Annotated in this window: 35 protein-coding genes and 5 pseudogenes; 19 read left to right on the top strand and 21 right to left on the bottom strand. The window is 62.6% G+C overall.

Going from position 1 to position 50,977, the window contains the following annotated elements:
- Positions 1-590: 590 nt before the first annotated feature.
- Together AO064_RS20905 and AO064_RS20900 are read right to left on the bottom strand one after the other, a co-directional pair.
- Positions 591-863, bottom strand: coding sequence for a hypothetical protein (locus AO064_RS20905; RefSeq protein WP_046036226.1), 273 nt, complete (start codon positions 861-863; stop codon positions 591-593).
- A gap of 16 nt (positions 864-879) precedes the next feature.
- The gene (locus AO064_RS20900) at positions 880-1,122 is read right to left on the bottom strand and encodes a DUF6555 family protein (RefSeq protein ID WP_064054525.1); all 243 of its coding nucleotides are present in this window, start codon (positions 1,120-1,122) and stop codon (positions 880-882) included.
- Positions 1,123-1,239: 117 nt separating this feature from the next.
- Here AO064_RS20900 and AO064_RS20895 point away from each other — a divergent pair, with 117 nt between their 5' ends.
- The 3 genes from AO064_RS20895 to AO064_RS20890 all read left to right on the top strand — a co-directional run bounded on the left by AO064_RS20895 (position 1,240) and on the right by AO064_RS20890 (position 3,258).
- Positions 1,240-2,004 carry an AraC family transcriptional regulator gene (locus tag AO064_RS20895; RefSeq protein ID WP_046036228.1) on the top strand — a complete coding sequence of 255 codons (765 nt, stop codon included), beginning with the start codon at positions 1,240-1,242 and terminating at the stop codon, positions 2,002-2,004.
- A gap of 90 nt (positions 2,005-2,094) precedes the next feature.
- Positions 2,095-2,268, top strand: a complete 174-nt coding sequence (locus AO064_RS30420; RefSeq protein ID WP_012723684.1) for a DUF1427 family protein — start codon at positions 2,095-2,097, stop codon at positions 2,266-2,268.
- 30 nt (positions 2,269-2,298) lie between these two features.
- Positions 2,299-3,258, top strand: a complete 960-nt coding sequence (locus AO064_RS20890) for a quinone oxidoreductase family protein (RefSeq protein WP_064054524.1) — start codon at positions 2,299-2,301, stop codon at positions 3,256-3,258.
- Between the two features lie 49 nt (positions 3,259-3,307).
- Here AO064_RS20890 and AO064_RS20885 read toward each other — a convergent pair whose 3' ends face one another.
- The 3 genes from AO064_RS20885 to AO064_RS20875 form a co-directional block, all read right to left on the bottom strand.
- The gene (locus tag AO064_RS20885) at positions 3,308-4,351 is read right to left on the bottom strand and encodes a purine-nucleoside phosphorylase (protein WP_064054523.1); all 1,044 of its coding nucleotides are present in this window, start codon (positions 4,349-4,351) and stop codon (positions 3,308-3,310) included.
- A gap of 14 nt (positions 4,352-4,365) precedes the next feature.
- The gene (locus AO064_RS20880; protein WP_046036232.1) at positions 4,366-5,313 is read right to left on the bottom strand and encodes a nucleoside-specific channel-forming protein Tsx; all 948 of its coding nucleotides are present in this window, start codon (positions 5,311-5,313) and stop codon (positions 4,366-4,368) included.
- A 155-nt stretch (positions 5,314-5,468) separates the two neighbouring features.
- Entirely contained in the window at positions 5,469-6,407 is a 939-nt protein-coding gene (locus AO064_RS20875) for an AraC family transcriptional regulator (RefSeq protein ID WP_012723688.1), read from the bottom strand.
- Between the two features lie 210 nt (positions 6,408-6,617).
- On the opposite strand from AO064_RS20875, the gene AO064_RS20870 reads away from it, so the two are divergent.
- Together AO064_RS20870 and AO064_RS20865 are read left to right on the top strand one after the other, a co-directional pair.
- Positions 6,618-7,928: an ABC transporter substrate-binding protein gene (locus AO064_RS20870; protein WP_064054522.1), complete on the top strand. Its 1,311-nt coding sequence runs from the start codon at positions 6,618-6,620 to the stop codon at positions 7,926-7,928.
- A gap of 19 nt (positions 7,929-7,947) precedes the next feature.
- On the top strand, positions 7,948-8,721 hold the full coding sequence (locus AO064_RS20865) for an L-iditol 2-dehydrogenase (protein WP_064054521.1): 774 nt from the start codon (positions 7,948-7,950) through the stop codon (positions 8,719-8,721).
- 6 nt (positions 8,722-8,727) lie between these two features.
- Here AO064_RS20865 and AO064_RS20860 read toward each other — a convergent pair whose 3' ends face one another.
- Positions 8,728-9,420, bottom strand: a complete 693-nt coding sequence (locus AO064_RS20860; RefSeq protein WP_012723691.1) for an NUDIX hydrolase — start codon at positions 9,418-9,420, stop codon at positions 8,728-8,730.
- 146 nt (positions 9,421-9,566) lie between these two features.
- On the opposite strand from AO064_RS20860, the gene AO064_RS20855 reads away from it, so the two are divergent.
- Genes AO064_RS20855 through nadE form a run of 3 tightly spaced genes read left to right on the top strand, consistent with a single transcriptional unit; the run spans position 9,567 to position 12,254 of the window.
- Complete coding sequence (locus AO064_RS20855) at positions 9,567-10,214, top strand: nicotinamidase (protein WP_046036236.1); 648 nt, start codon at positions 9,567-9,569, stop codon at positions 10,212-10,214.
- 11 nt (positions 10,215-10,225) lie between these two features.
- Positions 10,226-11,443 (top strand): nicotinate phosphoribosyltransferase, encoded by a 1,218-nt coding sequence (gene pncB, locus AO064_RS20850; protein WP_064054520.1) that lies wholly within the window; start codon positions 10,226-10,228, stop codon positions 11,441-11,443.
- 1 nt (position 11,444) lies between these two features.
- The gene (gene nadE / locus AO064_RS20845; RefSeq protein ID WP_064054519.1) at positions 11,445-12,254 is read left to right on the top strand and encodes an ammonia-dependent NAD(+) synthetase; all 810 of its coding nucleotides are present in this window, start codon (positions 11,445-11,447) and stop codon (positions 12,252-12,254) included.
- Between the two features lie 100 nt (positions 12,255-12,354).
- On the opposite strand, the gene AO064_RS20840 is transcribed toward nadE, so the two are convergent.
- On the bottom strand, positions 12,355-12,843 hold the full coding sequence (locus tag AO064_RS20840; RefSeq protein WP_064054518.1) for an Hcp family type VI secretion system effector: 489 nt from the start codon (positions 12,841-12,843) through the stop codon (positions 12,355-12,357).
- A 184-nt stretch (positions 12,844-13,027) separates the two neighbouring features.
- On the opposite strand from AO064_RS20840, the gene AO064_RS20835 reads away from it, so the two are divergent.
- Both AO064_RS20835 and AO064_RS20830 read left to right on the top strand, forming a co-directional pair.
- Positions 13,028-13,942, top strand: coding sequence for an Ssp4 family T6SS effector (locus tag AO064_RS20835; protein ID WP_064054517.1), 915 nt, complete (start codon positions 13,028-13,030; stop codon positions 13,940-13,942).
- Entirely contained in the window at positions 13,939-14,427 is a 489-nt protein-coding gene (locus tag AO064_RS20830) for a hypothetical protein (RefSeq protein ID WP_064054516.1), read from the top strand. The genes AO064_RS20835 and AO064_RS20830 overlap by 4 nt, the downstream gene beginning before the upstream one ends.
- Before the next feature lie 4 nt (positions 14,428-14,431).
- On the opposite strand, the gene AO064_RS20825 is transcribed toward AO064_RS20830, so the two are convergent.
- From AO064_RS20825 to AO064_RS20795, 7 genes are read right to left on the bottom strand one after another with little or no spacing between them, the layout of a single operon-like run.
- Complete coding sequence (locus tag AO064_RS20825) at positions 14,432-15,463, bottom strand: ABC transporter substrate-binding protein (RefSeq protein WP_064054515.1); 1,032 nt, start codon at positions 15,461-15,463, stop codon at positions 14,432-14,434.
- A 14-nt stretch (positions 15,464-15,477) separates the two neighbouring features.
- A complete protein-coding gene (locus AO064_RS20820; RefSeq protein WP_064054514.1) occupies positions 15,478-16,575 on the bottom strand; it encodes an NAD(P)/FAD-dependent oxidoreductase in 1,098 nt (365 codons plus the stop codon).
- On the bottom strand, positions 16,572-17,915 hold the full coding sequence (locus tag AO064_RS20815) for an FAD/NAD(P)-dependent oxidoreductase (RefSeq protein WP_064054513.1): 1,344 nt from the start codon (positions 17,913-17,915) through the stop codon (positions 16,572-16,574). Before AO064_RS20815 ends, AO064_RS20820 begins: the two co-directional genes overlap by 4 nt.
- Positions 17,912-18,202, bottom strand: coding sequence for a (2Fe-2S)-binding protein (locus AO064_RS20810; protein ID WP_043205219.1), 291 nt, complete (start codon positions 18,200-18,202; stop codon positions 17,912-17,914). Before AO064_RS20810 ends, AO064_RS20815 begins: the two co-directional genes overlap by 4 nt.
- Positions 18,202-18,996 carry an ABC transporter permease gene (locus tag AO064_RS20805; protein WP_064054512.1) on the bottom strand — a complete coding sequence of 265 codons (795 nt, stop codon included), beginning with the start codon at positions 18,994-18,996 and terminating at the stop codon, positions 18,202-18,204. The genes AO064_RS20810 and AO064_RS20805 overlap by 1 nt, the downstream gene beginning before the upstream one ends.
- A 4-nt stretch (positions 18,997-19,000) precedes the next feature.
- Positions 19,001-19,846 carry an ABC transporter permease gene (locus AO064_RS20800; RefSeq protein ID WP_064054511.1) on the bottom strand — a complete coding sequence of 282 codons (846 nt, stop codon included), beginning with the start codon at positions 19,844-19,846 and terminating at the stop codon, positions 19,001-19,003.
- On the bottom strand, positions 19,843-20,871 hold the full coding sequence (locus AO064_RS20795) for an ABC transporter ATP-binding protein (protein ID WP_064054510.1): 1,029 nt from the start codon (positions 20,869-20,871) through the stop codon (positions 19,843-19,845). Before AO064_RS20795 ends, AO064_RS20800 begins: the two co-directional genes overlap by 4 nt.
- A gap of 243 nt (positions 20,872-21,114) precedes the next feature.
- Between AO064_RS20795 and AO064_RS20790 the strand changes: the two genes are divergently transcribed.
- The gene (locus tag AO064_RS20790) at positions 21,115-21,945 is read left to right on the top strand and encodes an IclR family transcriptional regulator (protein ID WP_012723735.1); all 831 of its coding nucleotides are present in this window, start codon (positions 21,115-21,117) and stop codon (positions 21,943-21,945) included.
- A gap of 184 nt (positions 21,946-22,129) precedes the next feature.
- On the top strand, positions 22,130-23,707 hold the full coding sequence (locus AO064_RS20785; protein WP_064054509.1) for a hypothetical protein: 1,578 nt from the start codon (positions 22,130-22,132) through the stop codon (positions 23,705-23,707).
- Positions 23,708-23,712: 5 nt separating this feature from the next.
- On the opposite strand, the pseudogene AO064_RS20780 reads toward AO064_RS20785, so the two are convergent.
- Together AO064_RS20780 and AO064_RS20775 are read right to left on the bottom strand one after the other, a co-directional pair.
- Positions 23,713-24,075 (bottom strand): annotated as a pseudogene (locus tag AO064_RS20780) (cation:dicarboxylate symporter family transporter); the annotation flags it as partial.
- Positions 24,076-24,193: 118 nt separating this feature from the next.
- Positions 24,194-24,988, bottom strand: a pseudogene (locus tag AO064_RS20775) (lyase family protein); the annotation flags it as partial.
- Between AO064_RS20775 and AO064_RS20770 the strand changes: the two are divergent.
- Positions 24,975-25,397, top strand: a pseudogene (locus tag AO064_RS20770) (UTRA domain-containing protein); the annotation flags it as partial. The pseudogenes AO064_RS20775 and AO064_RS20770 sit on opposite strands and share 14 nt — an antisense overlap.
- Here the strand turns inward: AO064_RS20770 and AO064_RS31870 are convergent.
- Positions 25,394-26,101: a methyl-accepting chemotaxis protein gene (locus AO064_RS31870; protein WP_375232522.1), complete on the bottom strand. Its 708-nt coding sequence runs from the start codon at positions 26,099-26,101 to the stop codon at positions 25,394-25,396. The pseudogene AO064_RS20770 and the gene AO064_RS31870 overlap by 4 nt on opposite strands.
- 420 nt (positions 26,102-26,521) lie before the next feature.
- Positions 26,522-27,010 (bottom strand): annotated as a pseudogene (locus AO064_RS31865) (MCP four helix bundle domain-containing protein); the annotation flags it as partial.
- Between the two features lie 261 nt (positions 27,011-27,271).
- Here AO064_RS31865 and amiE point away from each other — a divergent pair.
- Both amiE and AO064_RS20760 read left to right on the top strand, forming a co-directional pair.
- A pseudogene (gene amiE / locus AO064_RS30415) lies at positions 27,272-27,547 on the top strand (aliphatic amidase); the annotation flags it as partial.
- Positions 27,548-27,721: 174 nt separating this feature from the next.
- A complete protein-coding gene (locus AO064_RS20760) occupies positions 27,722-29,077 on the top strand; it encodes an MATE family efflux transporter (protein ID WP_012723742.1) in 1,356 nt (451 codons plus the stop codon).
- On the opposite strand, the gene AO064_RS20755 is transcribed toward AO064_RS20760, so the two are convergent.
- Positions 29,061-29,648: a TetR/AcrR family transcriptional regulator gene (locus AO064_RS20755; protein ID WP_012723743.1), complete on the bottom strand. Its 588-nt coding sequence runs from the start codon at positions 29,646-29,648 to the stop codon at positions 29,061-29,063. The two genes, AO064_RS20760 and AO064_RS20755, sit on opposite strands and share 17 nt — an antisense overlap.
- 140 nt (positions 29,649-29,788) lie before the next feature.
- Here AO064_RS20755 and AO064_RS20750 point away from each other — a divergent pair, with 140 nt between their 5' ends.
- Positions 29,789-30,961, top strand: coding sequence for an MFS transporter (locus tag AO064_RS20750; RefSeq protein ID WP_064054506.1), 1,173 nt, complete (start codon positions 29,789-29,791; stop codon positions 30,959-30,961).
- Here the strand turns inward: AO064_RS20750 and AO064_RS20745 are convergent, their stop codons facing one another.
- Both AO064_RS20745 and AO064_RS20740 read right to left on the bottom strand, forming a co-directional pair.
- Positions 30,962-31,327 (bottom strand): type II toxin-antitoxin system HicB family antitoxin, encoded by a 366-nt coding sequence (locus AO064_RS20745; RefSeq protein ID WP_012723745.1) that lies wholly within the window; start codon positions 31,325-31,327, stop codon positions 30,962-30,964. It lies immediately after the preceding gene.
- The gene (locus AO064_RS20740; protein WP_064054505.1) at positions 31,324-31,575 is read right to left on the bottom strand and encodes a type II toxin-antitoxin system HicA family toxin; all 252 of its coding nucleotides are present in this window, start codon (positions 31,573-31,575) and stop codon (positions 31,324-31,326) included. The genes AO064_RS20745 and AO064_RS20740 overlap by 4 nt, the downstream gene beginning before the upstream one ends.
- Positions 31,576-31,784: 209 nt before the next feature.
- On the opposite strand from AO064_RS20740, the gene AO064_RS31585 reads away from it, so the two are divergent.
- From AO064_RS31585 to AO064_RS31355, 3 genes are all read left to right on the top strand, one after another.
- A complete protein-coding gene (locus AO064_RS31585; RefSeq protein ID WP_425262147.1) occupies positions 31,785-44,618 on the top strand; it encodes a non-ribosomal peptide synthase/polyketide synthase in 12,834 nt (4,277 codons plus the stop codon).
- The gene (locus tag AO064_RS31860) at positions 44,504-45,826 is read left to right on the top strand and encodes an AMP-binding protein (protein WP_425262148.1); all 1,323 of its coding nucleotides are present in this window, start codon (positions 44,504-44,506) and stop codon (positions 45,824-45,826) included. The genes AO064_RS31585 and AO064_RS31860 overlap by 115 nt, the downstream gene beginning before the upstream one ends.
- A 3-nt stretch (positions 45,827-45,829) precedes the next feature.
- Positions 45,830-50,977: non-ribosomal peptide synthetase (locus AO064_RS31355; protein ID WP_244159541.1), on the top strand; the 5,148-nt coding region annotated here is incomplete at its 3' end.

Raw genomic sequence — 50,977 nt, 5'->3', positions numbered from 1 at the left:
TTACTTTTGGCGCTCTTCCAAAAGTGACCCGCTGTAAGAGCGGAACCATAAGCCGCCGTTACCTAAATAACGGATATGTACCCTGTCTGATCCAACATCGAGGCCAGCTGTCAGGCCGCCACGGGAGCAAGCTCCCTTGCCACAGGTCCAGCGCCATACCCAGAGTGGTGTAGATACAGATGCCCCGATGGGGCTGAATCAGTCATCTGATGAATTGACTGACACACCGCTATCGGGGGCAAGCCCCCTCCCACATTTGGATCGCGGTCTAACCGTTAGATGGCGGTGGGCTGTCAGGCAGCCGGCGGGAGCAAGCTCCCTCGCCACAGGTCCTGCGCCATAGCCAGAATTGTGTAGATATAGATGCCTCGACGATGGCGCTGAATCAGTCACCTGATGAATTGACTGACACACCGCTATCGGGAGCAAGCCCCCTCCCACATTTGGATCGTGGTCTAACCGTTAGATGGCGGTGGGCTGTCAGGCAGCCGGCGGGAGCAAGCTCCCTCGCCACAGGTCCAGCGCCATACCCAGAGCGGTGTAGATACCTATGGCCATGGAGCTCCCACAGGTAAGCTGCGGTTTATTGCCTATTGGGTTTCCAGTTCAAGCCGCAAGCTATGGTCAGACAGGTGCTGGCTATCCTTCACCACTGCACGAGTACGCCGCCCCTCCAGCGCAAACACCACGGTCTGCGCCGCGTGCAGATCGTCCGGCAAAGGCTGGAACACCTTCAGCACAGTCCCGCCAGCTCGCCGTTGCACGCTCACTTGGCACTCGACATGCTTGGCCATGGGCCCAAAAAGCGTTTCCTGGGTGTAATCAATGCGCGCCTTGCCATTGACCGGTATGGATAAATTCATGTTTGTCACTCCCTGATCAAGCCTGGGCGCGCGCGTCCGAGCGGCGCCATTGTACGTGGGTAATACCGAACTTTTCGGCTTGCTGCTGGCTGGTCTTCTTGACTTGTTCGCGGGCGAACCGACCGATACGGCCCACCCCTGCGTCACAGCTTGCCCAGTGCCAGGCTTCTGCTGCATCGAGCTTTTCCAGGCGAATGATGAAGGACTTGGGTTCACCGTGCAGGCAGTAGTCGATCACAAATAGTTTTGCGTTATTCATTGGTCCATTAACCCTCCATGTATAAACAAGTGATCGTCCCGTGCCGCAAAAATTCACTCGGATTCTCCAGCGGTGGTCATTACCATGGCGACTCTCCCTTGATTGATGTGCATCCCCATGGCCCTGGCCGCGCCCCCCGACCTCAGTGATCACGCCGTTCCCGTACAGCCCTTGGCGCGTACCTACCCGCGTGGGCTGTACGTGGAGCCGCATAGCCACGAATGGGGCCAGTTGCTCTATGCCATGAGCGGCGTGATGTGGGTCGAGACGCCCCGTGAAGCCCTGGTGGTGCCGCCTCAGCGTGCGGTGTGGCTGCCGCCGGGGGTGGAACATGGGATCCGCGTGGTGTCGGATTTGCAGATGCGCAATATCTACTTGCGACCAGCATTGGCAGCGACGCTGGACAGCCAGGTGCAGGTGATTGAGGTGGGAGGGCTGCTCCGCGAGTTGATCGTCACGCTGGTGGACGAGGGCGACAACGGTGAGGCGGCGTACTACGACGCGGTGGTCAGCCTGGCCTTGCTGGAGCTGCAACGGGCGCGCCGCTCGCCGATCCGCATCGCCATGCCGGTTGAGGCTGACCGCCGACTGATCAATGTCTGCCAAGCGGTCATGGCCGCGCCCTCCCTGGAGATACCTTTTGAGCAACATGCCGAAACCGCTGGTGCCAGCGTGCGCACCCTGGCGCGGTTGTTCCAGCACAACCTGGGCATGGGCTTCGCCGAGTGGCGTCGCCAGGTGCAACTGGCCACGGCGGTGGCGGAATTGATCCAGGGCCAGTCGGTCAGCGGGATTGCCCGCTCGCTCGGCTATTCACCCAGCAGCTTCAGCGACATGTTCCGCCGCGAACTCGGCGTGGCGCCCTCGCACTACGCCGGTTGAACGGATGGCCGAAATCCTGAAGCACTTGGCCGATGCTTCAGGAATCGCCTCTCTACACTGAGCGCCTCTCACCACACGGCGCTGCTCACCATGAACTATCTGATTTCCCTCGCCATCGGCCTGTTTGTTGGCGTGATCTATGGTGCCCTGGATTTCCGCTCGCCCGCGCCCCCGGCCATCGCCTTGATAGGCCTGATGGGCATGCTGCTGGGCGAAAAGCTCTGGCCCATGGGCCGGCAGCTGGTGGGCACCTGGTTGTCTTGACCTCCTTTTTTTCTTCGATGGATATTGGCCATGAAAGCACTGCAATTTACTGCCACCGGCGATCTCGCCGCCCTCGGCTTTGTCGACGTCGCCACCCCGGTGCCGGCCGCGGGTGAAGTGCTGGTACAGATCAAGGCCGCGGGCCTCAACCCCAGCGACGTCAAGAACGTGCTCGGCCGCTTCCCCTACACCACCTTGCCACGCATTCCCGGCCGCGACTTTGCCGGTGTCGTCGTGGAGGGGCCACAGGAACTGGTGGGTCAGGAAGTCTGGGGCACCGGCCGCGACCTGGGGTTCTTTGCCGACGGTTCCCACGCCCAGTACCTCACCGTGTCGGCCAAGGGTGTGGCGCATAAACCCACCCACCTGAGTTTTGCCCAGGCCGCGAGCCTCGGCGTACCGTACACCACCGCCTGGGACGCGCTTGAGCGTAGCGGGGTGACCCAGGGCACGCGCTTGTTGGTGATTGGCGCCAATGGCGCGGTGGGCAGCGCGACCCTGGCCTTGGCGAAAATCCGCGGCGCCCAAGTGCTGGCCGCCGTGCGTCGACCGGAGCAGGTTGAAGTCTTGCAAGCGCAGGGCTTCGAGGCGATTGCCCTGGGCACGTCGGAAGAACTGGGTGCGCAGGTGAATGCCGTGTTCAAGGGCGGCGCCGATGTGATCTTCGACACCACCGGTTTCTGGCTGCCGGCGGCCGTGGCGGGCCTGGCGCCGTTCGGTCGTATCGCGATTATCGCGGCACCGGTGGACGGTCATGTGCAACTGCCGGCCCTGGCCCTGTATCGCAAGGGCGGCTCGGTGGTGGGGATCAATTCGCTGCTCTACAACGGCGAGCAATGCGCGGTGATGCTGGAACAGTTCGGGCGCTTCTTTGATGAAGGCTTGCTGCCGTTGCCGACGGGCTTGCGTGAAGTCGCGTTGGCAAATGGCGTGGAGTGTTACGAAGAAGTGAACCAGGGCAGCCCCGACAAAATCATCTTCCTGCCCTGACACGGTGAAATGTGGGAGGGGGCTTGCTCCTCCCACCTGTCGATCTCCATCAAGCTTCGGGAACACCTTTCTCCCAGGCCGACCAGTTCTTCAGGATCGCCTGTATCAACGGGTTGCCCGTGCGGTACAGGTTCTCCAGCGCTGGCACGAAGCCGCCTTGATCGGCGTATTTCAGCAGGTTGTCCACTTCGCTGTAGCCAGGGTAAGGGCGGTCGAAGTCCGAGCCGGCACGTACCACCGCCAGGCGCTGGATATCCACCAAGCCTTCGCGGCTGGCGCGCAGCAACGCTTCATAGGTGGAGTTGTCTTCCTGTTGGGTGGTGCAGTATTCACCTTTGTTGTCGGTCAGCAGCTTGGTCCAGACTTCGGCACGTTCGCTGAGGCGTGTGCCGGAGAACCAGGTATTGCCGGCCAGGGTGTCGCAGCGGGTCACCTGCGGCGGTTGGTTGGCAGGGGCGGCGGGGTAGTGCTTGCGCCAGGCGCTGGATTCCTTGCTTTCCGTCAGCTCGACGTTGTGCGACAAGGCGAAGGCCTTGGCCTGCAATTTTGGATTCAGCTCAAACACTTCGGTCTTGTAGTCCAACGGTGGTTTTTCGTTGGGGCCCTTGGTGTTGATGCCGATATAGCCGGTCGGCCAATCCTTGGGCGCGTCCCGTGAGTCCAGCTCCCACTGGGTGCCGAACTCCACCAGGTAATGCGCCCAGGCGGCCGTGCCGATAGTGCCATGCTTGGGGTTGATCCCGGCGATCCCGGCGATCAGGAAGTAGCTCTGGCGCAGGTCGAACTTGGGCGACAGCGCCAATGCCAGCGTGGACGCGGCGGCATTGGTCTGGCCCATGCCCGTCACCAGCAGGCACACGTCCTGGGTGTTGCAGCGGATCACCGGGTATTCGGCGGACAGCCCTGGTACACGCACTTCCTGCTTGAGTTCCAGGCGATCGATCCAGGTTTGCGCCTCGGGGGCGAACATGGTGATCAGCATCACCTTGGGTTTGATCGGCGCAGGCGTATTCGCCAGCACCACGTGGGGCAGCAGCGCCAGGCCGACAGCCATCGAGAAGCCGGTAACAGAGCGACGGGTAAATGCTTTCATCTATAGCTCCTTGATCAGAATTGGTAGCCCACGCCGGCGTAATAACCCCAGCCGTCCGAGCGGGCGCGGAAGTTGCCTTCGCCGAAATTCAACTCGCTGCCGTCTTCCCAGTTGCCGCCGTTATGGAAGTAACGGCCGACCAGGGTGAACCGCAGGTGGGTAAACGAATACAGCAGCACGTTGGTGGCCACCACGGAATTGGCGGTGCGCGCCGGGTTGTCCTTGTGCAGGTCCGAGCCGAAATCGTAGTTGGTGAAGCCGATATAGGTCAGTGAGGCGCCGTTGTCGAATTTGCCGATGGGCACGATGTACTTCATTTGCGCGCGGTAACCGTCCCAGGAATATTCATTGCTGGCACCATAGTTTTCCCACTGGTAACGCCCGTAGAAGTTGGCCGACAGGTTGACCCGCGAGTGGGTGTCAATGTCGGTGCCGAGGCCGCTGTACAGGGTGTTGGCGCGATTTTCCTTATTGCTGCCGTGGTCGTAGATCCAGTCGAACGCGACATACCATTCCTTGAACGGCCCGATGGCGAGGCTGCGGCCTGCGAGGTAGTCGATGGAGATACGTGGCTCATGCTCCATGAACACGGGCGAGCCATGGTCCCACACGCCTTTGTCATTGCTGTTGCCGATGGTGAGGATCTTCGGCACGTCGATATAGCCGTACAGCTCGAAGGGCCCTTTGCGGCCGAAGTATTCGTACTCCAGGTAGATATCATCCTGCGGCTTGGGGCCGAAGCTGATGTCTTTGCTGCCGATCAACGTCAGGTCCTGGTTGAACCAGTCCGACAGGTACACGCCTTTTTTTGCCGGGTTTGCCTCAGGGCTGAGCGTTTCGCCCTGTGCTGAGTCATCGACAGGTTTTTCCTGCGCCAAAATGGGAGCGCTGAGTACTCCCGTAACGGCAGCCAGTAGCAAGGAAACACCAAAGGGGGTAGGACGCCTTGAGGTGAAGTGCATTGAAAATCCCTATTCGTACGCGGTTTAGACCCGATGCTTCGGGGAGAGGTGAACTGGGTGGCCAAGTTCATACCGCAAACGTTTGCACAGGTTGTACCAACTTTGCTCAATCGATTGATCAGCCTGCAAAAAAACGGGATTAGTCGACCTTTTGGTCAGAATTGACTGGGTGTCATTTTTTCAATGCGCTGGAACAGGTGCATGGCTGTTTCCCGCCGATAGTCACTCGGTGTCTGGTTCATTTCGATCCGGAAGTGCCGATTGAAATTGGACAGGTTGGCGTAGCCCACTTCAAAGCAGATATCGGCCACCGACATATCACTTTGCAGCAACAGCCGGCAGGCGCGTTGCACGCGGAACTTGCGCATCAAGTCGATAAAACCGTGGCCGGTGTTGCGTTTGAAGAAACGCGAGAAGCCCGGTTCGCTCATGTCCAGTTGTTGTGCGATCACCGACAGGCGCACATCGCCCGTCAGCTCACGCATCAAATAGTCGAACGCCTTGTTGATGCGTTCGGCGCTGCGTGCGTCCAGGGTCGGCGCATAGCAGGGGCTGGCCAGGGCCTTGACCTGTTGCGTCGGCGCATTTTTCAGGCTGTCGAGCAGTTGCAGGAACAGGATCAACCGTTGCAGGCCCTGGGCGTTGCCGATGGCTTCCATCAAGTGCGCTGCCTTTACAGCGGCCTCGCCAATAAATTCCAGGCCACGACGGGCCTGTTCGAACAACGCCGAGAGGTCCCCGAGCTCCGGCAGGGTCTTGCGCAGGGCGAGGAGGGCGGCGCCGTCGAATTGCAGCACCACGTCGCGGCCGCTCAGGTATTCGCCGGGCGCCAGCTCACCGATCCAGTCGTGGGGCAGATCGGGGCCGATCAGTGCCACATGCCCGGCACTGAACGCACCAATGTAGTCGCCGGCCACCAGCTTGCCGTTGCCCTGGCGGATCAGGTGGATTTCGAATTCAGGGTGGTGGTTCCAGCGCGCCAGCTCATAGGGATAGTCGTGTTCGAACCAGCGAAAGCAATGATCCGGTTCGGGCAGGATCACTTCGAGTTCGGCGGGACGGTGTTCGAACAGTTGGGCGCGGCTGATGGGCATGGTAATGCCTCTTGTATGGGTGGAATCGCCTCAAAATACGCGGGTTGGCGATACCCGCGCTACCCCCGGTTTCGCTTGGCACTGATACTTTTTTAACTGACAGGCGACGGTTAAAAAAGTATCAGTCGAGCATCCGCCCTGCGTTTGTGAGGGCCTGGCCAAGCTGCTGTAATCGGCCCTCAACAACAAAAACAACAGGTGGAAACCGCTATGTTCAAGCTCCCGCAAGCGTTGTTCCTGCTTTCCGGCCTGGCAGTGGCCATGCCCGGCCAGGCTGCCGACACCGTCACCATCGCCACGGTCAACAACAGCGACATGATCCGCATGCAGCGCCTGTCCAAGGTGTTCGAAGCACAGCACCCGGACATCAAGCTCAACTGGGTGGTGCTGGAAGAAAACGTGCTGCGCCAGCGCCTCACCACCGATATCGCCACCCAGGGCGGGCAGTTCGACGTGCTGACCATCGGCACTTACGAAACCCCGCTCTGGGGCGCCAAGCACTGGTTGGAACCGCTGACCCAGCTGCCCGCCGATTACGACGCCGACGATATCTTCCCCTCGGTACGCCAAGGCCTGTCGGTCAATAACACCCTGTACGCCTTGCCGTTCTATGGCGAAAGCACCGTCACCTATTACCGCACCGACCTGTTCAAGCAGGCAGGCTTGACTATGCCGTCGCATCCTACCTGGACCCAGCTCGGCGAGTTCGCCTCCAAGCTCACCGCCAAGGATAAGGACCAATACGGCATGTGCCTGCGCGGCAAGGCCGGTTGGGGCGAGAACATCGCCTTGCTGAGCACCATGGCCAACGCCTTTGGCGCACGCTGGTTTGACGAGCAGTGGAAGCCCGAGCTGACCAGTCCCGAGTGGACCGCCGCGGCCAATTTCTACGTCAACACCCTCAAGCAATACGGCCCGCCGGGCGTGTCCAGCAACGGCTTCAACGAAACCCTCGCGCTGTTCAACAGCGGCAAATGCGCGATCTGGGTCGATGCCAGCGTGGCCGGTTCCTTCACCACCGATAAAAGCCAGAGCAAGGTCGCCGACAGCGTCGGTTTTGCCGCCGCGCCGACCGAAGTCACTGATAAAGGCTCGTCATGGCTCTACGCCTGGTCCCTGGCGATCCCGGCCACGTCCAAGCACAAGGACGCCGCCAAGGCTTTTATCAGTTGGGCGACTTCCAAGGATTACATCCAACTGGTCGCCGACAAGGAAGGCATCACCAACGTACCGCCTGGCACCCGCCAGTCCACCTACAACGAGGCGTACCTGAAGGCCGCCCCGTTTGCCCAGGTGACCCTGGAAATGATGAAACACGCCGACCCCGCGCACCCATCGGCCAAGCCGGTGCCGTACGTGGGCATTCAATACGTGACGATCCCTGAGTTCCAGGCCATCGGCACCTCGGTCGGCAAGCTGTTCTCGGCGGCGCTGACCGGCGGCATGTCGGTTGACCAGGCCCTGCTGCAAGCGCAGTCCACCACCGAGCGCGAGATGAAACGCGGCGGTTATCCGAAGTGATTTTTGACGGGACATACCCATGAAACGACTGGAAGGTAAGAGCGCGCTGATCACCGGATCGGCGCGCGGTATCGGCCGCGCCTTCGCCCAGGCCTATATCGCCGAAGGCGCCACGGTAGCCATCGCCGATATCAACCTGCAAAGGGCCCAGGCCACAGCGGCTGAGCTGGGCCCACAAGCCTATGCGGTAGCCATGGACGTCACCGACCAAGCGTCCATCGACGGCGCGATTGCCGCCGTGGTGGCCCAGGCCGGCAAGCTGGATATTTTGATCAACAACGCGGCGCTGTTCGACCTGGCGCCCATCGTCGACATTACCCGTGACAGCTATGAACGGCTGTTCTCGATCAACGTCGCCGGCACGCTGTTCACCCTGCAGGCCGCCGCGCGGCAGATGATCAGCCAGGGCCACGGCGGCAAGATCATCAACATGGCCAGCCAGGCCGGGCGCCGGGGCGAGGCGCTGGTGGCGATCTACTGTGCGACCAAGGCAGCGGTGATCAGCCTGACGCAATCGGCGGGGCTGAACCTGATCAAGCAAGGCATCAACGTCAACGCCATCGCACCGGGCGTGGTGGATGGGGAACATTGGGATGGGGTGGACGCGTTGTTTGCCAAGCATGAGGGTCTGGCGCCCGGCGAGAAGAAAAAGCGGGTAGGGGATGAGGTGCCCTTTGGACGGATGGGCACGGCGGAAGATTTGACCGGGATGGCGATCTTCCTGGCCTCGCAGGAGGCCGACTATGTGGTGGCCCAGACCTACAACGTCGATGGCGGCAACTGGATGAATTGACGCCGCCTACTCGGCGAAACTTCGATCAAAGAAGTAAATGTCCCCAGGCTTCAGGTTTTCCACCGTCGCCTGGGGCCTGCCGCCTTCACCCTGCTTCTTGCGCCCCGTCTCCCGCAGATACCCCGCCTCGGTCAGCTTCAACATGCGCTGGCGAATACTGGTCTTCAACACCGGCCGTGCCAGCACGAGGGAAAAGATCGTGGTCGCCTCCGGCGCGCTGAATTCATTGCCCAGGAACATCAGCGGCAAGCTGCTGTACAGCGACTTTGAAAACAGGCGTTCCTGTACCGATGCCACGATCATGTTGTGATCGAACGGCAGCTTGATGCTGCCGTCCGCCACGGCATTCAGTGAATACCAGGCTTGATGCTCGCCGAGCGTCACCTCATCCGCCACGATCGCCAGGTAGTACGTGGACGACGACCAGCAGCGCGGGTCGCGAAACGCATCGCCCACCGTGCCGACTTGCTCGCTCCAGGCCAGTTCAAACCCCACCTTATCACTCGCCCGCAAGCGCTCCACCGCATCCTGGAGGCGCAGATCTTGCACGCCGCCGTTCACCACCACCCCCGGCAACGCCCAGTGCCCGGCGAACGGCTCGGCGTCGCGTTTGTTCAGCAGCAGCTTCAATTCGCCCGCGCGGCGGCAGTAGAACAGTACGCACAGGTCGACGGTGTGGAGGTAGGCGCTAAGCGGCATGTGAGCTCCTTGCGAATAACAATGGGGCACAGTCTAACGGATCAAACAGATATGTCATGTACTAACGCCAGGATAGATAACCAAATGTTTCTTGCAATGAAAGTACATGACGTGTACTTTTGTTTCCAGGCCACAGGAGAAACGCCATGACCCTCGCGAAAACCGCCATTGCTTCATTCGACGTCGACGCCCAGAAGAGCTTCACGCCACTGTGCCCCAACGAGTTGCCTGTGGCCGGCGGTGACCAGATCGGTGCCGAACTCAACTACATGGCCAGCCTCGCCGGCCATCGCGTCGGCAGCAAGGACGCCCACACCCCGCACGCTCCCTGGGTGGTGTCGCAGCACAGCGAGATGCTGCAACCCACCGGCCTGGCTCATGCCGATGTGACCTGGGTGAGCCACTGCGTCCCCGGCACCGAAGGCTTCACCCTGCTGGACGCGTTGCCCACGCCCTATGACTACGATTACTTCATCTGGAAAGGCGTCGAACCCGACCTGCACCCCTACGGTGCCTGCTACCACGACCTGCACGACAAGCTGTCCACCGGCGTCATTGAGTACCTTAAGGCCCAGGGCGTCACCCGCGTGATCGTCGGCGGCCTGGCGCTGGACTACTGCGTCAAGACCACCGCGTTGCAACTGCTCAAGGCCGGCCTGGACGTGGTCCTGCACCTGCCGGCGTGCAGGGGCATCACGGAAGAGGGCGGCGTACGGGCCGTCAATGAATTGCTCAAGGCCGGTGCCGTCATCAGCAGCACCCGCGAAGAACTGGCCGCGATGGCCACGCGTTAAGGAGAGACACCATGGAAAGTGCATACGACTACGAGTCCCCGGTGATCCAGGGCTTGCTCGACACCGACTACTACACCTTCACCATGATGCAGGCCGTGTTGCACCAGCACCCGAATGTCGATGTCGAGTACAACTTCATCGTCCGTTCGAAGGAAAAACTCGGCCACCTGATCCCCGAGCTGCGCGGCGAACTTGAAAAAATGGCCGGCCTGCACATGCGTGAAGGCGAGCTGCGCTTTCTGTTCAACCCACGCTTTCGCGAATACCTCACCCCGGATTACGAGCGCTTCCTCGGTCTGTTCCGCTTCAACCTGCGCTATATCCACGTCAGTGAAGTCGACGGCCAGCTGAACATCCGCGTGGTCGGCCCGATGCTGCACTGCATCATGTTCGAACAGCCGGTACTGGCCCTGGTCAGCGAACTGCGCAACCGCGACAAATACCCTGACGTGACCCTCGAAGACGTCACCCGCAAGCTGTACCAGAAGTTCGACTGGCTGGAGAAAAACCTCAGCCGCGATGAACTGGCCGACTTGCGCGTCTCCGACTTCTCCACGCGCCGGCGCCTGTCGTTCAAGGCCCAGCGTGAAGTGGTCGACATCATGCGTCGCGACTTCCCCGGCCAGTTCGTCGGCACCAGCAACGCACACCTGGCCTACGAATTCGACCTGCCGCTGATCGGCACCATGGCCCACCAATGGCTGATGGTGCACCAGCAACTGGGCCGGCTGCGCGAAAGCCAGAATGCCGCGCTGGAAAACTGGGTGCGTGAATACCGTGGTCGCCTCGGGATCGCCCTGACCGACTGCATCAGCACCGACTTTTTCCTCAAGGACTTCGACCTGTACTTCGCCAAACTGTACGACGGTCTGCGCCAGGATTCCGGTGATCCCATCGCCTGGGCCGACAAGGTGCTCGCGCGCTACAAGCAATTGGGCATCGACCCGATGACCAAGGACCTGATGTTCTCCGACGGCCTGAACTTCGAGAAATGCCTGCCGATCCTGCGCCACGTGCGCGGCAAGGCCAAGTTCGGGTTCGGCATGGGCACCAGCCTGGCCTGCGATGTGGAAGGCGTCGAGCCGCTGAGCATCGTGATGAAACTGGTGCGGGTACACGGCGAACCGGTGGTGAAATTCTCCGATGACCCGGTCAAGAACGTCTGCGAAGACGCCTCGTTTTTGCAGTACGCAGCACAAGTGTTCAACGTTGGCAGTGTGGAGGTGTGACATGCAAGAACGTATCGCACGGGAACTGAACATCAACCGCGCGCTGGTCCAAGGCGGCGAGCCTGAGGAAATCCAACGGCGCATCGACTTCATCAAGGCCACCTTGCGCCACTCAGGCTGCAAGGCCCTGGTATTGGGCATCAGCGGCGGCGTGGACTCCCTCACTGCCGGCCGCCTGTGCCAACTGGCGGTACAGCAACTGCGCAGCGAGGCGTACGCCGCACGCTTTATCGCCATGCGCCTGCCCTACAAGACCCAGGCCGATGAACGCGACGCCCAGTCCTCCCTGGACTTCATCACCCCGGACCACATCGACACCCTGAACATCGCCGCCAGCGTCGACGGCCTTATGGCCAGCCTGGCCGCCACCGACGCCAGCGCCGAACACGTCGATTTCATCAAGGGAAACGTCAAGGCCCGCACCCGCATGATCGCGCAATACGCCGTGGCCAACCTGCACAACGGCCTGGTGGTTGGCACCGACCATGGCGCCGAAGCGCTGATGGGCTTTTTCACCAAGTTTGGCGACGGCGCCTGTGACCTGGCCCCGCTGTCGGGCCTGACCAAGACCCAAGTGCGCCTGTTGGCCAGCGCCCTCGGTGCCCCGGTCAACCTGGTGCATAAACACCCTACTGCCGATCTGGAAGAGTTGGTGCCCGGCAAGTTAGACGAACATGCGTATGGCTGCACCTATGCAGAGATCGACGCGTACCTGATGGGCGAGCCGGTGAGTGAGCGGGTGAAAGCGATTGTTGAGGGGGCCTATGCGAAAACAGCGCATAAGCGAGCGCTGCCTATCGTTCCTCATTAGACGCATTTTAACTGTGGCGAGGGAGCTTGCTCCCGTTCGACTGCGTAGCAGTCGCCGGCTTTCAGGGGCGCTTCACACTCCAGTGCACGCGAGCATGCTTCTAGATCTTGATGTTCTCGCGAATACTCCAGCCAAACCGGATAGGCCCACCATCCTTACCGCCATCGGCTTTCTGCGGCTGGTAGCTGACGTCCACCTTGGCGAAGTTAAGGCTGATTTCCTCTGTCAGCACATCATTGGTTGCCGCAGCGCGGGTGTCGTAGGAGGCGACCATGACTTCCTTCAAGGTGATCACCAGGTACTCCACGCTGCTATCGCCCCCGGCCTTGCGCACCACGATTCGCGCCTCGGGGTAATGCTTGCCGGTTGCGCACGCCATCATGAGGTTGGGCGAGGATTTATCCAACGACTTTTCAATCGCGATGTTGGCCATATCAACCTTGCCGGCACCACCGCCCGTGCCACTGTGCATCGAGCCTGACTGGGTCATCCTCCAGCCCCAGCGGGAAATATCGATTTCATCGCGATGCGCCTGGTCCCTGGACTCGCCCTTGATGTCTCCCAGCTTCAAAAACATATCGGTTGTCATGTCCGCTCCTTGTTTTGTCATCCGCCGATAGTGGCGCGGGAGTACTTTTCCGATTTATGGGATTGCCCACAAGGCGCAGGAAGGCGATCAGGAAGTGCCCGTCCAGAAAAAGGAAATCTTCCTACATTCCAGCAGGATATCGATTCTTTACGCTCTGCACTCTTGTGCGTTCAGGAGTAAAGGAATGGCTACCAGTGTATTGAAGGACGGTTTCCCTAAGGCTCACCTCACCACTCGCGAGCGGGTGGAAAGCAGCATTGATCTGCGCCGGTTGTTTGCGGCTATTGACGCCGATCCGGCGATTGCCGGGGCGGGGGTGGTGTATCTCGATTCCAATCTGTGGCCCTTAACGTTGCGTGAGTTTCAACCGATTTGCCGGGTGTTGCCCAAGCGAGTGATCTTGCGGGAAATGCCGGCGTCGATGGCGCAGGCGGATTTTGTGCGCCGGTTGGAGCATGAGCCACGAGAGTCGCACCTTGTATTCGAGGCGCTTGGGATGGGATTGGCGTGTGGGAGTGCGGTTTTAGGTTGGATTGTCGCGGTAAGTGGAACCGCTGCCATTCCATTTTCGGCTGGCGCCAGTTCAGTGATTGCCGCTGTTGGTTACACCTCTGCTGCGGCAAGTTTCGTTCAATGTGTCGTTGGCGGATACCGTGTGTACAACGAGCTCACCGAGCCTTCGAACAACGAATCATTGGACAGTGAACCCTGGTACCAACACACAACCGCTGCATTGGACGCTGTCGCACTGGTGGGTGCAGGTACCTCGTTCCTGACAACCCTGAGAATGGTTAAAGCGACGAAGGTGAGTACCGGAAAGAATTGGCAGCAGGTACTGAGGGGGCTTACCCGACAAGAGCGAGCGAAGCTGACGAAGGAGTTACTGAGTATTCAACACCCACATCTATCTTCGAAAATGTTGAAGTTGAGGCAGTTGGAAGGACATTTACCTAAGCGACTGACACCAGCAACGCTGCGCCACGCGACAGTAACTCAAATTAAAGATGTTCTAAGCGCATCAATGACTGTAATGGGCAGTGCTGTATCCGGAAATTTTCACACCATTGCCGTAGGCCTCTATGAGGCGTTTGAAGAATGATCTTTCTGATGACGATTGAGGAGTTCTGGTGTTTTCTGAAACGTTACTTTCCGGTTCATATGGCGGCGCTTTTTGCTCAAGGCTTCGCCGTTGCCATTGGCGTACCTATGATGTTTGACGGTTATTTTCGTGGATTGCCTCTTGGCGAAAATCTCAAATATTCCTTTTTTTCAGTGCTCGGTTTGGCTTTTCTTATTGCTCACTGCAACTTCATGATCATGCGTGGCTGTCCGAGCTGGCTATGGATCCCGGTAGTTCTGATGGTGCTTAGTCTGTTGGGTGTTTTACCGACCATCGAACACCGCCCTCACAAGGTGTTCTATGTGCTAGGCCTGTTATTCCCGCTGCTGGCTCTATTGCTGATCAATAGTAAACGTCACCGAGAAGCCCGAGCTGAATGGGTAAAGCTTCGTCAACAGCGTCTGCGCATCGCGAAGATAATCCGTACCCAGCGTCAACGAGTTCGGCGCCGGGCAGGGTTATGAAGTTCTACCGCTCAATCGACCGACTCCACCGCGCATTCCACTCCGGCCGCGCTTGGTTGACCTGGTCCCAATCAATCGAAATCGCGGTTTGCAGGTAACCCTGCATGGCTTCCACCCGCGCCCGGGTCTTGTCGGTGGTTGGTGTGGTCGGGTTCGACGGAATCTGGTCACCTTCCTCCAACGCTGGTGCCTGGGCCTCGGCGGTCAGCAAAAAGGCCGCGAGTTTCTGCGCCAGTTCCGGTTGGTCGTTGCGCGCGATCACGCATTCGGCCACGTTCAGCACCACCGCGCCTTCCTTGGGTTGTGCATATTCCATCGGCACGCCGAGCAGTTTCTGGGTGGCGACCTGGGTCGGGGTGAGGGGGAAGATCGCGGCTTCGTCGGTCTGCACCATCTCGGAAATTTTCGCCGAGCTGGCGATGTACTCCAGCACGTTGGGGCCGACGGTTTTCGGCCAGGCCTTGAAGCCGGGCTCGACGTTAGTTTCGTCGCCGCCCTGGATGCGGTTGAACATCAGGAAGCCGTGCAGGCCGAAGGTGGACGACGCCAGGGACTGGAACACCACTTTTTCCTTGAAACGTGGGTCGGCCAGGTCCATCCATGAGGTGGGCGCGGCCCAGCCTTTTTCCTTGAACATCTTGGCGTTGTAGCCCAAGCCGGTGACGCCGAGGGTCACGGCCACGGCTTCCTCCTTGATTCTGGCCTTGGCCGGGATCTGTTCCAAGGTCGGGCTGGGCGCCAGCTTGTCGCACAGGCCCATGGCGATGGCGCGGTACATGATGCCGTCGTCGAGGAACATCACGTGCATCTGTGGGTTGTCTTTGTTGGCCTGGACCTTGGCGAGGATGTCCGACGAGGTGCCGGGCACGATCACCACCTTGACGTTATTGGCCTTTTCGAACGCGGGCAGCACCTTGTCGGCGTACACCCGTTCCATGGTGCCGCCGTTCATGCCCAGATACAGCGTGGGCGCGGCGTGCGCGGTGGAGGCGAGCAGGGCGAGGGACAAGCAGGACAGCGCAATACGTGGGTTCATGGATGTTTTTCCTCTCAGGCTTGGAAACGACGGATGGAAAACGCTTCGATGGGTTGGCGGCTGGCCCCGTCGCAGACGATCTCTGCCAGGGCTTCACCCACCGCGGGACCGAGCTGGAACCCGGCGCCGGCAAAGCCGAAGCCATGGAGCAGGCCAGGTTGGGTGCTGCTGGGTCCGATCACCGGTTCGTGATCGGGTAGATAACCTTCGGTGCCGCTCCACGTGCGAATCGCCTGGGCACCCTTGAGGAACGGGTACAGCTCGCCGGCATTGCGCAGGATCTCCAGCACCGCTGCCTGCCCCGGCCGCGCGGTCAGCGGGCCCAGGGCAAAACCGCGACCGCCGCCGAGGATGCAGTTGCCCCGGGCGACCTGCCGCGCATAAATCCCGCCGCCTTCAACGCCGGTACTCACATTCATCACCACCGGCAGCGGCTCGGTGACCAGCATCGCTGGATGCGCCGAGGTGATCGGCACGGCTTCGCCAAACTGCGCGGCGACGGTGCCGGCCCAGGCGCCAGCACAGTTCAGCAGCCAGGGCGCTTGCAGGTGCAGACCGTTGGCGCACTGCACCTGAAAGTGCTGGCCGTCATGTTCTATGCCAATCACCTCAGCCTGCTCGTACACCGATGCGCCAAGGCGCTGCGCAGCACGGGCGAAGGCCGGGGACACCAATCGTGGGTTGGCGTGGCCGTCTTGCGGGCACAACGAGGCGCCCACCGCAATATCGCCGACCCAGGGAAAGCGTGCGCGCAGTTCGGCGTAGTCGAGCAACTGCAAGCCCAGGTCAAAGCCACGGGTCTGCTCGGCATACGCCTGCAACGCGGCGAAATCAGCCTGACTGCGCGCCAGCTTCAAATGCCCGGAGCGCACGTATTCGCCGTCGATGCCGATCAGGCCCGGCAAGTCGGCCCACAGTTGATGGGCGCGCTGTGACAGCGGCAACTGATGCAATGGCCGGCCCTGGCGGCGCACACCGCCATAATTCACGCCGCTGGAATGCGAGCCACAAAAGTCCCGTTCCACCAAGGCCACGCGCTGGCCTTTCTGCGCGAGCATCAAGGCCGCCGACGCGCCGACAATCCCACCGCCCAGCACGATGACGTCGATCATGACTGCGCCTCCACGCCAAACGGCAGCGGCTTGATTGGCGCCTGGCCACGCAAGCGGCCGACGTTTTCGATGCCCCGGCCGCTGCGCTCGGCGACTATCTCCGCTGCCGCCGGCCCGCACATGCGGCCCTGGCAGCGGCCCATGCCGACGCGACAGTGGGCCTTGACCCGATTGATTTCCCAGTGGCCTTCATCCACCACCGCACGTATATCGCCGGCGCTGACTTCTTCGCAGCGGCACACCATCAACGCATCCGGTGCCTGTGCCGCCCACTGCTCAGGGAAAGGAAACGCGGTTTCCAGGCCCTGGCGAAAGCGCTGGATACCCGCCAGTTGTTGTTCCAACACGGCGGGGCGGCGGTGATCAATGGCAATGCCCGCGTCCTCCAGTACCGCCAGAGCAGCACGTTCGCCGGCCATCTGCGCGGCGTCCGCGCCCATGATCCCGGCGCCGTCGCCCGCCAGGTACACACCGCTGATACTGCTGCGCCCGGCGCTGTCGCGTTGTGGAAGCCAGGCGCGGTTCAACGTGTTCCAGGCGAATTCACAACCGAGCAGATCCGCCAGTTGCGTCTCGCTGCGCAGGGCATGGGCAAAGCCCACGGCGTCGCATGCCAGGCTGTGCTCACCCCAACGAATAGCGCTGACCCGCTGTTCGCCTTCGATCTGTGTGAGCGTGGCGCCCTGATGCACGGCAATCCCATGGGCCGTCAGCCAGGCGCGGTAATACAAGCCCTTGGCCAAGGTCGCCGGTTGCCCGAGCAGCGCCGGCAGCGCTCGGCACTGCGCGCTGAACGGTGCGCTATCGAGCACCGCCACGACCTTGGCCCCGGCTTTGGCGTACTGATAGGCGACCAGGTACAACAACGGCCCGCTGCCGCAGAACGCCACGCGCTCACCGATGGCGCAGCCCTGGTATTTCAAGGCGATCTGCGCCGCGCCGAGGCTGTAGACACCGGGCAAGGTCCAGCCCGGCACCGGCAGGATGCGGTCGGTGGCGCCGGTGGCGACGATGATCTGCGCGTAGTCGAGGCTCTCGGCGCGGCCGTTGTTGAGCATATCCAGGCGGCCATCCTCGGCGTTCCACACCAGGGTTTGCGGCCGGTAGTCGATCAGCGGCGCCAGCTCATCCAGGGTGCGGTGCACGGCTTGGGCCTTGCTCGCTTCAAATCCGTAGAGCTGCCTGGCGGTGCGTTGGAAACCTTGGGGTTGGCGCCGATAAATCTGCCCGCCACCGCGCAGGCTCTCATCCACCAGGCAGGGTGTGATGCCGTGGTCGAGCAGGGTGCGCGCTGCGCTGATGCCTGCCGGGCCCGCGCCCACAATCACCACCGGCTTCATGGCTGGCGCCCCGGATCGCGGCTGACCGCCTGACCTTCTTCCAGCAGCGTCGAACAGGCGCGCACGCGGCGCCCATCTTCAAGGCGCACCCAGCAGTCCTGGCACGCGCCCATCAGGCAGAAACCGGCACGCGGTTCGGCGCTGAAGTCACTCCCGCGCAGGTGCTCGGCGCAGGTCAGCACGGCGGTGAGCACCGTGTCACCCAGCAAACCGCTGGCAGGCTGGCCGTCCAGGGTGAAGGACAGGACCGGGCGTTCGGTCTCGGCTAAGCGTTTGAACAAGGCCATCAATGTTTCCCCACCAGCACGCGGTCCAGGCCGTAGACCCGATCCAGCAGAATCATGGTCGCCGCCGTCAGCGCAATCACCAGCGCCGACACCGCCGCCATCATCGGGTCGATGGACTCGGTGGCGTACACATACATGCGCACCGGCAGGGTTTGCGTGGCCGGCGAGCTGACGAAGATCGACAGCGTCACCTCGTCGAAACTGTTGATGAAGGCTAACAACCAACCCCCGGCGACACCGGGCAGGATCATCGGCAGGGTGATCTGGCGAAACAGCGTGAAACGGCCAGCCCCCAGGGATTCGGCGGCATGCTCGGCGCTGCGATCAATACCGATGGCTGCAGCCAGCACCAGGCGCAGCACATACGGCGTGATGATCACCACATGGGCCAGCATCAGCCAGGTAAAACTCCCGTTGACGCCCATCAGCGCAAACAAGCGCAGCATGGCCACGCCCAGCACCAGGTGCGGGATGATGATCGGCGACAGGAACAACGCACTGAAAAAGTTGCGCCCCGCAAACGGATACCGGCTGATCGCTAACGCCGCCGGTACGGCAATCAAGGTGGCCAGTGTCGCAGCGGTGAACGCCAGGATCAGGCTGTTATAGAACGCCTGGATAAAATCCGCCCGCTCGAACACCGCGCGAAACCAGCGCAGCGAGAAGCCCGACGTGGGCAGGCTCAAGGTGTTTTCGGGCGTGAAGGCCACCAGGCACACCACCACCAGCGGCGCCATCATGAACAGCACCACCAAACCGTGGAAACCAAGGGCCAAAGGACCGTTTCTGGACATGCGCTTAAACCCCCAGGGACTTTTTGTAGCGGCCTTCGACCATGCGGTTCCAGCTCAGCATGATCAGCAGATTGACCAACAGCAGCACCACCGCGATGGTCGCGCCCATGGGCCAGTTGAGTTCCGAGAGGTACTGGTCGTACACCACGGTGGCGACCATTTTCAGGCGACGCCCGCCGAGCAGGCCGGGGATCGCAAAGGAGCTGGCGGCCAGGCCGAACACGATCAAGGTGCCGGACAGCACGCCGGGCATGACCTGCGGCAACACGATCTTGCGCATCACCGTGGCCTGGCTGGCGCCCAGGGACAACGCGGCTTGTTCAGCCGACGGGTCGAGTTTCTGCAGGGAAGTCCACACCGGGATGATCATGAACGGCAGCATCACGTGCACCAGGGCGATGATCACCGCGAACGGCGTGTACAGCAGCTTCACCGGGCGCCCACCGAGGAACTGGATCACTTGGTTTACTAGCCCGTCCGCGCCGAGCAACAGGCTCCAGCCAAAGGCGCGCACCACCACCGAAATCAGCAAGGGCGTGAGGATCAGAATCAGGAAGATCGAGCGCCACGGCGTGCCCATGCGACTGAGGATGTAAGCCTCGGGCACACCGATCACCACGCACAGCAGGGTGACCAGCGCGCTGATCCAGAAGGTGCGCCAGAAAATCTCGTAGAAGTACGAATCGCTGAACAATGACAGGTAGTGCGCAAAGGTCCATTCATCGGCCTTCACGCCCACCTGGTAGTCAAACACGTTGAACGACAGCACCAGGGTCAGGCCCAACGGCAGGATCAGCAGCCCGACAAACAGCACCAGCGCCGGCAGCGAGAGCAGGTAGCCGCGACTCATGGGTGCACCTCATCCGCCGCCAACACGCGCAACAGGCTGGCGTGCCAGTCCAGGCCTACCGCTGTGCCGCAACGCAGCGGCGCGTTGCCGTCGTTGCTGCGCACCACGGTGACTTCGCCGAGGGCGGTGTCGATGTGGTACAGCCATTGGCTGCCGAAGAAGTAGCGATTGATGACCTGGCCTTGCAGGCGACCTGTGCCTGCGTCCACCAATTGGATCTTTTCCGGGCGCAGGCTCAGGGTCAGTTCGCCGTCGCCGCTCTCGTGGCGCACTTGCGGGGTGCCGAGTGTGTCGTAGTCGCCCGGCAGCAGGTTGGCCTTGCCGACAAAGTCGGAGATGAAGCGCGTACGCGGGTGTTCGTAGAGCGTGTAGGGCGCGTCGATCTGGGTCACCCGCCCGGCCTGCATCACCACCACGCGGTCGCTGATCGACAGCGCTTCGGCCTGGTCGTGGGTGACCATCAACGTGGTGATACCGACGGCGCACTGGATGCGGCGGATCTCGAACTGCATCTCTTCGCGCAAATTAGCGTCGAGGTTGGACAACGGCTCATCGAGCAGCAACACCGGCGGCTCAATCACCAACGCGCGAGCCAGGGCCACGCGCTGGCGCTGGCCGCCGGACAACTCCCGTGGGTAGCGGTCGGCGTGCGGCGCCAGGCGCACCAGTTCCAGCACGGCCTTGACCTTGCTGGCGATCTCGGCGGCCGGCACTTTGCGCATCTTCAGGCCGAAGGCGACGTTGTCGCGCACGCTCATGTGCGGGAACAGCGCGTAGCTCTGGAACACCACGCCCAGGCCACGGCTGGCGGGCTTGGCGTGGGTGATGTCGCGGCCGTCGAGCAGGATCTGCCCGCCGCTCACATCGACAAAGCCGGCGATCATTTGCAGGGTGGTGGTCTTGCCGCAGCCCGAAGGGCCGAGCAGGGAAACGAACTCGCCTTTTTCCACCGCGAGGTCGGTGGCGACCACCGCGTCGACGGCGCCGTAGCGTTTGCTCAAGGCGTTGAGTTGGAGAAATGCCATGTCTGCGTTCCACCTTTTTTTGAGTCGCGTCGAGACGCGCTTTTTTGTTTTGGGCAGATGCGAAAAGGGTGTTGCGGGTGCGTTGGCGCTCGATCTCAAGTCGGCTGCCGGTTGTTGTTCATTTCGCCCCTGTGGACGCAGATTAGGACGAAGACTAGGATGGGCGGAAGATAGAATTTCACTGAACGGACTGTTATTTTCAGTTTTATTCACTCACCGGAATTTGCAAAGAGATGGATTGTCATGCATTCCACTGATCGAAATGAAAAGGGCAAAGAAGTCGGGGTGGGCGGAGTGTCTCGTCTGTTCGCGCTGCTGCGCACCTTGGGTGAAGTGCCGGAGGGTGGCGAACGCGTTACGCAGCTCGCGCAACAGGTGGGCCTGTCCCAACCCACCACCCACCGCCTGCTGCGCAGCCTGATGGACGAAGGCATGGTCGAGCAGGACGCACGCAGCAAGCGCTATCGCCTCAGCCTGGAGTTCTTCGCCCTGGCGGCCAATGCAGGCAAGACCGGCAACCTGCGCGACCTGGTGCGGCCGAGCATGCTGCGCTTGAGTGCTTCACTGGGCGACTCGCTGTTCCTGCTGGCGCGCAGCGGCTTCGATGCGATCTGCCTGGACCGCAGCGAAGGCCCGTACCCGATCCGCACCTTCACCGGTGATATCGGCGGGCGTGTGGCATTGGGCGTGGGGCAGGGCAGCCTGGCGATCCTGGCGTTTTTGCCCGAGGAAGAGCGCGAGACGGTGATCCGCTACAACCTGCCACGGCTCAAGGACTTCCACCTGTATGACGAAGTGCTGTTGCGCTCGGAAGTGGAGAACGTGCGCAACCTGGGGTATGCGGCGCGCAATACCGGAGTGCTGGAAGGCATGGCGGGGTTGGCGGTGCCGATACTGAATCGGGACGGGCATGCCGTGGCGGCGTTGAGCGTGGCGACCATCAGTGACCGCCTGGGGCCGAGCCGGTTGCCGATGGTGGTGGAGTTATTGAAGCGCGAAGCGGCGGCGATCGGGCCACGGATCAATCCGTTTGATCCGACGTTGCGCAGGCCCTCACACACCTTCGGCGGGTAACCGATTTCAACCTCGATGAAGAGCAAAAAATGTGCGAGCGGGTTGCTTTCCCGCCCGGTAAGTGCTGGTTTTTACCGATGTTCCACTGGAACCGTTGCTCTTTGTGTGGCCACAGATGGGTGTCGATAAAGCGTCCAACCGAGCGTTGGTCGGCTGTGATGCATCTACTCCCTGAGGTGTTGCCATGGTAAATACTCAATACGGTCAAAATTATCCACTCAGTTTCAATCGGCCTGATCTTGACGGGCAACCCACCTCGCGGGAGGACAAATACAAGCACACTTCAAATTTGGATCTGGTGAAGACGTTTGGGAATAACTTTGACTACTTCGTCAATACCAAGACCGGCTTCGTGGACCAGGCCAAACTCCGTGAAGTGGCGGCTCGTCCGCTGACCGGTAATTCCGTTAACGACAATATGACGCTATTGGCAGGCGAAATCCTGAATCGCCCGGACGTGAACCGTAAGTTGGATAAGTTGAATGAGCGCGGTATACACGACGGTCTTGTTGACCGTGAAAACGTTGAACAGCTCGTTGATTACTACACGAGCGATGACGCGTCTGCCGGCCAGCAGTCCAGGGCCGGAGAGCCGAGCACTGCACCGTCATTTTCGCAGGCTTACCCTGCGCAATATGAGCGTCCCATTAATAACGTCGGAGCGTTTAACCAGGCTGCGATGAATCATTCACCGGGGGACTATCGCGCGCCCTCAAATACTACGGTTGCACGGGATTTTGCCGATAGCTTCAGTTACTTCCAGGGACCGTCCGGCTTTGTCACACGTGCAGTCCTTGAGGACGCTGCCAACCGTCCATTGACCGGTCACCCGGTGCACGACCGCATGACAATGCTGGCCAACGAGATTCTCCGCCGTCCTGAAATGAGTCATTTGCTCGATGCAATCAACCATGGCGGCCGTGAAGACGGGCTGATCAGCCAGGGTGACGCGAACAGGGTGGTTGATTACTACCAAACCCAAGAGGCACCGTCCATGCAGAGTGGGGCCGGAAGGTACACCGGTTCCATGCAGCGCCAACGTGTTGAAAACACCTATGACGAGAACTATCGCCCCCAGGCATTCGGTACAAATGCGCCCATTCAACCTCTTTCCTGGGGCATGTCCGCATCGTCGCAAGGCGAAGGCATGAGCCCGCAGAATACTGAGGTCGCTTATGCGTTCAAAGGAACCAAGGACTCAGACTTGGCGAGCGAGTTGGGTAATAATTTTGATTATTTCAAACCCGACGCGAATGGAAAAATCACTCAGGGAGCGCTTCGTGAAGTCGCGGGTCAGCCCTTGACTGGCAATGCGTCGGATGACCGGATGACTCTGTTGGCCAGGGAAATCATCAGTCGGCCGGGACTCAATAGCAAACTGGATTCCGACCATGATGCTGACAAGTCCGACGGAATTATTGGGCGCGACACTATTGAAAGGGTGTCCAGGCAGAATGCAGCGCCAAGCTATGAAAAAATGAGTGACGTTGAACTGCTTCAGGCCCTTGACGAAAAGTTCAAACAGTATTGGGGCGCGGATAACTATATCAGCTTCGATAGTTTAAAAAGTGCTGCTGCAGAGTCTCCACCGACAGACCGATCTGGACTCGCGGCTGAACTTCTCCGGCGCCCGGGCCTGATGAAAGAGGTCGATATTGGCACTGATGGCAAAGGCGGCAGGGGCGCAGAAGATGAAAGGTTCAATTGGGTCAATGTCGACTACGTGAGAGGAGAAAAACAAGCGCAGGCGTTACGGGGTTGAGTGTGGGCCGCGGCGGCGCTGCTCGGGTGGGCGTCGTGCATGCCGGAGCCGATCTGCAACAGGTTGCCCCACAACAGGCCGATGGCCAGGGCAAGGGTGGAGACCACTTCGAAGTAGATCAACGCGCGCAAGCCGACCTTACCGACGCGCTTGATATCGCCGGCCGAGGCGATGCCGTGGACCACGGTGAAAAACACCAGCGGCGCGACGGCGGTCTTGATCAGCTTGAGGAATATATCGCCAAGGATCTTGAAACTGGCGGCCAGCTCGGGGGCGAGAAAGCCGAAGGCGATGCCGAGGAACATGGCGGCGACGACCTGGAAGGTCAGGTCCTTGTAGAGCGGTTTTTTTGCGGGGGTGGATGACATGTCTGTGATCTCATTGTTGTTATGGGCACATGTTAATAGGTGGCTCTGCCCTGCTTTTTGTGGTGAGCGGGCTTGCCCCGCGCGAGGCAAGCTCGCTCACTACAAAAGCCAGGCCAATTCAGCGTTTGACTGAGCCGGGGCGCGCCAGCGCGATGTCCACCATCTGCGGCGCGAGCCCCAGGTAGTTGGCCGGGTCGGTCAGGCGTTGCAGTTCGGCCAGGTCCAGTTGCGCGGTGGCTTCACCCTGGGCGAGCAGGGCGTCGAGCATCAGCCCGGCGTGTTGGCGCACGCCCTTGGCGGCGGCGTACATCAGCTCGCAGGAAATCGGGTTGCGCTTTTGCGGCATGGTGCTGCTGGCGCCACGGCCCTTGACGAACGGCTCGTACACTTCGCCCAGCTCGCTGGTCATCATCATGATGTCGAGTGCGATCTTGCCCAGGGAACCGGTGACCAGCCCGAGGAAGTTCAGGGTCTCGGGCAGCCCGTCGCGGGCCACGTGCCAGGTGGCCTGCGGTACGCCCAGGCCGAGTTCGCTCATCAACGCTTCCTGGACTTCCAGGCCTTTGTCGCCGAGGGAGGCGAGGGTACCCGCAGCCCCGGCGAACTGACCGATTTCGACGCGTGGGCGCAGTTCCACCAAGCGCTCGGCGTGGCGGTCGAACATGCTCAGCCACACCGCGCACTTGTAGCCGAAGGTGATCGGCAGCGCGTGCTGCAAGTGCGTGCGACCGGCCATGGGGGTGTCGCGATAACGCTCGGCCAGGCCGGCGAGCAGCCCGCGCACGGTCTGGATATCGCGCTCGACGATGGCCAGTGCGGCGCGTACTTGCGGGACCACGGCGGTGTCCATGATGTCCTGCGTGGTGGCGCCCCAATGCACGTAGCGGCCCGCTTCACCACAGATCGCCGACATCGCCCTGGCCCGGCGCCTGGGGCTGGAACCGGGCGGGCATTACTTCTGCGTGTCGAGCATCAAGGTCGATGCGGGCGCCGGCAACGCGCCGTTGTGCTGGACCGACGTGTACGCCGAGCAGACCTTTGCCGAGGTGATTCCCGAAGCACGCAAGCACCCGGGTGAACTGATCGCGGCACTGATCGGCAAGGCCTTCTCGCGGCACATCGATGTGGTCGACCAGCAGGTGCGCCCGGTACAGTTATCGTCCGAATTGGCCGCCAGCCTCAAGGCGCAGAGCGGTGCGCTGGGGCTGACCATCATTTGCCAGTACCGCGATGAGGCCGGCCTGCTGATCGCCGTATCGGAATCGGTCTACCCCGCCGACCGTTTCACCCTGACCATGCAGATGAAACGCGACAAACACTAGGCCACGTTGAAAAACGCCACCTTGGTGCTCAAGCGATCCGCCAGCTCCGCCAGTTCGTGATTGGAATTTTCCACCTGCTCGGAGCCCGCCGCCGATTGCACGGTGGAGCTGTGGATGCGCGTGACGTTCTGTGCAACCTCTTCAGCCGCCGCGCTTTGCTGCACGGAAACACTGGCGATCTGCGCGTTCATCGCATTGATCGCGCCGACTTCCTGGCTGATCTTGCCCAGCGCCAACTGAGAGTCGCGGGTCTGCGTCACGGTGGCCTGGGCCAGGCTGCGGCTGCGTTGCATGATGTCGGCGGCGTCCTGGGTGCCGCTTTGCAGCTTGCCGATCATGTCGCGGATTTCCTGGGTGGACTCCTGGGTGCGCGTCGCCAGGGAGCGCACTTCATCGGCCACCACCGCAAACCCTCGGCCATGTTCACCGGCACGCGCGGCCTCAATCGCCGCGTTCAGCGCCAACAGGTTGGTCTGGGCGGCGATGGCGTTGATCACTTCGATCACGGTTTCGATGTTTTCACTGTCGCTGGACACCTGGTTGACCCGAAGCGTGGCCTGGTCGAGGATCGTCGCCAATTCTTCGATGGACACGGTCACTTCGCCCACCAGGCGGTGGCCGCTGTCCACTTCGGCGTCGGCCAGGATAGTCGCCTTGGAGGCGGCGGAAGCGTAGCCCGAGACCTCGCTGACCGAGGCGGCCATCTGCGTGATCGCGGCCGCTACGTGCTGGGCTTCGCTGGTCTGCAGGTTAATCTGCTGGCGGTTATCGCTGGCCACTGACAGCAGGGTGACCGAGGAGTGGCGCAGGGCCTGGGCTGCCGAGCGCACTTCGCTGATGGTGTCGCTCAGGCGTGCCAGGGCGTTTTTCAGGATGCCCATCACGCTGTCGGGGTAGCGGGTTTCGATGCGCTGGTTCAGCTCGCCATCGGCCAGGCGGCGGATCGCCTCGGCGACTTCCTCCGGCTCTGCGCCCAGGGTGGCCTTGACCTTGCGGATAATCAGCAGTGACACCAGCACGCTCAAGATGATCGCGACGGCGCTGGCCAGCACCATCAGCACGGCAAAGCTGCCGGCGGCCGATTGCACGGTATCCAGGCGTTGCTTGATGTGCGCTTCTTCGAAGTCGATCAGCGCATTCACGCGTTTGAGCCACTCGGTGTAGTGGGCCGAGGCCTGGGCCAGCAGCAAGTCCTGGGCGCCGGCGATGTCATTGCTGCGACGCAGGTTGATCACCCGTTCGGTGGAAGCCAGGGCCTGGGTCTCGATGGCCTTGATATCACCCAGCAGACGGGTTTCCTCGGCGCTGGCGGTGGTGTTGGCGAACAGGCGGTCCAGCATCACGGCGGAGTCCTGGTAATCGCGCTTGAGCTGGTCGATCTCGGCCAGATGGCGGTTGAGCGCCGGTTCATCCTTGACCAGTACCGCATCGCGAATGGCGATGGCGCGGTTGTGCACGCTGCCACGGAAGTTGATCGCGTAGCGCTGGACGACGGCGGCTTTTTCACCGACATCCTTGAGCGTACTGTCGATAAAACCCACGCGTTGAATACCGACGGCAGTGATCAGCACCAGCAACGACAGGGTGGACGCGAAGCCCAGCCCGATACGCATTGCCAACGACACAGGGTTTTTCATGAAAGGCTCAATATTCAAGGGGTCAGGGGTGATGGCTAAAAGCTATCTTCGCGGCGGAATTTAACGACCTGCTGGCCTGGCGTCCAATCAGTAAATACTTAAGCTGTCATCGAGCGAATTGATGGAATAAAACCGCGACACCGTCGTTCATACGTCATCCAACGTATTTCCCGTTTTTCCTGGCCGCCCGAGACTGGATCGCACGCACCCTTCATCCGTTCAGTTGCTGCGGCACCCGCAAGCAAGATTGCCGAGATCATTGTCGGCATGAAGCAGGGCCTACCCGGCATGGACCTGGTGGTGTTCCCGGAATACAGCACCCTGCGGATCATGTACGACCATGACGAGATGATGGCGACCGCCGCGAGCATTCCCTAGTGCCCGATCGAGGGTGGGTATCCGGGGGCCCGCACCTACGTGTGCGACGGGCCCAAGGTCATGAAGATCAGCCTGATTCATCTGCGACGACGGCAACTACCGGAGATCTGGCGCGAGGGGCGCTGGCCAGGCGCTTGCGGGTCGAACTGGAACCTGCGATTGCCGAATGCCTGTTGCAAAGCAATGCCCGACACCTGAGTGCGACAGTGCGCAACGCCTGTTTGGTGGTCGAACCCGAAAGCACAGGAAGATAGGATCCACTTACGGTATAACCCTCGGACGCTTTAGTTCTTCGAGGCCCCGTTTTTCATGCAAAGCCCTTTGCAACGCCCGCTGTGGCAGATCTACCTGATCTTTCTGGCACCGATGGTGCTGTCCAACTTCCTGCAAAGTTTTTCCGGCACCCTCAACGGTATCTATGTCGGGCAAATGCTCGGCACCCAAGCGCTGGCGGCGGTGTCGGGGATGTTTCCCATCGTGTTTTTTTTCATTGCCCTGGTGATTGGTCTGGGGGCGGGCGCCTCGGTGTTGATCGGCCAGGCCTGGGGTGCCCAGGAAACGGCAATGGTCAAGGCAATCACCGGCGCGACCCTGACCCTGGGCGCGCTGGTGGGTGTGATTGCCGCAGTGTTGGGCAGCCTGTTTGCGCGCCCGGCGTTGCAGGCGTTGGGCACGCCGGTTGATGTCCTCGACGATGCGGTCGGCTATGCGCAGAAGATGATGCTGATCATGCCGTTGCTGCTGGTGTTCATCCTCTACACCCAGTTGCTGCGCGGTGTCAGCGACACGATCTCGCCGTTGCTGGCGCTGATGGTTTCGACCCTGGTCGGTCTGCTGCTGACCCCGGCGCTGATTCGCGGCTGGGTCGGCTTGCCACCCTTGGGCATCCAGAGCGCGGTGTATGCCGGGCTGGTGGGCAACGCGTTAGCCATGCTGTTTTTGATCTTGCGCCTTCGGCATAAAAACCATGTGATGGCGCCAGACCGCGAACTGCTCGCGGCTTTGCGCCTGGACCGTGTGATTCTTGGCAAGGTCCTGCGTATCGGCTTGCCCACCGGCCTGCAGATGGTGGTGCTGTCGCTGTCGGAATTGGTCATCCTCGCCTTGGTCAACGGCCACGGCTCCCAGGCCACGGCGGCCTATGGCGCGGTGACGCAGATCGTCAACTACGTGCAGTTCCCCGCGCTGTCGATTGCCATCACCGCGTCGATCCTCGGCGCCCAGGCGATTGGCGCCGGGCGTCTGGAGCGCATCGGCCCGATCCTGCGCACCGGCCTGTTGATCAACACCTGCCTTACCGGTGGCCTGATTGTGCTGGGTTATGTCTTGTCGCACTGGTTGCTCGGCCTGTTCATCACCGACGACGCGGCGCGGGTCAATGCCGAACACCTGCTGCACATCATGCTGTGGAGCATCTTGGTGTTCGGCTTCCAGGCCGTGATCGGCGGGATCATGCGCGCCAGCGGTGTGGTGCTGATGCCGGTGGTGATCTCGATTTTCTGTGTGCTCTGCGTTGAACTGCCGATGGCTTACCTGTTGAACGCCCACTTCGGCCTGGAAGGGGTGTGGATGGCGTTTCCGGTGACCTATCTGGCCATGCTGGTATTGCAGACTGCCTATTACCGCTTGGTGTGGCGACACAAGCAGATCAAGCGGTTGGTGTAAGGCTGAGGCCACGCAACAACAGCTCCAGGCCCTGCAAACCTTGCTCCAGCCGCTCGCCCGGATGCTCATCCCGGGCGATCCACAGGGCGGTGTTGACCAGGCTGCCGTTGATCAATTGCGCCAGCGCGGTGCTTGGGGCGGGGCGGATGACACCGGTTTGCATCAAGGCTTCCAGCCGTTCGCGCAATGACTCGACACACTGTTGCTGGGAGCCGGTATCGCCCAGTACGGCCGGCGCATCCTGCAACACAATGCGTTGGATTTCGGCGTCCTGAGCCATGCGCAAATAGGCGCGGCAACGTTCGCAAAAGCCGGCCCATGGATCAGTTGCTTCATCTGTGATGCGCTGTAAATGTGTGTCCATCTCACTGTCGAGTTGGGCAACCACGGCGGCCAACAGCCCCTTTTTGTCACCAAAGTGATGGTACAACGCGCCGCGTGTCAGGCCGGCGCGAGCGGTAAAATCGTCCATCGATGTGTTCGCATAGCCTTGGGTGGCAAAGGCCTGTCGCGCGCTGGCGATCAGCCGGGCGCGGGTGTCTTCGATCATTTCGGCACGGGCTCGGCTCATGGTAGGTCTCACAATGGGCAAGTGAACGATTGACATACGTCGCGTATGTTACGCATGATTTGTCACATACGCACCGTATGTATTTTGCCTCGGTCATTGCAGATAGCAAGTCGCAGGCATTCAGGAAGAGGTCCAGCAGGATGGCAAACCCTTACGCCGAGTTGTTCCAGGTCCCCGGCGCCCGGGCTTTTGTACTGGCAGGCATGCTGGCGCGCATGCCCGTGTCGATGACGGGGATTGGCTTGATCACCATGCTTTCCCAGGTGCACGGCGGTTACGGCCTGGCGGGTTCGGTGGCGGCGGTTTTTGCCCTGGCCACGGCGTTTTGCGCACCCCAGGTATCACGGCTGGTGGACCGCTACAGCCAGGGCCGGGTGCTGCCAATTGCCGCGCTGATCGGCGGCGGGGCTTTGTTGATGTTGCTGCTGTGCACCCGTTTGCAAGCACCGAACTGGACGTTGTTCCTGTTTGCCGCCTTGGCCGGTTGCATGCCGAACATGTCGGCCATGGTGCGTGCGCGCTGGACCGAGTTGTACCGTGGCCAGCCCAAGTTGCAGACCGCGTTCGCCCTGGAGTCGGTGCTGGATGAGGTGTGCTTCATCATCGGGCCACCCATTTCGGTGGGTTTGAGCGTGGTGCTGTTCCCCGAGGCGGGGCCCTTGGTGGCGGCGCTGTTACTGGCGGTCGGCGTCACCACCTTTGTATTGCAACGTGAGACCGAGCCTCCCGTCCATGAACATCAGGACCATCACGGCGGCTGGCTGATTGCATCGCCCTCTGTGCTGATCCTGATGATCCTGCTGCTGGCCATGGGCGTGATCGTCGGCGTGGTGGACGTGGTCAGCGTCGCCTTTGCCCAGCATCAGGGCCAGCCGGCGGCGGCGAGCATAGTGCTGTCGGTGTACGCCATCGGTTCGTGCCTGGCGGGGCTGGCGTTCGGTACCCTCAAGCTCAAGGCGCCGTTGCCCAGGCAGTTCCTGTTCTGCGGCGTGGCCACCGCGTTGACCACCTTGCCGTTGCTGCTGGTGAGCAACATCCCGGGGCTGGCGGTGGCGATCTTTATCTCCGGGCTGTTCTTCGCCCCCACGTTAATCGTGTCCATGGCCCTGGTGGAGCGGGTCGTGCCCGCCAGCCGCCTGACCGAAGGCATGACTTGGCTGATCACCGGCCTCAGCATCGGCGTGGCCATCGGCGCCGCCAGTTCCGGTTGGATGATCGACCACTTTGGCGCCACCAGCGGGTTCTGGGTCGCGTTGGTGGCCGGGGCGGTGGTGCTGGGGGCCGCGGTGCTGGGGTATCGGCGGTTGGGATAATCAGCCTATCGCTGGGCAAGCGTCTGCACTGTGGTGTTGCAGAAAATCGCTCAAGGCTTGGCGAGTCAGGTCATTAAGGGTCACTTTCTTGCGGGTCGCCGCCAGGGCCGCCGCCAAGTGCAGGTCATGGCCGACCCGGACATTGAAGGACCCCTTGCAAGGCTTCTCCGGTGTGTGGCCCAGGGACTGGCACGTAGTGAGGTAGTCGTCCACCGCCTCCCGGAATGCGGCGTCCAGTTCTGCGACGGTTTTTGCTTCGTAGCTCACCAGCGCCTTGATGAACAGAATCTTGCCGAACAGGCAGTTGTCTTCGAGGCTGGCTTCGATAGAGCCGATGTAGCCTTTGTGTTTCAGTTGATTGTTCACTGAATCAGTTCTCCTGATTTCAATTGCTCGATGATCTGTCGCCGAATGTAGTGTTTCAGTTCGTTGGCAGGGTGAGGCTTGTGCAAGGTGATCATTGCACTGGGGTCACCGATGTCGAACTTGACGCGGCTTTCAGCCCCTTCAATCTGTGTGTAGCCCAGTCGATGCAGCAGCGTGACGAGTTCGGGCCAGGTAAATGCCATGTGCTCATTGAGCAGTTTGGCGAGCAGCTTTTCATTTTTGGACACGGCGCTCTCTGCGTGTAACTAAACTTAGTTGCAAAAAGGGGTGTTCGTCAATGCCAGCCCGACGTTGTGCGGTCTTCCTGAGATTGATGTAACCCTTGATGACACCTCGCCCTGCGCCTCCCATCCCCCGCTAATTTTTCCCTCTCCGGTTCGTTTTATAGGGACGACGTGCCTTTGTGCTTCCTGCCTATTGCTCCGGACTCCAAGAAATGAATGCTGAAGACTCCTTGAAACTTGCTCGCCGGTTTATCGGGTTGCCCCTGGAAAAGCGCCAACTGTTCCTGCAGGCCTTGCAGAAAGAAGGCGTGGACTTTTCCCGGTTTCCGATTCCGGCAGGGGTGCAAGTGGAGGATCGCCAGGCGCTGTCCTACGCGCAGCAGCGCATGTGGTTTCTCTGGCAATTGGACCCGGCCAGCGGGGCCTATAACCTGCCGGGTGCCGTGCGGCTCAAGGGGGCGTTGAGCCTGGATGCGCTGGAGCAGGCGTTTGCCAGCCTGGTCGCGCGCCACGAAACCCTGCGCACCGTGTTCCAGCGCCAGGCGGATGAACGCCTGTTGCAGGTGGCGGCCGACACGTCGTTGACCGTCGAGCAACTCGATCTGAGCCATCTGGCCCTCGCCGAGCGTGAAGAGGCCGTCAACGCCGCTGCGACCTGTCAATCGCTGCTGCCGTTCGACCTGGAAAACGGTCCGCTGCTGCGCGTGCAACTGCTCAAGCTCGACGCCCAGGAGCACGTGTTGCTGCTGACCCTGCACCACATCGTCTCCGACGGCTGGTCGATGAACGTGCTGATCGACGAGTTCATCCGCTGCTACGACGCCCATGAGCGCAGCCAAGCCCCACAATTGCCGGCCTTGCCGATCCAGTACAGCGACTACGCCCTGTGGCAGCGCCGCTGGCTCGAAGCCGGCGAGCAGGCGCGTCAGCTGGAGTACTGGCAGGCGCGCCTGGGTGATGAGCACCCCGTGCTGGAGCTGCCCACCGACCGCCCACGCCCGGCCATGCCGAGCTATCAGGGCACGCGCCATGATTTCGCGATCGACCCGCAGTTGGCCGCGCAATTGCGCACCTGTGCGCAAAAGCACAACGTCACCCTGTTCATGCTGTTGCTCGGTGCCTTCAACGTGCTGCTGCATCGTTACACCGGGCAGGGCGATATCCGCGTCGGCGTGCCGATCGCCAACCGCAACCGCACGGAAGTCGAAGGCCTGATCGGCTTTTTCGTCAACACCCAAGTCCTGCGCACCGAGCTGACCGGGCAAACCCGTATCACTGAGTTGCTGCAAAGCATCAAGGAACACGCACTGGGCGCCCAGGCCCATCAGGAATTGCCGTTCGAGCGGCTGGTGGAAGCGCTCAAGGTCGAGCGCAGCCTGAGCCATACGCCGTTGTTCCAAGTCATGTACAACCACCAGCCGGTAGTGGCGGATATTGCCGGCGTCAGCACCGCCTCCGGCCTGGAGTTGTCGCTGGTGGAGTGGCAAGGCCGTACCACCCAGTTCGACCTGACCCTCGACACCTATGAAAAGTCCGGCACCCTGCACGCCGCGCTGACCTACGCCAATGACCTGTTCGACGCGCCGACCATCGCACGCATGGCCGGGCACTGGATCAGCCTGTTGCAGGCGATGGTCGCTGAGGGTGAACAGCGCATCGGCGAGTTGCCGATGGTGGCCGCAGAGGAACAGCACGTGCTGGTCCACGCGTGGAACCAGACCGCCGAGGCGTACCCGACCGAGCGCGGTATTCACCACCTGATCGAAGACCAGGTGCAAGCCACCCCTGGTGCGCCGGCACTGGTGTTCGGTGCAACCGCGCTGACCTACGCCCAACTGGACGCGCGCGCCAACCAACTGGCCCACGCCTTGCGCGAGCAGGGTGTGGGTCCGGACGTGCTGGTGGGGATCTGCGTCGAGCGCTCCGTCGAAATGGTGGTCGGCCTGCTGGCGATTCTCAAGGCGGGCGGTGCCTATGTCCCGCTCGACCCCGAATACCCGCAGGAACGCCTGGCCTACATGATCGAGGACAGCGGCATCCAGTTGCTGCTCAGCCAGCAACGCTTGTTGCCGTTGCTGCCTGTCGATGGCATCCAGGTGATGGCTTTGGACCGCCCCGCCAGCTGGCTCGATGGCCACAGCACCGAGGCGCCGAAGGTCAGCCTGCACGCGCTGAACCTCGCTTACGTGATCTACACCTCGGGCTCCACCGGCAAGCCCAAGGGCGCCGGCAACAGCCATCGCGCACTGGTCAACCGCCTGTGCTGGATGCAGCAGGCCTATGGCCTGGACGCCAGTGACGCGGTGTTGCAGAAAACCCCGTTCAGCTTCGACGTCTCGGTGTGGGAGTTCTTCTGGCCGCTGATGACCGGCGCGCGCCTGGTGGTGGCGGCCCCCGGTGAACACCGTGAGCCGGCGCGGCTGATCGAGACCATCGGGCAGCATGGCATCACCACCTTGCACTTCGTGCCGTCGATGCTCCAGGCGTTTATCCATGAGCCCGGTGTGCAGGCCTGCGCCAGCCTCAAGCGCATCGTGTGCAGCGGCGAAGCCTTGCCACTGGATGCGCAGCTGCAGGTGTTCGCCAAGTTGCCACAGGCCGGTCTGTTCAATCTCTATGGGCCAACCGAGGCCGCCATCGACGTGACCCACTGGACCTGCGTCGACGAAGGCGCCGACAGTGTGCCCATCGGCCGGCCCATCGCCAACCTCGGTACCTATGTGCTCGATGCCCAGCTCAACCCGGTGCCTGCCGGCGTCAGCGGCGAGCTGTACCTGGGCGGCACTGGCCTGGCGCGCAGTTACCATCGACGCCCGGCCCTGACTGCCGAGCGTTTTGTGCCGAGCCCCTTCGGTGATGGCGCGCGTCTATATCGCACCGGCGACCGCGTACGCCAGCGCGCCGATGGGGTGATCGAATACCTGGGTCGCCTCGATCATCAGGTCAAGCTGCGCGGCCTGCGTATCGAACTGGGCGAGATCGAGACACGCCTGATGCAACACCCCTCGGTGCGCGAAGCCGTGGTGCTGGTGCAGGGCGGCAAGCAACTGGTGGCGTACCTGGTGCTGGAGGACCCCGCGCCGGTCGACCTCAAAGCCTGGCTGCTCAGCAGCCTGCCCGAGTACATGGTACCCAGCCATATGGTGCTCCTGGCCAAGCTGCCCGTGACCGCCAACGGCAAGCTCGACCGCAAGGCCCTGCCGTTGCCGGATGCCGCGCCACAGCAGGCCTTTGTCGCTCCGGAAAACGACCTGCAGAAAGCCGTGGCGGCGATCTGGAGCGATGTGCTGGGTGTGGAACAGGTCGGCCTGGACGACAACTTTTTCGAACTGGGCGGCGATTCGATCATCTCCATCCAGGTGGTCAGCCGTGCCCGCCAGGCAGGCATTCGCCTCAGTCCACGGGACCTGTTCCAGTACCAGAGCGTGCGCAGTCTGGCGCGGGTGGCGACCTTCGAGCAGGCGACGGCTATCGATCAGGGGCCGGTGACCGGCGAAGTGATCCTCACGCCCGTGCAACACAGCTTTTTCGAGCAGGCGATCCCGGCGCGTCAGCACTGGAACCAGTCGTTGCTGCTGACCCCGCGTGAACCCCTTGAGCCCGCGCGCCTAGAGGCCGCCTTGACCCGGTTGATCAACCACCACGATGCCCTGCGCCTGCGTTTTGTGCAGCAGGCAGACGGTTGGCGGCAAGCTCACGCCGAGCCGGTTGCCACTGCTTCGTTGTGGCAGTCCAACGTCGCTGACGAGGTCGAGTTGGCCGCACTGTGCGACGAAGCGCAACGCAGTCTTGACCTCGAACAGGGCCCGCTGCTGCGCGCGGTCCTGGCCGTGATGGCCGACGGCACCCAGCGCCTGCTGCTGGTAGTGCATCACCTGGCGGTGGACGGCGTGTCGTGGCGCATCCTGCTCGAAGACCTGCAACAGGCTTACCGCAACGCTGCGTTGCCGGCCAAGACCAGCGCCTACCAACTGTGGGCGCAGCAGTTGCAGCGCCATGCGCAGACGCTGGACGAGCAACTGCCGTATTGGCAGGCGCAGACCGCGAGTGCCGATCTGCCGTGCGACAATCCCCAGGGCGGCCTGCAAAATCACTTGGGCAACACGCTCGAAGTCCGCCTCAGTGCCGAACACACCCGGCAACTGCTGCAAGACGCCCCGGCGGCCTACCGCACCCAGGTCAACGACCTGCTGCTGACTGCGTTGGTGCGGGTCATCAGCCGCTGGAGCGAGCAGCCCGCCGCGCTGATCCAATTGGAAGGCCATGGCCGCGAAGACCTGTTCGACACGGTTGACCTGAGCCGCACCGTCGGTTGGTTCACCAGCCTGTTCCCCGTGCGCCTGCACGCCGATGGCGAGCTGTCGGCGGCGATCAAATCGGTGAAGGAGCAACTGCGCGCCGTGCCGCACAAAGGCATCGGCTACGGCCTGCTGCGCTACCTCGGCACGCCTGACGCCCGCGAAGCGTTGTCGGCTTTGGCCGCGCCACGCATCACCTTCAACTACCTGGGCCAGTTCGACCGCCAGTTCAACGAGTCGGCGCTGTTCGTCCCGTCCACCCTGGGCAGTGGCCAGGCCCAGGACCCGCAGGCGCCGCTGGCCAACTGGCTGACCGTGGAAGGGCAGGTGTATGGCGGTGAACTGGCCTTGCAGTGGGGGTTCAGCCGCGAGATGTTCGAGGTGGCGACGGTCCAGCGCCTGGCCGATGACTACACGGCGGAACTCCAGGCCCTGATCGAACACTGTTGCGCCACGCCGGCGGGGCAGGTCACGCCTTCGGACTTCCCTCTGGCACGCCTGACCCAGCAGCAACTGGATGGCTTGCCCATTGCCGGGCCGGCGATTGCCGATCTCTACCCATTGTCGCCGATGCAGCAGGGCATGTTGTTCCACACCCTCTATGCACCTGAGGCCGAGGCTTACATCAACCAGTTGCGCCTGGACATCGAAGGCTTGGACCTGCTGGCGTTCGGCCGTGCCTGGCAAGCCGCGCTGGACCGCCATGACATCCTGCGCAGCAGCTTCCACTGGCTCGGCCTGGACAGCGCGCACCAGGTGATCCAGCGCCAGGTCGATGTGCAGTTGCACGTGATCGAAGACATTGACGCCGATTGCGATGCGCTCGCCGTGGCCGAGCGCGAGAAAGGTTTCGCACTGAATGCAGCGCCGCTGTTTCGCCTGATGCTGGTACGCGGTGCCGGTACGGCCTGGCACCTGATCTTCACCAGCCACCACATCCTCATGGACGGCTGGAGTAATGCCCAGTTGCTCGGTGAAGTCATCGCTCATTACGCCGGGCACGCCGTGCCGGCGCCGCTGGGGCAGTTCCGCGATTACCTGGGCTGGCTGCAACAGCAAGCCTCGGGCGAGGCGTTCTGGAAAGCCACCCTGGCACCGTTGCAAACGCCAACCTTGCTGGCGCAGGCGCTGCGTGTACCGGCCGAAGGCAAAGGCATGGCTGAGCATCAGGTGCTGCTGGGCGACGACTTCACGCGTGCCCTCGGCGAGTTTGCCCGCCGCCACAAAGTCACCCTCAACACCGTGCTTCAAGGCGCCTGGAGCCTGTTGCTGCAGCGCTATACCGGGCAGGACTGCGTGGCCTTTGGTGCCACGGTGGCGGGGCGCTCGGCACCGTTGCCGGGGATCGAACAGCAACTGGGCCTGTTCATCAACACGCTGCCCATTGTCAGCGCGGCCTCGCCCGCGCTGTCGGTGGCCGGCTGGCTGAGCGAACTGCAAGCCCTCAACCTGAGCCTGCGCGACCACGAACATGTGCCGCTCTACGACATCCAGGGCTGGGCGGGGCAGCAGGGCACTGCGCTGTTCGACACCTTGCTGGTGTTCGAAAACTTCCCGGTGGCCGAAGCCTTGAAACAAGGTGCGCCCGCCGGCCTGACCTTCGGCCGCCTGCACAACCATGAGCAGACCCACTATCCGCTGACCCTGGGGATCGAATTGGGCGCGAGCCTGCGCCTGGAGTTCGGCTACGACCAGGCCCGATTCAGCGCGCAACAGGTCGCTCGACTGAGCGGCAACCTGCATCACCTGCTGGTGCAGATGCTCGCAGACGCGCAGGCACCGCTTGGTAACTTGCGCCTGCTCGACGCCGCCACTCGCCGCGACGTGCTCGCCCATAGCCGGGCGCCCGGTGCCGCTCCGCGCCAGCTGCGCGTGCACGAACGTATCGCCGCCCAAGCGGCCGCCACGCCTGACGCGCTGGCGGTACAAGCGGGCGACGCGTGCCTGAGCTACGCACAGCTGAACGACCGCGCCAACCGTCTTGCCCATCGCCTGCTGGCGCTGGGTGTTGGCCCAGGCCAGCGCGTCGGCCTGGCAGCGCGACGTGGCCCGCAGTTGATCGTCAGCCTGCTGGCGGTGCTCAAAAGTGGCGCCGCCTATGTGCCGCTGGACCCGAACTATCCGACCGAACGCCTGGCCTACATGCTGGCGGACAGCCGCCTGGACCTGCTGCTCAGCGAAACCGGGCTGTTGGCCGACCTGCCACTGCCCCAAGGGCTGGTGCGTTTGGACTTCACCGCGGCCGGTGCAGAGTTGGCTGACTACCCGTCGACCGACCCAGCCAACCAGGCCGCCGCTGCCGACCTGGCCTATGTGATCTACACCTCCGGCTCCACCGGGTTGCCCAAGGGGGTGGCCATCGACCATGCTGCCCTCAGCCAGTTCTGCGACAGCGCCGAGGCTTACAGCCGTTTGAGTGCTGCTGATCGCGTGCTGCAATTCGCGACCTTCAGCTTTGACGGCTTCGTCGAGCAATGCTACCCGCCGCTGTGTGTGGGCGCGGCGTTGATCATGCGCGGTGATGAGCTGTGGGATGCCGGGCAACTGGCCCGCAAAATCGTCGAGCAGGGCGTGACCCTGGCGGACTTGCCGGCTGCGTACTGGTATCTGCTCGCCAAGGAATGCGCCGTCGACCGACGCACCCTGGGCAACCTGCGCCAGGTCCACGTGGGGGGCGAGGCGATGTCGGTGGAAGGGCTGCGCGCCTGGCACGCCGCCGGCCTGGGTGGCGTGCGCCTGGTCAACACCTACGGGCCCACCGAGGCCACCGTCGTGTCCAGCGTGCACGACTGCCAGTGGGCGGACGTCAGCGATGCGTTTGGCGTGCCGATTGGCCGGGCCATCGCAGGCCGTGCCTTGTACGTGCTGGACAGTGGTTTCGAGCTGCTTGCCACCGAGGGCGTCGGCGAGCTGTGCATCGGCGCCGAGCACGGCCTGGCGCAACGCTATTTTGACCGCCCGGCGTTGACCGCCGAGCGCTTCCTGCCGGACCCGTTCTCCGCCGTGCCGGGTGCACGGCTCTACCGCAGTGGCGACCTGGCCCGTTACAACGAGGCGGGTGCGCTGGAGTACGTCGGGCGTATCGACCATCAAGTGAAAATTCGCGGTTTCCGCGTGGAAATGGGCGAAATCGAAGCCAGCCTGCAAGCCTTGCCGTCGTTGCGTGAAGCGGCGGTCATCGCACAATCGAGCGCGACGGGCACGCAATTGGTGGCGTACGTGGTGCCCGTCACGGGGCAGACGCTGGACCCGCAAGCACTGGCGGCCACCTTGCGCCAGTCCCTGCCGGACTACATGGTGCCAGGGCACTGGGTCATCCTCGAGGCCTTGCCGTTGAACAACAACGGCAAGCTTGACCGTCGCGCACTGCCGGCGCCGGACCTGAATCAAGCGCACCAGGCCTACCTGGCGCCGCAAAATCCCCTGCAGGCGCGATTGGCCGCCATCTGGCAAGCGGTGTTGCAAGTGGAACAGGTGGGGCTCAACGACCACTTCTTCGAACGTGGCGGCCATTCGTTGCTGGCGACCCAAGTGGTCTCGCGGGTGCGTCATGACCTGAAGCTGGAAGTGCCGTTGCGCACACTGTTCGAACAACCGACGCTGGAAGCGTTCGCAGCCGCTTGCGCCGGGTTGCAGACCGCCCTGGCGCTGTCGCTGGTGGCGGTGACGCGGGACCAGCCGCTGGCGCTGTCGTTCGCCCAGGAGCGCCAGTGGTTTCTCTGGCAACTGGACCCCACCAGCGCGGCATACCACGTGCCGAGTGCACTGCATCTGCGCGGCCGCTTGGACGTCGCGGCGCTGGAGCGGGCGTTCCAGGCCCTGGTGCAGCGCCATGAGCCGCTGCGCACCACCTTTGTGGAAGAGGGCGAGCACACCTGGCAAGTGATTCATCCATGCCTGGCGATGCCGATCAAACACCAGCGGGTCGCGGCCTCGGCGATCGAACACGCGGTGGCGCAGGAAATCCAGCGCCCGTTCGACCTGGTCAATGGCCCGCTGATGCGCGTCAACTTGCTGGAGGTCGAGGCTGAGCACCATGTGCTGGTGATCACCCAGCACCACATCATCTCCGACGGCTGGTCGATGCAAGTCATGGTCGACGAGCTGGTGGCGCTCTATCAGGGCCAGTCCCCGTTGCCTGCGCTGCCGATCCAGTACGTCGACTATGCCCAGTGGCAACGTGATTGGATGGCGGCCGGTGAAAAACAGCGCCAACTCGACTACTGGCGCACCCGTCTGGGCACCGAGCATCCGGTGCTTGAGCTGCCGCTGGATCACCCGCGGCCGGCGCTGCAAAGCCATCGTGGCGCACGCCGCCAAGTCCAGCTCGACAACGCGCTGGTCACTGAGCTCAAGGCCCTGGCCCAGCGTCAGGAGGTGACCCTGTTCGTCGTGCTGCTGGCGTCGTTCCAAACCTTGCTGCATCGCTACAGCGGCCAGTCCCGGATCCGCGTCGGCGTACCGATCGCCAACCGTAATCGCCTGGAAACCGAGCGTCTGCTGGGCTTCTTCGTCAACACCCAGGTGCTGCAAGCCGACGTGCACGGGCAGATGGCCTTCGACCAATTGCTCGCCCAGGTCAAGCAGCAGGCCCTGGACGCCCAGGCGCATCAGGACCTGCCGTTCGAACAACTGGTCGAAGCCCTGCAACCGGAGCGCAGCCTCAGCCATAACCCGCTGTTCCAGGTGATGTTCAACCACCAGGACAGCCTGCGTGCAGCCCCGCTGCAGTCGCCGGGCCTGGACCTGCAAGCGGTGGATTGGGCCGGGCACAGCACCCAGTTCGACCTGAACCTGGAAACCGAAGAGTCCGCCGAAGGCCTGTGGGCGTCCCTGACCTACGCCACCGACCTGTTCGATGCCACGACCGTCGAGCGCTTGGCCGAGCACTGGCAAAACCTGTTGCGCGCCGTGGTGCACGATGCATCCCAGGCTGTGGATGAGCTGGCGATGCTCAGCGCGCCGCAATGGCAACAGATGGTCGAGGCTTGGAATGACACGTCGGTTGATTACCCTCGCGAGCGTTGCGTGCACCGGCTGTTCGAGGCCCAGGCCCTGGCACAACCGGACGCGCTGGCGCTGCAGTTCAATGGCCAGGCCCTCAGCTACGGCGAACTCAACCGTCGCGCCAACCGCCTGGCCCATCGCCTGATCGCGGCGGGCGTAGGTCCGGACGTACTGGTGGCGGTGCATGTCGAGCGTTCGCTGGACATGGTGATCGGCCTGTTGGCGACCCTCAAGGCGGGTGGTGCCTACGTGCCGCTCGACCCGCAATTCCCGGCGGACCGCCTGGCCTTCATGCTTGAAGACAGCCGTGCGCGAGTGTTGCTGACCCAGCCGCACCTGGATGGCAGCCTGGCGCACTCGCAGGGTGTGCAGGTGCTGATGGTCGAGACGGATGACAATGCCGCCGAGCACAACCCGCAGGTCAACGTCACGCCGGAACACCTGGCCTACGTGATCTACACCTCCGGCTCCACCGGCAAGCCCAAGGGTGTGATGGTGCGCCACCAGGCGCTGTGCAGCTTCACCTGCGGCATGGCCGGCACCCTGGACATCGGTGCTGACGCCCGCGTGTTGTCGCTGACCACCTTCTCGTTCGACATCTTTGCCCTGGAGCTGTACGTGCCGCTGACGGTCGGCGCCACCGTGCTGCTGAGTGGTCAGGAACTGGCCCTCGACCCCGAAGCCATCATCGACCTGGTGCACAGCCAATCCGCCAACGTCCTGCAAGCCACGCCGTCGACCTGGCGCATGCTGCTGGAAAGCCCGCGCGCCCAACGGCTGCGCGGTATCAAAAGCCTGTGCGGCGGCGAAGCACTGCCGTCGGACCTGGCCCAGCGCCTGCTCGACCTGCAAGGCCCGCTGTGGAACCTCTATGGCCCGACGGAAACCACTATCTGGTCGGCTGCCCATCGTCTGCACGAGGCCCAGCCTTTTGTCGGGCGGCCTATCGCCAATACCGCGTTGTTCATCCTCAATGCCGGCTTGACCCCAAGCCCGGTGGGCGCGGCCGGTGAGTTGCTGATCGGCGGCGTCGGCCTGGCGCGCGGTTACCACGAGCGCCCGGCGCTGACCGCCGAGCGTTTTGTGCCCAACCCGTACGGTGCGCCGGGCGAGCGCCTGTACCGCACCGGCGACCTGGCCCGCTACCGCGCCGACGGTGTGGTGGAGTACATCGGCCGGGTCGACCATCAGGTCAAGGTACGTGGGTTCCGCATCGAACTGGGTGAAATCGAAGCCTGCCTGCGCGAGCAGGCCGGTGTACGCGAAGCCGTGGTCCTGGCCGACAACGACCGCTTGATCGCCTACCTGGTGAGTTCCGCGCCCGACGCCCCGGAGGTCTACAAGGCGGCCCTGCGCGAGCGCCTGCCGGACTACATGGTGCCGGCGCACCTGATGTTCCTCGACAGCCTGCCCCTGACCCCCAATGGCAAACTCGATCGCAAGGCATTGCCGGCGGTGGACGCGGCGCTGTTGCGCACAGGTCATGTGGCGCCCGTGACGCCGCGTGAACAGCAGGTCGCGGCCATCTGGGCCGACGTGCTGGACCTGCCGCAGGTCGGTCTCGATGACCACTTCTTCGAACTGGGCGGGCATTCGCTGCTGGCCACACGGGTGGTCTCGCGGGTTCGCCAGGCACTGGCGCTGGAAGTGGCGCTCAAGACCCTGTTCGAACACCCGCTGCTGGGTGACTTCGTGCAGGCCCTGGGCGAGGAGGGCGTGGTTGCGCCGGCCTTGCTCAAGGCCGACCGCCGCCAACCGCTGCCGCTGTCCTACGCCCAGGAGCGCCAATGGTTCCTCTGGCAACTGGACCCACACAGCACCGCGTACCACATTCCCAGCGCCTTGCGTTTGCGAGGGCCGCTTGACCTCGGCGCACTGCAACGCAGTTTCGATACCTTGCTGGCGCGCCATGAAAGCCTGCGCACCCATGTGCGCCAGGACGCCGCCGCTACCGTGCAGGTGATTGAGGACTCGGGCCTGATCGAAATCGACCTGGCCGACACCGATGAAGCCAGCCTCAAGGCCCGGGTCGCTGAGGTGGTCGCGCAACCATTCGAGCTGCTGAGCGGGCCGCTGCTGCGGGTCAACCTGCTGCGCCTGGCGGCTGATGATCATGTGCTGGTGCTGGTGCAGCACCACATCGTCTCCGATGGCTGGTCGATGCAACTGATGGTCGAGGAACTGGTGCAACTGTACGCCGCCTTCAGCCAAGGCCACATGCCAGACTTGCCAGCCTTGCCGATCCAGTACGCCGACTACGCTCTGTGGCAGCGCAACTGGATGGAGGCCGGCGAGAAGGCCCGCCAACTGGCGTACTGGCAGGCCCAGTTGGGTGGCGTGCAGCCGGTGCTGGAGTTGCCGTTCGACTACCTGCGCCCCGCGGTACAAAGCCACCGTGGCGCACGCCTGGGCATTGAGTTGCAACCGCAGCTCCTGGCCGGTTTGCGCCGCTTGGCGCAAGGCGCCGGTGTGACATTGCCGATGGTGCTGCTGGCGTCCTACCAGGCGTTGCTGCACCGCTACAGCGGCCAGGAAGACGTGCGCGTCGGCGTGCCGATTGCCAACCGCAATCGCCTGGAAACCGAGGGGCTGATCGGCTTCTTCGTCAACACCCAGGTACTCAAGGCCGATATCCACGGGCAGATGAGCGTCGTGCAACTGCTGCAACAGGTACGCCAGCGTTCCCTGGAGGCCCAGGCCCACCAGGACCTGCCGTTCGAGCAACTGGTAGAAGCCCTGCAACCCGAGCGCAGCATGAGCCTGAGCCCGCTGTTCCAGGTGCTGTTCAACCATCGCGTGACCTCGGCAGCCAATCACCTGCAGCGCCTCACCGAACTTGATGTCGAGGTGCTGAGCTGGGATGAAGGCGTTGCCCAGTTCGACCTGGCACTGGATGTGGAGGAAAGCCAGGCGACCCTGCGTGCCTCCCTGAACTACGCCACCGACCTGTTTGCGCCCGCCACGATTGAACGCATGGCCGGCCACTGGCAGAACCTGTTGCAGGCGATGGTCGCCGACCAACAGCAACCCATCAGCCAACTCAACCTGCTGGGCCAGGACGAGCAACAACACATTCTTCAGCTGTGGGACCAGACCGACGCCGGCTTCTCGGCCAAGCGCCTGGTCCACGAATTAGTCGCCGACCGCGCCCGGGAAAACCCGGAGGCAGTTGCGGTGAAATTCGACGCACAAACCCTGAGCTATGGCGAGCTGGACCGCCAGGCCAACCGCCTGGCCCATGCATTGATCGCCCGTGGCGTCGGCCCCGAAGTGCGCGTGGCGATTGCCATGCCGCGCAGCGCCGAGATCATGGTGGCGTTCCTCGCGGTGATGAAAGCCGGTGGTGTCTACGTGCCGCTGGACATCGAATACCCGCGTGACCGCCTGCTGTACATGATGGAGGACAGCCGCGCGCAGCTGCTACTGACCCACACCCGTGCCTTGCAGCAACTGCCGATCCCCGACGGCCTTGATAGCCTGGCGATTGATCGTACCGAGGAATGGACAGGCTTCAGCGACACGGCGCCGCAGGTGAAACTGGACGGCGACAACCTCGCCTACGTGATCTATNACCTCCGGCNTCCACCGGCATGCCCAAAGGCGTGGCGGTGTCCCACGGCCCGTTGGTGGCGCACATCATTGCCACCGGCGAGCGTTATGAAACGTCGCCGGCCGATTGCGAACTGCACTTCATGTCGTTCGCCTTCGATGGCTCCCACGAAGGCTGGATGCACCCGCTGATCAACGGTGCCAGCGTGCTGATTCGCGATGACAGCCTGTGGCTGCCGGAATACACCTACCAGCAGATGCATCGCCATCAAGTGACCATGGCGGTGTTCCCGCCGGTGTACCTGCAGCAACTGGCCGAACATGCCGAACGCGACGGTAACCCTCCGAAGGTTCGTGTGTACTGCTTCGGCGGTGATGCCGTGGCCCAGGCCAGCTATGACTTGGCGTGGCGCGCGCTCAAGCCGACTTACCTGTTCAACGGCTACGGCCCGACCGAAACCGTGGTCACGCCGTTGCTGTGGAAAGCGCGCAAGGGCGATCCCTGCGGTGCCGTCTACGCACCGATCGGCACACTGCTGGGCAACCGCAGCGGCTACGTATTGGACGTGCAACTCAACCTGCAACCCATCGGCGTAGCCGGTGAGTTGTACCTGGGCGGCGAGGGCGTGGCCCGGGGTTACCTGGAGCGTCCGGCCCTGACCGCCGAGCGCTTCGTACCGGACCCGTTCGGCAAACCCGGCGGCCGGGTGTATCGCAGCGGCGACCTGACCCGTGGCCGCCCGGATGGCGTGGTGGATTACCTCGGCCGTGTCGACCATCAGGTGAAAATCCGTGGCTTCCGTATTGAGCTGGGCGAGATCGAAGCGCGCCTGCGCGAACAGGACAATGTCGGTGAAACCGTCGTGGTGGCCCAGGAAGGCCCGACCGGCAAACAACTGGTCGCCTACGTGGTACCGGCAGACACCCACCTGGCCGATGAAGCCGAGTTCCGCGACAGCCTGCGCCGCGCGCTGAAAACCCACCTGCCGGACTACATGGTGCCGACGCACTTCATGTTCCTGGCGCACATGCCGCTGACCCCCAACGGCAAACTCGACCGCAAGGGCTTGCCCGAACCGGACGCGAGCCTGTTGCAACAGGCCTATGTGGCCCCCGAAACCGAGCTGGAACAGCAGGTCGCGGCGATCTGGGCCGACGTGCTGCGCCTGCCGCAGGTGGGCCTGAACGACAACTTCTTCGAAGTGGGCGGCCATTCCCTGCTGGCGATCCAGATCACCTCGCGGGTCCAGGCTGAGCTGGGCCTGGAAGTGCCCTTGCTGGAAGTGTTCCAGACCGAAACGCTGCGCGCCTACGTCCAGGCCGCCGCCACCTTCCGCGCCGGCAGCGCGGAAGATTTTGATGATCTTCGTGACTTTTTGAGCGAACTAGAGGCGATTTGACCCATGCTTTCCAACCCTAATATCGATCTGGTTTCGCGCTTTCTTCGCCTGCCTCTGGAACAGCGCCAGCAGTTTTACCAGCGCCTGCAAAGCCGGGGCATGAGCTTTGCCCAACTGCCGATTGCCTCGATCCGTGAGGACGGCCAGAGTCTGCCGTTGTCCTACGCCCAGGAGCGCCAGTGGTTTCTCTGGCAACTGGGCCCGGACAGCGCCACTTATCATATTCCCGGCGTACTGCGTCTGCAGGGCCGACTGGACCTGGCGGCCCTGCAACGCGCGTTCGACAGCCTGCTGGTCCGCCATGAAAGCCTGCGCACACGCCTGGTACAGGACGGCGAGCGCCTGCTGCAAAACGTAGCGCCCGAGGCGCGCATCGAGATACGCCAGGACGTTGCCGACGAACACCCATTGATGGCGCGCATCGAAGCCGAGATAGCCCGGCCTTTCGATTTGCAAGCGGGGCCGTTGTTGCGCGTGACCTTGCTGCAACTGGCCGAAGACGAGCATGTGCTGGTGATGGTGCAGCACCACATCATTTCCGATGGCTGGTCGATGCAGGTCATGGTCGAGGAACTGGTGCAGTTCTACGCCGCGCACAGCAAAGGCCAGGAGGTGCAATTGCCGGGCTTGCCGATCCACTACGGCGACTACGCGCTGTGGCAGCGCAGCTGGATGGAAGCCGGGGAGAAGGCCCGTCAATTGGCCTACTGGCAGGACCTGCTGGGCGGTGAGCAACCGGTGCTGGAATTACCCCTCGACCATCCGCGCCCGGCGCAGCAAAGCCATCGCGGCGCCAGCTTGCAGGTGCATCTGCCGGCGGACCTGGTGGCCGGTATCAAGCGCCTGGCCCAGCAAGAGGGCGTGACCCCGTTCATGCTGTTGCTGGCCTCGTTCCAGACCCTGCTGTTTCGCTACAGCGGCCAGTCGGACATCCGCATCGGCGTGCCGAATGCCAACCGCAACCGCGTGGAAACCGAGCGGCTGATCGGCTTTTTCGTCAACACCCAAGTGCTCAAGGCCGATCTTGACGGGCAGATGAGCTTCGCCGAACTGCTGCAACAGGCCAAGCGCCGCGCCCTGGAAGCCCAGGCGCACCAGGACTTGCCGTTTGAACAATTGGTGGTAGCGCTGCAACCTGAACGCAGCCTGAGCCATAACCCGCTGTTCCAAGTGATGTTCAACCACCAGACCGACGCCCAGGGCGGGCGCGATGGCCAGCAATTGCCTGGCTTGCGGGTGGCGGAGCTGGATTGGGAGAGCCAGACCACGCATTTCGACCTGAGCCTGGACACCCATGAGTCCGCCGAAGGCCTCTGGGCGGCGCTGACCTACGCCACCGACCTGTTCGAAAGCGCAACCATCGAACGCTTGGCGCAGCATTGGCAGAACCTGCTCCAGGCGGCAGTGAGTGCACCACGCAGCCGTCTTTGCGCGCTGTCGATGCTCGATGCCCCCGAACAACAGCGGATGCTCAAGGACTGGAATGCCCCCGCCACCGTCGCCGCACCGCATGCCGTGCACCAGTTGTTCGAGGCCCAGGCCCGCGAACATCCGGCGCGCCAGGCACTGGCCTTGGATGAGCAAACGCTCAGCTACGGTGAACTGAACCGCCAGGCCAATCGCCTGGCGCACTACCTGATCGCCCAGGGCGTAGGCCCGGAGGTGCTGGTGGGCATCGCGGTCGAGCGTTCCTTTGCCATGGTGGTCAGCCTGTTGGCGGTGCTCAAGGCGGGCGGCGCCTACGTGCCGCTTGACCCTGAATACCCACGTGAACGCCTGGTGCATATGCTCGACGACAGTGGTGTGCGACTGGTGTTGACCCAATCCCACCTGCGCGACCGCTTGCCATTGCCGGCCGATCTGACGGCGCTGGACATCGACCTGGCCGACGCGCAGTTGGCGCAGTGTGCCGAGCACAACCCGCCTACCGCGTTCGAGCCCAGCAGCCTGGCGTATGTCATCTACACCTCCGGCTCCACCGGCAAGCCAAAAGGCGTTGCCATCAGCCATGCGGCATTGAGCGAATTCGCCGGTATCGCGGCCGAGTATTCGCGCCTGGTCGCGGACGACCGCGTACTGCAGTTCGCGACGCTGAACTTCGATGGTTTTGTCGAGCAGCTGTACCCGGCCCTGACCCTGGGCGCGACGGTCGTGTTGCGCGGGCCGCAGTTGTGGGACGGCGCTGACCTGTACCGGCAGATTATCGACCAAGGCATCACCTTGGCCGACTTGCCCACCGCCTATTGGAAACTGTTCCTGCAGGATTGCCTGGCAGCGGGGCCACGGCCCTATGGCGCATTGCGCCAGGTGCATATCGGCGGCGAAGCGATGCCGCTGGATGGCCCGGTGCTGTGGCGGCGCGCGGGGCTGGGGCATGTACGCCTGCTCAATACCTACGGGCCGACCGAGGCCACGGTGGTGTCCAGCGTGCTCGATTGCAGCGATGACAACGCCGTGATTGGCGCCACTGCCAGCCCGATTGGCCGCGCGTTGCCGGGGCGTGGCCTGTATGTGTTGGACCGTGACCTTAACCTGTTGCCGGTTGGCGCCGTGGGGGAGCTGTACATTGCCAGTGCCAGTGGCTTGGCCCGTGATTACCTGCAACGCCCGAGCCTGACCGCTGAACGTTTTGTCGCCGACCCGTTCAGCACCCTGGGCGAGCGTCTTTACCGCACCGGTGACCTGGCGCGTTATCGCGCCGACGGGGTGATCGAATACGTCGGTCGCGTCGACCATCAGGTCAAAATCCGCGGTTTCCGAATCGAGTTGGGTGAGATCGAAGCGCTGCTGTTGGCCCAAGAGGCGGTGCGCGAAGCCTTCCTGCTGGCGGCCGACAACCAGTTGGTGGCCTACCTTGTGCCGGCCCAGCCGTTGTCCGCCGCCGAGCATGCGGCGGCGGGCGAAACGCTCAAGGCCACCTTGCGTGAGCAACTGCCCGATTACATGGTGCCTGCGCACCTGATCTTCCTCGACCGCATGCCGTTGAACCCCAACGGCAAGCTTGACCGCCAGGCGCTGCCCAAACCCGATGGCAGCGCGGTGCAACAGGCCTGGCAGGCACCGGTTACGCCACTGCAACAGCAGGTTGCGGCGATCTGGGCCGATATTCTTGGCGTCGAGCGTGTGGGCCTGACCCACCACTTCTTCGAACTGGGCGGGCATTCGCTGCTGGCCATGCAGGTGGTCTCGCGCATTCGCCAGGCATTGAAGCGCGAAGTGCCGCTCAAATTGCTGTTCGAGCAGCCGCGCCTGGAGGGGTTTGTCGCCGCACTGACCACCCAGGCCCCAGGCGCGCCGACCGCGCCCGCGCTGTTGCCGGTAGGGCGGGACCAGCCGTTGCCGCTGTCCTACGCCCAGGAGCGCCAGTGGTTTTTATGGCAACTGGAGCCGCAAAGCGCCGCGTACCACATCCCCAGCGCCTTGCGTTTGAAAGGGCAGCTTGACCTGGGTGCACTGCAACGCAGTTTCGATACCTTGCTGGCCCGGCATGAAAGCCTGCGTACCCATTTGCGCCAGGAGCGCGACCGCACGGTTCAAATCATTTCACCGCAGGTGTCGTTGCCGATAGCGCACGCCGAGGTGCAGGAAGCGCAGCTCAAGGCGCGGGTCGAGGCCGAAATAGCCCAACCCTTCAATCTGGAACAAGGGCCTTTGCTGCGGGTTTCGTTGCTGCGCATCGCCGCTGATGAACATGTCTTGGTATTGGTGCAGCATCACATCGTGTCCGATGGCTGGTCGATGCAGCTGATGGTTGAAGAGCTGGTGCAACTGTATGCGGCCTACAGCCAGGGACAGGTGTTGCAATGGCCGGCGCTGCCGATTCAGTACGCCGACTACGCCGTATGGCAGCGCAGTTGGATGGAGGCGGGCGAGAAGGCCCGTCAACTGGCGTATTGGCGCGACATGCTCGGCGGTGAGCAGAGCGTGTTGGCGTTGCCGTTCGACCACCCGCGCCCGGCCGTGCAAAGCCATCGTGGCGCGCGCCTGGCATTCGAACTGCCCGACGCGTTGACCCAAGGCCTCAAGGCCCTGGCCAAGCAGCAGGACGTGACCTTGTTCATGCTGCTATTGGCCTCGTTCCAGACGTTGCTGCATCGCTACAGTGGCCAGGAAGAGATCCGTGTCGGGGTGCCGATCGCCAACCGCAATCGCAGCGAGACCGAGCGTCTGATCGGCTTCTTCGTCAACACCCAGGTGCTCAAGGCCGATCTCCACGGCCAGATGAGCGTCGAGCAACTGTTGCAACAGGCCCGGCAACGGGCGCTGGGCGCCCAGGCTCACCAGGACCTGCCCTTCGAACAACTGGTGGAAGCGCTGCAACCCGAGCGCAGCCTGAGCCACAACCCGTTGTTCCAAGTGATGTTCAACCACCAGACCGACGTGGGCCAGGCTCAGGTTCAGCAGCAACTGCCGAATCTTTCGGTAGAAGGGCTGGAGTGGGACAGCAAGACGGCGCATTTCGACCTGGACCTGGATATCCAGGAATCCACCGAAGGTATCTGGGCCACGCTCGGCTATGCCCAGGACCTGTTTGAGGCCAGTACCGTGCAACGCATGGCGCGACACTGGCAGAACCTGTTGCAAGGCATGGTTGCCGACCCACGGCAGAATCTCAGCCAATTAAACCTGCTGGACAACGCCGAACGGCAACAGATTCTTCAACTGTGGAACCAGAGCGACGCAGGCTTCTCGGCCAAGCGCCTGGTGCACGAGTTGGTGGCCGACCGCGCCGGGGAAACCCCCGAGGCGGTGGCGGTGAAATTTGGCGAGCAACAGCTGACTTACGGCGAGCTGGACCGCCAGGCCAACCGCCTGGCCCATGCATTGATTGCCCGTGGTGTCGGCCCCGAAGTGCGCGTGGCGATTGCCATGCCACGCAGCGCCGAGATCATGGTGGCGTTCCTGGCAGTGATGAAAGCCGGTGGCGTCTACGTGCCGCTGGACATCGAATACCCGCGTGACCGCCTGCTGTACATGATGCAGGACAGCCGCGCCCGATTGCTGTTGACCCATTCGGCGGTGCAACAGCGCTTGCCGATTCCAGACGGCCTGGAAGCCCTTGCCGTGGACCAGACGCAAGCCTGGTCCGCTGACGACGACACCGCACCCGAGGTGGCGCTGGATGGCGATAACCTGGCCTACGTGATCTAC

It is taken from the genome of Pseudomonas marginalis, from assembly GCF_001645105.1.
In the GTDB taxonomy this organism is placed as follows: Bacteria; Pseudomonadota; Gammaproteobacteria; order Pseudomonadales; family Pseudomonadaceae; genus Aquipseudomonas; species Aquipseudomonas petroselini.
Note: the sequence above shows the minus strand (reverse complement) of the source record. Positions and strands in the feature narration are given on the sequence as shown.

Bases quoted from the DNA above. Each gene is read 5' to 3' on its own strand.
- nadE (WP_064054519.1), top strand. From the start codon at position 11,445: ATGCAAGAACGTATCGCACGGGAACTGAACATCAACCGCGCGCTGGTC.
- pncB (WP_064054520.1), top strand. From the start codon at position 10,226: ATGGAAAGTGCATACGACTACGAGTCCCCGGTGATCCAGGGCTTGCTC.
- AO064_RS20810 (WP_043205219.1), bottom strand. From the start codon at position 18,202: ATGGCCTTGTTCAAACGCTTAGCCGAGACCGAACGCCCGGTCCTGTCC.
- AO064_RS20825 (WP_064054515.1), bottom strand. From the start codon at position 15,463: ATGAACCCACGTATTGCGCTGTCCTGCTTGTCCCTCGCCCTGCTCGCC.
- AO064_RS20820 (WP_064054514.1), bottom strand. From the start codon at position 16,575: ATGATCGACGTCATCGTGCTGGGCGGTGGGATTGTCGGCGCGTCGGCG.
- AO064_RS20870 (WP_064054522.1), top strand. From the start codon at position 6,618: ATGTTCAAGCTCCCGCAAGCGTTGTTCCTGCTTTCCGGCCTGGCAGTG.
- AO064_RS20875 (WP_012723688.1), bottom strand. From the start codon at position 6,407: ATGCCCATCAGCCGCGCCCAACTGTTCGAACACCGTCCCGCCGAACTC.
- AO064_RS20865 (WP_064054521.1), top strand. From the start codon at position 7,948: ATGAAACGACTGGAAGGTAAGAGCGCGCTGATCACCGGATCGGCGCGC.
- AO064_RS30420 (WP_012723684.1), top strand. From the start codon at position 2,095: ATGAACTATCTGATTTCCCTCGCCATCGGCCTGTTTGTTGGCGTGATC.
- AO064_RS31870 (WP_375232522.1), bottom strand. From the start codon at position 26,101: ATGGCCGCCTCGGTCAGCGAGGTCTCGGGCTACGCTTCCGCCGCCTCC.
- AO064_RS20880 (WP_046036232.1), bottom strand. From the start codon at position 5,313: ATGCACTTCACCTCAAGGCGTCCTACCCCCTTTGGTGTTTCCTTGCTA.
- AO064_RS20750 (WP_064054506.1), top strand. From the start codon at position 29,789: ATGGCAAACCCTTACGCCGAGTTGTTCCAGGTCCCCGGCGCCCGGGCT.
- AO064_RS20785 (WP_064054509.1), top strand. From the start codon at position 22,130: ATGGTAAATACTCAATACGGTCAAAATTATCCACTCAGTTTCAATCGG.
- AO064_RS20755 (WP_012723743.1), bottom strand. From the start codon at position 29,648: ATGAGCCGAGCCCGTGCCGAAATGATCGAAGACACCCGCGCCCGGCTG.
- AO064_RS20790 (WP_012723735.1), top strand. From the start codon at position 21,115: ATGCATTCCACTGATCGAAATGAAAAGGGCAAAGAAGTCGGGGTGGGC.
- AO064_RS20885 (WP_064054523.1), bottom strand. From the start codon at position 4,351: ATGAAAGCATTTACCCGTCGCTCTGTTACCGGCTTCTCGATGGCTGTC.
- AO064_RS20760 (WP_012723742.1), top strand. From the start codon at position 27,722: ATGCAAAGCCCTTTGCAACGCCCGCTGTGGCAGATCTACCTGATCTTT.
- AO064_RS20900 (WP_064054525.1), bottom strand. From the start codon at position 1,122: ATGAATAACGCAAAACTATTTGTGATCGACTACTGCCTGCACGGTGAA.
- AO064_RS20795 (WP_064054510.1), bottom strand. From the start codon at position 20,871: ATGGCATTTCTCCAACTCAACGCCTTGAGCAAACGCTACGGCGCCGTC.
- AO064_RS20835 (WP_064054517.1), top strand. From the start codon at position 13,028: ATGGCTACCAGTGTATTGAAGGACGGTTTCCCTAAGGCTCACCTCACC.
- AO064_RS20840 (WP_064054518.1), bottom strand. From the start codon at position 12,843: ATGACAACCGATATGTTTTTGAAGCTGGGAGACATCAAGGGCGAGTCC.
- AO064_RS20895 (WP_046036228.1), top strand. From the start codon at position 1,240: ATGGCCCTGGCCGCGCCCCCCGACCTCAGTGATCACGCCGTTCCCGTA.
- AO064_RS20815 (WP_064054513.1), bottom strand. From the start codon at position 17,915: ATGAAGCCGGTGGTGATTGTGGGCGCGGGCCCGGCAGGCATCAGCGCA.
- AO064_RS20805 (WP_064054512.1), bottom strand. From the start codon at position 18,996: ATGTCCAGAAACGGTCCTTTGGCCCTTGGTTTCCACGGTTTGGTGGTG.
- AO064_RS20800 (WP_064054511.1), bottom strand. From the start codon at position 19,846: ATGAGTCGCGGCTACCTGCTCTCGCTGCCGGCGCTGGTGCTGTTTGTC.
- AO064_RS20860 (WP_012723691.1), bottom strand. From the start codon at position 9,420: ATGCCGCTTAGCGCCTACCTCCACACCGTCGACCTGTGCGTACTGTTC.
- AO064_RS20830 (WP_064054516.1), top strand. From the start codon at position 13,939: ATGATCTTTCTGATGACGATTGAGGAGTTCTGGTGTTTTCTGAAACGT.
- AO064_RS20905 (WP_046036226.1), bottom strand. From the start codon at position 863: ATGAATTTATCCATACCGGTCAATGGCAAGGCGCGCATTGATTACACC.
- AO064_RS20855 (WP_046036236.1), top strand. From the start codon at position 9,567: ATGACCCTCGCGAAAACCGCCATTGCTTCATTCGACGTCGACGCCCAG.
- AO064_RS20890 (WP_064054524.1), top strand. From the start codon at position 2,299: ATGAAAGCACTGCAATTTACTGCCACCGGCGATCTCGCCGCCCTCGGC.